This window comes from Vreelandella sp. H-I2 (assembly GCF_052959335.1).
This window is the reverse complement of record NZ_JBRAMC010000003.1, coordinates 511,192-568,862: the sequence shown is the minus strand read 5'-3', so window position 1 is coordinate 568,862 and position 57,671 is coordinate 511,192. Positions and strand designations below refer to the sequence as shown.

The 57,671-nt window shown below is 53.8% G+C and carries 49 protein-coding genes and 1 tRNA gene (1 of these 50 running past the window's edge); 30 read left to right on the top strand and 20 right to left on the bottom strand.

The genetic code is table 11. The annotated features are described in order from the left end of the window. Nucleotides 1-227 precede the first annotated feature (227 nt). Genes ACUVOF_RS10605 through ACUVOF_RS10595 form a run of 3 tightly spaced genes read left to right on the top strand, consistent with a single transcriptional unit; the run spans nt 228 to nt 7,055 of the window. On the top strand, nt 228-3,389 hold the full coding sequence (locus ACUVOF_RS10605) for a PAS domain S-box protein (protein ID WP_447044319.1): 3,162 nt from the start codon (nt 228-230) through the stop codon (nt 3,387-3,389). Between the two features lie 14 nt (nt 3,390-3,403). Beyond that, complete coding sequence (locus tag ACUVOF_RS10600) at nt 3,404-3,868, top strand: response regulator (protein ID WP_447044318.1); 465 nt, start codon at nt 3,404-3,406, stop codon at nt 3,866-3,868. Further along, nucleotides 3,861-7,055: an EAL domain-containing protein gene (locus ACUVOF_RS10595; RefSeq protein ID WP_447044317.1), complete on the top strand. Its 3,195-nt coding sequence runs from the start codon at nt 3,861-3,863 to the stop codon at nt 7,053-7,055. The genes ACUVOF_RS10600 and ACUVOF_RS10595 overlap by 8 nt, the downstream gene beginning before the upstream one ends. Nucleotides 7,056-7,169: 114 nt before the next feature. Here ACUVOF_RS10595 and ACUVOF_RS10590 read toward each other — a convergent pair whose 3' ends face one another. From ACUVOF_RS10590 to ACUVOF_RS10580, 3 genes are all read right to left on the bottom strand, one after another. Further along, on the bottom strand, nt 7,170-7,991 hold the full coding sequence (locus tag ACUVOF_RS10590; protein WP_447044316.1) for an IclR family transcriptional regulator: 822 nt from the start codon (nt 7,989-7,991) through the stop codon (nt 7,170-7,172). A gap of 103 nt (nt 7,992-8,094) precedes the next feature. Further along, nucleotides 8,095-9,303 carry a 3-oxoadipyl-CoA thiolase gene (locus tag ACUVOF_RS10585; protein WP_447044315.1) on the bottom strand — a complete coding sequence of 403 codons (1,209 nt, stop codon included), beginning with the start codon at nt 9,301-9,303 and terminating at the stop codon, nt 8,095-8,097. A 36-nt stretch (nt 9,304-9,339) separates the two neighbouring features. Further along, complete coding sequence (locus tag ACUVOF_RS10580; RefSeq protein ID WP_447044314.1) at nt 9,340-10,872, bottom strand: 3-hydroxyacyl-CoA dehydrogenase; 1,533 nt, start codon at nt 10,870-10,872, stop codon at nt 9,340-9,342. A gap of 235 nt (nt 10,873-11,107) precedes the next feature. On the opposite strand from ACUVOF_RS10580, the gene ACUVOF_RS10575 reads away from it, so the two are divergent. From ACUVOF_RS10575 to ACUVOF_RS10545, 7 genes are all read left to right on the top strand, one after another. Beyond that, nucleotides 11,108-12,259 (top strand): acyl-CoA dehydrogenase family protein, encoded by a 1,152-nt coding sequence (locus ACUVOF_RS10575; RefSeq protein WP_447044313.1) that lies wholly within the window; start codon nt 11,108-11,110, stop codon nt 12,257-12,259. After that, a complete protein-coding gene (locus ACUVOF_RS10570; RefSeq protein WP_447044312.1) occupies nt 12,259-13,860 on the top strand; it encodes a class I adenylate-forming enzyme family protein in 1,602 nt (533 codons plus the stop codon). The genes ACUVOF_RS10575 and ACUVOF_RS10570 overlap by 1 nt, the downstream gene beginning before the upstream one ends. Next, nucleotides 13,857-14,327 (top strand): PaaI family thioesterase, encoded by a 471-nt coding sequence (locus ACUVOF_RS10565; protein WP_447044311.1) that lies wholly within the window; start codon nt 13,857-13,859, stop codon nt 14,325-14,327. Before ACUVOF_RS10570 ends, ACUVOF_RS10565 begins: the two co-directional genes overlap by 4 nt. After that, the gene (locus tag ACUVOF_RS10560; RefSeq protein ID WP_447044310.1) at nt 14,324-15,712 is read left to right on the top strand and encodes a hypothetical protein; all 1,389 of its coding nucleotides are present in this window, start codon (nt 14,324-14,326) and stop codon (nt 15,710-15,712) included. The genes ACUVOF_RS10565 and ACUVOF_RS10560 overlap by 4 nt, the downstream gene beginning before the upstream one ends. Nucleotides 15,713-15,853: 141 nt before the next feature. Then, nucleotides 15,854-16,615 (top strand): electron transfer flavoprotein subunit beta/FixA family protein, encoded by a 762-nt coding sequence (locus tag ACUVOF_RS10555; RefSeq protein ID WP_447044309.1) that lies wholly within the window; start codon nt 15,854-15,856, stop codon nt 16,613-16,615. Between the two features lie 14 nt (nt 16,616-16,629). Further along, nucleotides 16,630-17,556, top strand: coding sequence for an electron transfer flavoprotein subunit alpha/FixB family protein (locus ACUVOF_RS10550; RefSeq protein ID WP_447044308.1), 927 nt, complete (start codon nt 16,630-16,632; stop codon nt 17,554-17,556). A 70-nt stretch (nt 17,557-17,626) separates the two neighbouring features. Next, a complete protein-coding gene (locus ACUVOF_RS10545) occupies nt 17,627-18,586 on the top strand; it encodes an NAD(P)H-dependent flavin oxidoreductase (RefSeq protein WP_447044307.1) in 960 nt (319 codons plus the stop codon). 147 nt (nt 18,587-18,733) lie between these two features. Here the strand turns inward: ACUVOF_RS10545 and ACUVOF_RS10540 are convergent, their stop codons facing one another. The 6 genes from ACUVOF_RS10540 to ACUVOF_RS10515 form a co-directional block, all read right to left on the bottom strand. Further along, on the bottom strand, nt 18,734-19,852 hold the full coding sequence (locus tag ACUVOF_RS10540; RefSeq protein ID WP_447044306.1) for an acyl-CoA dehydrogenase family protein: 1,119 nt from the start codon (nt 19,850-19,852) through the stop codon (nt 18,734-18,736). 10 nt (nt 19,853-19,862) lie between these two features. After that, nucleotides 19,863-21,056 carry an acyl-CoA dehydrogenase family protein gene (locus ACUVOF_RS10535; protein WP_447044305.1) on the bottom strand — a complete coding sequence of 398 codons (1,194 nt, stop codon included), beginning with the start codon at nt 21,054-21,056 and terminating at the stop codon, nt 19,863-19,865. Beyond that, nucleotides 21,053-22,492, bottom strand: coding sequence for an enoyl-CoA hydratase/isomerase family protein (locus tag ACUVOF_RS10530; protein ID WP_447044304.1), 1,440 nt, complete (start codon nt 22,490-22,492; stop codon nt 21,053-21,055). The genes ACUVOF_RS10535 and ACUVOF_RS10530 overlap by 4 nt, the downstream gene beginning before the upstream one ends. Before the next feature lie 59 nt (nt 22,493-22,551). Further along, nucleotides 22,552-24,561, bottom strand: coding sequence for a TRAP transporter permease (locus ACUVOF_RS10525; RefSeq protein ID WP_447044303.1), 2,010 nt, complete (start codon nt 24,559-24,561; stop codon nt 22,552-22,554). A 49-nt stretch (nt 24,562-24,610) separates the two neighbouring features. After that, nucleotides 24,611-25,771: a TAXI family TRAP transporter solute-binding subunit gene (locus tag ACUVOF_RS10520; protein WP_447044302.1), complete on the bottom strand. Its 1,161-nt coding sequence runs from the start codon at nt 25,769-25,771 to the stop codon at nt 24,611-24,613. Nucleotides 25,772-25,992: 221 nt separating this feature from the next. After that, nucleotides 25,993-27,693: a SulP family inorganic anion transporter gene (locus tag ACUVOF_RS10515; protein WP_447044301.1), complete on the bottom strand. Its 1,701-nt coding sequence runs from the start codon at nt 27,691-27,693 to the stop codon at nt 25,993-25,995. A gap of 245 nt (nt 27,694-27,938) precedes the next feature. On the opposite strand from ACUVOF_RS10515, the gene ACUVOF_RS10510 reads away from it, so the two are divergent. Further along, complete coding sequence (locus ACUVOF_RS10510; RefSeq protein ID WP_447044300.1) at nt 27,939-29,618, top strand: methyl-accepting chemotaxis protein; 1,680 nt, start codon at nt 27,939-27,941, stop codon at nt 29,616-29,618. Here ACUVOF_RS10510 and rarD read toward each other — a convergent pair. Next, nucleotides 29,589-30,497: an EamA family transporter RarD gene (rarD, locus tag ACUVOF_RS10505; RefSeq protein ID WP_447044299.1), complete on the bottom strand. Its 909-nt coding sequence runs from the start codon at nt 30,495-30,497 to the stop codon at nt 29,589-29,591. The two genes, ACUVOF_RS10510 and rarD, sit on opposite strands and share 30 nt — an antisense overlap. A 72-nt stretch (nt 30,498-30,569) precedes the next feature. Here rarD and ACUVOF_RS10500 point away from each other — a divergent pair, with 72 nt between their 5' ends. Both ACUVOF_RS10500 and ACUVOF_RS10495 read left to right on the top strand, forming a co-directional pair. Beyond that, nucleotides 30,570-31,382, top strand: coding sequence for an amidohydrolase (locus ACUVOF_RS10500; protein ID WP_447044298.1), 813 nt, complete (start codon nt 30,570-30,572; stop codon nt 31,380-31,382). A 2-nt stretch (nt 31,383-31,384) separates the two neighbouring features. Next, nucleotides 31,385-32,089: a pseudouridine synthase gene (locus ACUVOF_RS10495; RefSeq protein ID WP_447044355.1), complete on the top strand. Its 705-nt coding sequence runs from the start codon at nt 31,385-31,387 to the stop codon at nt 32,087-32,089. Nucleotides 32,090-32,225: 136 nt separating this feature from the next. Here ACUVOF_RS10495 and ACUVOF_RS10490 read toward each other — a convergent pair whose 3' ends face one another. The 6 genes from ACUVOF_RS10490 to gloB form a co-directional block, all read right to left on the bottom strand. Further along, nucleotides 32,226-33,809, bottom strand: coding sequence for an ABC transporter ATP-binding protein (locus ACUVOF_RS10490; RefSeq protein WP_447044297.1), 1,584 nt, complete (start codon nt 33,807-33,809; stop codon nt 32,226-32,228). Then, entirely contained in the window at nt 33,802-34,878 is a 1,077-nt protein-coding gene (locus tag ACUVOF_RS10485) for an ABC transporter permease (protein WP_447044296.1), read from the bottom strand. Before ACUVOF_RS10485 ends, ACUVOF_RS10490 begins: the two co-directional genes overlap by 8 nt. Before the next feature lie 2 nt (nt 34,879-34,880). Further along, on the bottom strand, nt 34,881-35,954 hold the full coding sequence (locus tag ACUVOF_RS10480; protein WP_113270670.1) for a microcin C ABC transporter permease YejB: 1,074 nt from the start codon (nt 35,952-35,954) through the stop codon (nt 34,881-34,883). Nucleotides 35,955-36,030: 76 nt separating this feature from the next. Then, on the bottom strand, nt 36,031-37,965 hold the full coding sequence (locus tag ACUVOF_RS10475; RefSeq protein ID WP_447044295.1) for an extracellular solute-binding protein: 1,935 nt from the start codon (nt 37,963-37,965) through the stop codon (nt 36,031-36,033). 88 nt (nt 37,966-38,053) lie between these two features. Further along, nucleotides 38,054-39,283: a transglycosylase SLT domain-containing protein gene (locus ACUVOF_RS10470; RefSeq protein ID WP_447044294.1), complete on the bottom strand. Its 1,230-nt coding sequence runs from the start codon at nt 39,281-39,283 to the stop codon at nt 38,054-38,056. A 30-nt stretch (nt 39,284-39,313) separates the two neighbouring features. Further along, complete coding sequence (gloB, locus tag ACUVOF_RS10465) at nt 39,314-40,081, bottom strand: hydroxyacylglutathione hydrolase (RefSeq protein WP_447044293.1); 768 nt, start codon at nt 40,079-40,081, stop codon at nt 39,314-39,316. 156 nt (nt 40,082-40,237) lie between these two features. Here gloB and ACUVOF_RS10460 point away from each other — a divergent pair, with 156 nt between their 5' ends. From ACUVOF_RS10460 to nudC, 4 genes are all read left to right on the top strand, one after another. Continuing rightward, nucleotides 40,238-41,050: a class I SAM-dependent methyltransferase gene (locus ACUVOF_RS10460; protein WP_447044292.1), complete on the top strand. Its 813-nt coding sequence runs from the start codon at nt 40,238-40,240 to the stop codon at nt 41,048-41,050. Nucleotides 41,051-41,127: 77 nt separating this feature from the next. Then, on the top strand, nt 41,128-41,598 hold the full coding sequence (gene rnhA, locus ACUVOF_RS10455) for a ribonuclease HI (RefSeq protein ID WP_447044291.1): 471 nt from the start codon (nt 41,128-41,130) through the stop codon (nt 41,596-41,598). Then, nucleotides 41,598-42,335 (top strand): DNA polymerase III subunit epsilon, encoded by a 738-nt coding sequence (gene dnaQ / locus ACUVOF_RS10450; protein ID WP_447044290.1) that lies wholly within the window; start codon nt 41,598-41,600, stop codon nt 42,333-42,335. Before rnhA ends, dnaQ begins: the two co-directional genes overlap by 1 nt. Then, nucleotides 42,328-43,107: an NAD(+) diphosphatase gene (gene nudC, locus ACUVOF_RS10445; protein WP_447044289.1), complete on the top strand. Its 780-nt coding sequence runs from the start codon at nt 42,328-42,330 to the stop codon at nt 43,105-43,107. The genes dnaQ and nudC overlap by 8 nt, the downstream gene beginning before the upstream one ends. A gap of 37 nt (nt 43,108-43,144) precedes the next feature. On the opposite strand, the gene ACUVOF_RS10440 is transcribed toward nudC, so the two are convergent. Beyond that, entirely contained in the window at nt 43,145-43,456 is a 312-nt protein-coding gene (locus tag ACUVOF_RS10440) for an SCP2 sterol-binding domain-containing protein (protein ID WP_113270663.1), read from the bottom strand. Nucleotides 43,457-43,637: 181 nt separating this feature from the next. On the opposite strand from ACUVOF_RS10440, the gene sohB reads away from it, so the two are divergent. Continuing rightward, on the top strand, nt 43,638-44,681 hold the full coding sequence (sohB, locus tag ACUVOF_RS10435; RefSeq protein ID WP_447044288.1) for a protease SohB: 1,044 nt from the start codon (nt 43,638-43,640) through the stop codon (nt 44,679-44,681). A 19-nt stretch (nt 44,682-44,700) separates the two neighbouring features. On the opposite strand, the gene ACUVOF_RS10430 is transcribed toward sohB, so the two are convergent. Beyond that, nucleotides 44,701-45,021 (bottom strand): ArsR/SmtB family transcription factor, encoded by a 321-nt coding sequence (locus ACUVOF_RS10430; RefSeq protein WP_447044287.1) that lies wholly within the window; start codon nt 45,019-45,021, stop codon nt 44,701-44,703. Nucleotides 45,022-45,341: 320 nt separating this feature from the next. Here ACUVOF_RS10430 and ACUVOF_RS10425 point away from each other — a divergent pair, with 320 nt between their 5' ends. The 3 genes from ACUVOF_RS10425 (at nt 45,342) to ACUVOF_RS10415 (ending at nt 49,048) form a co-directional block, all read left to right on the top strand. Next, entirely contained in the window at nt 45,342-47,267 is a 1,926-nt protein-coding gene (locus ACUVOF_RS10425; protein WP_447044286.1) for a propionyl-CoA synthetase, read from the top strand. Between the two features lie 261 nt (nt 47,268-47,528). Next, nucleotides 47,529-48,200, top strand: coding sequence for a 7-cyano-7-deazaguanine/7-aminomethyl-7-deazaguanine transporter (locus ACUVOF_RS10420; RefSeq protein ID WP_447044285.1), 672 nt, complete (start codon nt 47,529-47,531; stop codon nt 48,198-48,200). A gap of 44 nt (nt 48,201-48,244) precedes the next feature. Beyond that, the gene (locus ACUVOF_RS10415) at nt 48,245-49,048 is read left to right on the top strand and encodes an alpha/beta fold hydrolase (RefSeq protein WP_447044284.1); all 804 of its coding nucleotides are present in this window, start codon (nt 48,245-48,247) and stop codon (nt 49,046-49,048) included. A gap of 85 nt (nt 49,049-49,133) precedes the next feature. Here the strand turns inward: ACUVOF_RS10415 and ACUVOF_RS10410 are convergent, their stop codons facing one another. Both ACUVOF_RS10410 and ACUVOF_RS10405 read right to left on the bottom strand, forming a co-directional pair. Next, the gene (locus tag ACUVOF_RS10410; RefSeq protein ID WP_447044283.1) at nt 49,134-50,531 is read right to left on the bottom strand and encodes an exonuclease domain-containing protein; all 1,398 of its coding nucleotides are present in this window, start codon (nt 50,529-50,531) and stop codon (nt 49,134-49,136) included. 40 nt (nt 50,532-50,571) lie between these two features. Further along, on the bottom strand, nt 50,572-51,717 hold the full coding sequence (locus ACUVOF_RS10405; protein WP_447044281.1) for an ABC transporter substrate-binding protein: 1,146 nt from the start codon (nt 51,715-51,717) through the stop codon (nt 50,572-50,574). A 152-nt stretch (nt 51,718-51,869) separates the two neighbouring features. Between ACUVOF_RS10405 and ACUVOF_RS10400 the strand changes: the two genes are divergently transcribed. The 9 genes from ACUVOF_RS10400 to ACUVOF_RS10360 all read left to right on the top strand — a co-directional run. Next, nucleotides 51,870-53,576, top strand: a complete 1,707-nt coding sequence (locus tag ACUVOF_RS10400; RefSeq protein ID WP_447044280.1) for a potassium/proton antiporter — start codon at nt 51,870-51,872, stop codon at nt 53,574-53,576. A 48-nt stretch (nt 53,577-53,624) separates the two neighbouring features. Further along, nucleotides 53,625-53,715, top strand: a tRNA-Ser gene (locus ACUVOF_RS10395). Nucleotides 53,716-53,877: 162 nt separating this feature from the next. Further along, complete coding sequence (locus tag ACUVOF_RS10390) at nt 53,878-55,104, top strand: tyrosine-type recombinase/integrase (RefSeq protein WP_447044279.1); 1,227 nt, start codon at nt 53,878-53,880, stop codon at nt 55,102-55,104. Next, nucleotides 55,101-55,754, top strand: coding sequence for a hypothetical protein (locus ACUVOF_RS10385; protein ID WP_447044278.1), 654 nt, complete (start codon nt 55,101-55,103; stop codon nt 55,752-55,754). The genes ACUVOF_RS10390 and ACUVOF_RS10385 overlap by 4 nt, the downstream gene beginning before the upstream one ends. A 95-nt stretch (nt 55,755-55,849) precedes the next feature. Then, nucleotides 55,850-56,065 carry a helix-turn-helix transcriptional regulator gene (locus tag ACUVOF_RS10380; protein WP_447044277.1) on the top strand — a complete coding sequence of 72 codons (216 nt, stop codon included), beginning with the start codon at nt 55,850-55,852 and terminating at the stop codon, nt 56,063-56,065. Nucleotides 56,066-56,349: 284 nt separating this feature from the next. Further along, a complete protein-coding gene (locus tag ACUVOF_RS10375) occupies nt 56,350-56,520 on the top strand; it encodes a hypothetical protein (protein WP_447044276.1) in 171 nt (56 codons plus the stop codon). Beyond that, the gene (locus ACUVOF_RS10370; protein WP_447044275.1) at nt 56,517-56,747 is read left to right on the top strand and encodes a hypothetical protein; all 231 of its coding nucleotides are present in this window, start codon (nt 56,517-56,519) and stop codon (nt 56,745-56,747) included. The genes ACUVOF_RS10375 and ACUVOF_RS10370 overlap by 4 nt, the downstream gene beginning before the upstream one ends. After that, nucleotides 56,744-56,971: a hypothetical protein gene (locus tag ACUVOF_RS10365; protein ID WP_447044274.1), complete on the top strand. Its 228-nt coding sequence runs from the start codon at nt 56,744-56,746 to the stop codon at nt 56,969-56,971. Before ACUVOF_RS10370 ends, ACUVOF_RS10365 begins: the two co-directional genes overlap by 4 nt. Next, a protein-coding gene (locus ACUVOF_RS10360; RefSeq protein WP_447044273.1) for a toprim domain-containing protein crosses the window boundary here: on the top strand, nt 56,956-57,671 show its beginning. It continues 1,735 nt past the right edge of the window; the window shows 716 of its 2,451 coding nt (coding positions 1-716); it begins with the start codon at nt 56,956-56,958; the stop codon falls past the right edge of the window. Before ACUVOF_RS10365 ends, ACUVOF_RS10360 begins: the two co-directional genes overlap by 16 nt.

Here is a 57,671-nt window from a genome sequence, read left to right as displayed (position 1 = left end):
TGCGCATTCGTTACGATGTTTATCGCGTTTATTTGTATGTTGTAGCCTTTTCCCTATTGACCATGGGGGGAATTGCATTGGTTGGAGCTGCCTTACCGTTAAGGGGGCATGCCACGGTAATCTCCCCAGGAAGCACCCTGTTCCTCCTGCTGGTCGGACTCGCCTTCTTGAGTACTTTGTATTACTGGCGGAGGGTCTGCTTTCTGTCAACAGGGCTGCTGCTTATTATGGCTCTTCTCCAACTGGTAGCGAGTGTTGATGGTCGTTTGCTCATGCCAGGTTCTGTTGGCCAAAATCACTTCCAGATACAGAATATGCTGGCACTCGTTAGCTTATTTGCAGCGGCTGCCTTCCTGGCTAACTTATGGATGCCTTCTTCGAAGTGGCTGCGTCGCACGCTGGGGCTGACTATTATCAGTGTCGGTGTGCTCTCACAACTTACCTTTGGCGGGTATGCGCCGGATGCTGCTCGCCTAAGCACGGGGCTCGAGTCTCCTATCATCATTGACCTGCTTGTCGTATTGGTAGGGGGCGGTATAGGGTTGCTACCTTGCCTGCCAGACCGTAAGCAGTGGCTTGACAGACGTTCGATGCTTATCTGCCTGGGAGGTGCTTTCCTGACCTGTCTGGTGGGGTACCTGCTCAGTCAGCAAGTCATCGATTCAACAGCCCATCGGAGCGAGCAATTCCTATCCCGGGTTCAGGCATCTACTGAGCAGGCTCTTTCAGCGCAACTGGCTTCGATACAACGCATGGCCTCGCGCTGGGAGGTTGCCGACAGGCTCCCGACTGAGCAGCTTTGGCGACATGAAGCCTCAAGCTATCTTCAGGATTACTCCGAGATAGGATTGATCACCGTTCTGGATGAATCGTTACAACCCCGATGGCTTGAGGAGCGTGTAGCAGGGCCAGAAGAGCGGCTTCAGCATCGGCAGGTGATTGCCGCGCATCATGACTGGATAAGCCATATCCTGGATACCCATGAGCCGCATTTCAGTCACGTAATACCGCTCAATGCAACTAATAGTGTTGTCCTGCTGGCAGTTCCGTTTCGTTTGGCTGAATCAGGCGGGATTATTATCGCTAGCCTGGATATCAGTAGCCTCTTGAGCGATGTGCTTAGCGATGAGGAGAGCCGCTTTGCCGTCCAGGTCTATCAGGATGAGCAATGGCTTTATAATTCTGGCGGCGCCAATAGCGATAGGCTGCCAAACATTCTCGGCGGAAAGACACTATCACTACATCATGACATTCGTTGGCGCTTGATAGTTTATCAGGATCCTCGTGTTGCACATCTTTCTGCGGTATTGCCAGCGCTAATTATTATTTTGGGTCTTTGCTTCAGCTTTTTTTTAACTTTAAGCCAGCGCTTAGCACACCTAGCCAATGATCGATCAAGGCATCTGGCGCATCTCAACCAGAAGCTGGAGAGTAGCCTTCAACTGCAAGCTAACTTGGAGGCGTGGAATCAGCGCGTTAAACGCTACTCAATGGATGTACTCTGTACGCTTGATGAACATGGCCACTTTACCCAGCTCAGCCCTTCATGCGAAAACGTTTTTGGTTACCGCCCAGAAGAAATGCTAGGTCAACGATTTGTTGACTTTATTGTTCCAGAAGACCGTGAACGCACCTTGGCGGTCTTTACGAAAAACATGAAGCTGGGAGGAAGGGAGGCTCCTCTTTTCCGCAATCGCTATCGCCACAAGAACGGCACTACGGTCCATGTTGCCTGGTCGGCTGTCTGGTCTGAAAAGGAACATTCAAGTTTTGCGATTGCGCAGGACATTACCCGACTTGCCCAGAGCGAAGCTTTCATCGAAGGGCAGCGTCGTATTCTGGAGATGGTCTCGACCAACGTACCATTGGCCGCGACGCTTAATGCCATCTGTAACGGTGGCGAAATGCGTTTCCCTGGGACACGGTACTCCGTACTGGTGGTAGACAAAGAAGGGAAGCGGCTGGTGCATGGCGCGTCACCAAGCCTGCCGACAGAGTTTACCCAAGCGGTCCACGGCATGCTCATCGGGCCGGGAATGGGCACCTGCGGTACGGCAGCGTTTCATCAGCGACTGATCGTGACGCAAGATATTGCTAATGATCCTGACTGGGAGAGCTATCGCACACTGGCCCTGAATCATGGGCTGCGGGCATGTAGCTCCCAACCTATCAAAGACCGCAGTGGCGCAGTGCTTGGGACGTTTGCTATTTATCAGAGCGAGGCGGGGCCGCCGTCCGCAGAGCAATTGGAGTTTGTGGACGCCTATGCTCATCTTGCTTCGATCGCTATTGAAAGAGAGCGGGATCGCCTCAGCCTTAAGGACAGCGAACAGCGCTATCGGTCACTATTTGACCAAAACCCCAACCCAGTCTTTTCGTTCGACGCCGAAGGCAACATTCTCAGCGCTAATCAATCTGGCTGTGAACTTTCAAGCTACACAAGGGGTGAAATACTGGGCAGGCACTTCTCGGAGTTTGTCGAGAAGGAAGATTTACCGCGGGTCCAAACGCACTATCAATCTGTCCTGGCTGGCAGACCCCAGCGCTACGAAGTGAAACTGCGGACAAAACAAGGTGATATCAAGGAAATGGACATGGTCAACGTGCCGACTGTTGTCGATGACCAAGTGGTTGGTGTGTTTGGGATTGGCAAGGATATTACCGAGCATAAGGCGGCCGATAGGGCCCTACACGCTACACTTAGTGACCTGGAACGCAGTAATCGGGACCTTCAGGACTTTGCCTTTGTTGCCTCGCACGATCTGCAAGAGCCGTTACGCAAGATACAGGCATTCTCCGAACGCTTGCGCCTCAAGGCTGGCGGCCTGGATGACGAAGGGCGGGATTACTTGGAGCGGATGAACTCGGCTGCGGGCCGTATGCAGGGGTTGATAAAGGATCTATTGGCTTATTCCCGGATCAGTACGCAATCCAAGCTTTTCGTCACCCTCGATCTGAACCGCATACTGGCGGAGGTGCTTCAAGACATGGACACGTCCCTTGTAGAGAGCCAAGCGAAAATAGACGTGGCGCCATTACCACCGATCCAAGGAGATAAGACACAAATGCGTCAGCTGCTTCAGAACTTGGTAAGTAATGCCGTCAAATTCCATCAACAGGGTCAGGTCCCCCAAATTCAAATTTATGCAGAAACTGTAACTGATGACCAGTGGGCTCTCTGCGTAGCCGATCAAGGCATTGGGTTTGACGAAAAGTACCTTGACCGAATTTTTAACCCTTTCCAGCGGCTTCATGCGAGGCAGGCCTATGCCGGAACAGGGATCGGGCTTGCCATAGTGAAGAAGATTGCAGAGCGCCATGGGGCGCAGATAACCGCCACCAGCCAGTTAGGGCAAGGTACTACGTTTCGAGTTACTTTTAAGCGATAAATGGGGCAGCCAATATGCAGACTAAACAGCCCATCCATATTCTTATAGCGGATGATGATCCGGATGATTGCTTGCTGATGCAGGAAGCTTTTAACGAAAGCCGAATAGGTAACTCTTTGCACTTTGTCCATGACGGCGAAGAACTGCTCGCTTACTTGAAACATCAGCCACCTTATTCGGACCCTCAGCGCTACCCCACACCAGGCCTGATTCTGCTTGACCTCAATATGCCTTTAATGGATGGCCGAGAAGCCCTGGAAAAAATCAAGGCGGATGAGGCGTTACGCTATATCCCTGTGATCATAATGACCACGTCCTCCGCCGAGGAAGACATCATTCGTAGCTACGATACGGGGGTGAACTCTTTTATTACCAAACCGGTGAGCTTTAATGGCTTGCTTGATATTGTGCAAGCACTGGGACGTTACTGGCTACAAATTGTCGAGTTACCTGCTGTAGGGGCGACTAAGAATGATTAGAGAAACCCTTTTACACATCCTCCTTGTCGAGGATGATGAAGACGATTTTCTGATCACCCGTGATCTGCTTCGTCAATCCGAAAATCTTTCCTTTGAGATTCAGTGGGCCGCTAGCTACGAAGAAGGGCTCGACGCGCTTCATGGCAAGGGACATGATCTCGTTCTTATCGATTATCAGCTAGGCGCCGTGCCCGGCACTGAATTCATTCGCCAAGCGAATGAGTTAGGCATTCGTCTCCCCATGATTCTGCTCACAGGGCACCACGATGCTGAACTCGAGGCCCAGGCAATCGAGCTAGGGGCGACTGATTACCTTGTGAAGGGCGAGATTACCAGTGCGTTATTAGCCCGTAGTATCCGCTACGCCGTGGAGCGTACCCGCTCAGTCGGCATACTGGCTGAGAGTGAAAAACGTTACCGCTTACTGTTCGAAGCCAATCCCGAGCCGATGTATATTCATCATCGGGAAACGTTAGCTATCCTGGCAGCCAATGAGGCCGCATGTGACCTGTTCGGTTACTCCCAGCAGGCGTTCCAAGAAAAAACTATTCCCGATTTGCTTGTTGCTAATGAAAAGCAACGCTTCGATAAAAGCTATGAAGAAATTGATGCACAAGATGCACCCCATAGGGTTGGGTTATGGGTTTTTCAGACTAGTGATCGCAGGCTCATTCATGCAGACGTCAACGCCCATAGTATAGTCTTCAACGATACTCCAGCCCGTTTAGTGATGATCAGAGACGTTACCGAAACCATTGAAGTCAAAGCCGAGATCGTGCGAAAGGAACAAGCTTTTCGTCAACTACTAGAGGATAACCGGGATGCTGTACTGCTATTGAATGCAGCGGGTCAGGTGCGCTATGCCAACTCTTCCGCAGGCTTACTGTTCCGTTGTGACTACGATGCGCTATTTAATAGGCAATTTAAAGTACCTCACCAAGACAGCCTCTTCGAGTGGTCTGCTCACGCAGGTGACGGTAGCAATGTAATCGTTGAAGTACAGTGCTCAACTACTGAATGGGACGGCGAGACCATGCAGTTGTTGTCGCTGCGGGATATTAGTCAGCGTAAAGAAGCAGATAAACAGCTACATCTTCTACAGCGGAGTGTCGAGGCGAGCTATAACGGGATTGCTATTGCTGATGCCCAGGCGCCTGACATGCCGATTATTTATGTAAATTCGTCCTTCGAAAGAATCACTGGCTATACAACAGCAGAAGTGCTGGGTAAGAATTGCCGCTTTTTACAGGGTATAGACCGCGGTCAGCCCGGAATCGAGGAGATTCGGGTGGCCTTGCAGGAGAAGCGTGAAGTCCATACGGTCCTGCGCAACTTTAACAAGGATGGTTCGCCCTTCTGGAATGAACTTTATATCGCGCCCGTCATGGATAGTAATGGCTGTGTGTCACATTATGTCAGTGTTCAGAGCGATATATCAGAGCAGAAACGTTTCGAATCAGAACTGGCTTATAACGCTAGCCATGATGTGCTCACTGGCCTACCGAATCGCTCGCTGCTTGAGGATCGCCTGGTGCAGGCCTGTCAGCTAGCCAAGCGCGCTGAGCGTAAGCTGGCAGTTATATTTATCGATCTTGATGGTTTCAAGCCGATCAACGACTCCATGGGCCATGTCGCTGGCGATCAGGTGCTCATTGAAGTTGCCAAGCGCTTAAGCCAGCAGGTCAGGCCTGGCGATACCGTTGCCCGTCTAGGCGGTGATGAGTTTGTGCTGTTATTGCCAGACCTTGTACATGAGGAAAACGTTCTGCTGTTGGCTGAGCAAGTCATTGAGAAGATTGCGCTTCCTTTTCATGTGGATGGGGTGGAACTGCGGGTTACCGTGAGCGCTGGTATTGCTACAAGTGATGGCATAGAGAAAGAACCAAGAGAGTTAATACAAAGGGCTGACTTGGCGATGTATAAGGCCAAGCAGCACGGCCGTAACAGTTATCAATGGTATACCCAGGACCTCAATGAGAAGGTCAACGAGCGGTTAACGTTGAGAAGTGACATACAAAAAGCTTTAGAGAGGGAAGAGTTCGAAGTTGTCTATCAACCTCAGGTAGATAAACAGGGTAAAACCATCATTGGTGTTGAAGCACTGATACGATGGAACCATCCGGAAAAAGGGTCTATATCGCCTTCTGCGTTTCTTCCTGTTGCGGAAAATACGGGGCAGATATTTTCAATTAATTTATGGGTTATGGAAACTGCCTGTCGGTATATCAAGCGCCTTAACGACCAAGGCCTGGCTTGCCCCTCTGTTGCTGTGAATATCTCTCCCATGCAGTTCCTGCGCCCCAATTTCATTGAAAGTGTCCTAGGCGTTCTGGAGAGAACCCAGCTTGATGCCAATTTCCTTGAGCTGGAAGTAACGGAAAACGCTCTTATGGAGGATGCAGAAAACGCCATCCTTACAATGTATAAATTGAAGAAGCTTGGGTTAAGAATCGCTATTGATGACTTTGGTACCGGCTACTCCAGTTTGAATTACCTGAAGCGGTTACCTGTTGATAAAATAAAAATCGATCGTTCTTTTATTAAAGAAATTATTAGCGATCAACACGACGCTGCCATTACGCAGGGAATAATTTCGATGGCTCATCACCTCGGCCTACCGGTCATTGCTGAGGGAGTTGAAACAGAGCCACAGTTCGCTTTTCTCAGGAAAAACCATTGCGACGCTTTCCAAGGTTTTTATTTCGGCAGGCCCATGTCCTCTGAAGGACTCAAAGCCTATCTTCATCAGAAACAAACTTCACCTGATGAAAAGAAAATTCGCGGTACGGATGAAGATGCCCAGACGCTGCTTCTATTAGACGATGAAGATAATATTCTGCGTGCCCTTACGCGGTTACTCCGGCGTGAAGGGTACCGGATACTAACCGCTAGCCGTGCTCATGATGCTTTCGAGTTATTAGCCAAGCATAACGTGCAGGTAATCATCTCTGACCAGCGTATGCCAGAGATGAATGGAACTGTATTCTTTAACCGGGTGAAGGATCTATATCCCGATACTGTGCGAATAGTGCTTTCCGGTTACACCGATCTAAAAACAGTAACAGATGCCGTTAACCACGGGGAAATTTATAAATTTCTGACCAAACCTTGGGACGACGAAGAGTTGCGCAAGGAAATTAAGTCTGCCTTTCGACATTACGAAATAGATAAATTGACAAATAAGTAGGCGGATGCAGACTCTATAAAGACACCCGCTATTTCATCCATCTAGAAAGCCAGCCTGAACGCTACTACCCCCGCGACCCGCGGGAGTATGTCAAACGCTTATCACTCGACGACGCTACCTAGCAGAGCGGTAACGGGGCGCCAATTCTTGCTTGATCTGCTCTGCTACCTCTTTCAGGCGCGGCCCCAGGTTATTAACGAGGCGGTCATGGTCCAACCGCAGGCTGGAGCCACCGCAGTTGATGGCCATAACCTCGGCGCCATCCTCAAGGATGAGCGGCATGGCCACGGCGCTGATGTCGCGCTGCCAATCCTGCTCTGATAGGCAGAAACCATACTCGGCATAGTCGCTCAAGCTCTGCTGAATACCGGCTTCCAGCGCTGGCCAGTCGCTACCATGAAAGCTCGCCAGCTCATGCATTAACTGCTGGCGCCGGGCGGCAGGCAAGCCGCAAAGCCAGGCGCGACCAATAGCAGAAGTGGCAATAGGCAGCCGCGAACCCACATCCAGTCGAATGATCAGTGGTCCGCTGCCATGGCAGGTTTCCAGATAAACCATGTCGCTTCGGTCAGCGCTGCCTAGGCTGACATTACAGTCGGTGGCATCGGCAAATTTCTGCAAATGCGGTCGGGCAACTTCGCGAATCCCCATATTAGCCAGGAAACGATAGCCCAGCGCCAGCACACCGGGGCCAAGACAGTATTTTTCCAGATGCGTATTGTGCTGCAGGTAACCCAGTTGGGTCAGCGTATAGGTCAGCCGTGACACCGTAGGCCGGGGAATATTAGTTCGATTGGAGAGTTCTGCATTGCCTAGATACTCTTCACCCGTACCAAAAGCACGTAGCAGTTCTAGACCGCGCGCCAGCGCGGTCACAAAGTTACGGTCTTTCCCAGGCAGTTGCGGCTCGTCAGCATCTGTGTCAGTGGGTTGCATTCAGTGTCCCAACAATAGGTGGCTTATGGCGTCCATTATCGCATATCTACTTAGGGGCAGTTTTCGTGCCCATCAACGAAAAGGTCTTCCTTGTTAAATCAATTCAGCCATCCAGGCGTTCGATGACCGTGGCAATGCCCTGGCCTACGCCGATACACATGGTCACCAGCGCATAACGACCGCCGCTCACTTCTAGCTGGCGCAGCGCCGTTAGCGCCAAGCGGGCGCCTGAGGCACCCAGTGGGTGGCCAATAGCAATGGCACCGCCGTTGGAATTCAGGCGTGGGTCGTCGGTCGAGAGTCCCAGTTGCTGAACGCAACCGAGTACCTGAACCGCGAAGGCTTCGTTAATTTCAATCACGTCCATCTGGTCAAGGGTCAGACCCGCTCGGGCTAATGCCTTTTGCGAAGCGGGCACTGGGCCCAGCCCCATCACGCGTGGCGGGACGCCCGCCACGGCGCTAGCTACAATACGCGCCCGCGGAGCGAGCCCGGCGCGCTCACCTGCTGAAAGAGAACCGACAATCATTGCCGCCGCGCCGTCGTTCAGCCCGGAGGCGTTACCTGCCGTCACCACACCGCCCTCAAACAGCGCCCCTAGTTTAGCCAGTTTATCTTCTGTGCTTCCGGGGCGAGGATGCTCATCTTTATCCACTAACAGAGGTGGCTGTTTGCGCCCCTGTGGTACCTCGACGCCAAACATCTCGCTATCGTAAAAACCTGCGGCCAACGCCTGGGCATAGCGTGCCTGGGAACGGGCGGCAAAGGCGTCGCTGGCATCGCGGCCGATGTTGAGGTCGTGGGCGATGTTATCTGCGGTTTCCGGCATGCTGTGGCTGCCGTACTCTTTAGCAATCCACGGGTTAGGGAAGCGTGAGCCAATAACGGTATCGTACATTGGCTGGTTTCGAGCGTAGGGCGAGTCTGCTTTGCCTAGTACGTAAGGCGCACGTGACATGGACTCAACGCCGCCCGCCAAAAACAGCTCGCCTTCGCCTAAACGTGTGGCGCGGGCAGCATCCATCATAGCGGCTAAGCCGCTACCGCACAGACGGTTGACGGTTTGGCCTGCTACCTCGATAGGCAGGCCCGCCAAAAGAGCGCCGTGCCGCGCGACGTTACGCGAATCTTCACCCGCCTGGTTAGTACAACCTGCCAGCACCTCTTCATAGCTTTCTGAAGCAAAAGGATTACGCGCCACCAGTGCTTTTAAGGTCAGGCCCAGCAGCTCGTCCGGGCGAATGGCTGCCAAACTGCCGCCATGGCGGCCAAAAGGGGTACGTAATCCGTCGTAGATATAGGCATCTTGCATCGTTATTCTCCTTTATTTGTGTAAACCCAAGCTGTGTTAGCTTGTTACCCCGTCAGTGAGTGACATACCGAGCGCGGCGCGGCGGCGCAGCCACGGGCTGGGGCGGTAGCGGGGATCACCGGTGGCTTCCAGCAGATTATTAAGGATGGTCATGATGCGCGAAGCGCCGTAGTGGTCGCCCATGCGCAGCGGGCCAAACGGGTAGCCCAGGCCGAGCTCTACCGCACGGTTGATGGTGGCGGGTTCCGCGACCCCTTGCTGTGCGATATCGGCGCCGACGTTGACGATGCATGCCACCACCCGTTGCAGCACAAAACCGTTGCTGTCGCGAAGCTTGCTAACCGGCGTGCCATCGGCATTGAGCAGGTTAGCGGCGGCGTTAACCATTTCAGGAAGGGTAATCGGCGAGGCCATCAGGCTGCGGCGTTTATCTAGCCCGGCCAGCATATCAACCGCCACACATTGCTCTGCATTCAAGCCTTGGCGCAGGGCGCACGAAGTCGTGTCTTCACCCAACGGTGTGAGCAGGCAGAGCGCCTGCGAGGACGGCTGGTCGGTACTTTCTAGTGGCCAGCCCGCGGCGTTGACCAATTCAGCTAGCTGGGCGGCGCTGTCAGGGTCGTCTTGGCTGATCCACACCGGAAATGGAGAGGCCTGTGCAATGGCGGGCTCATCCGGCAGCTGCTGCTGGCCGTCCACATAGCGGTAAAAGCCTTCGCCGGTTTTGCGACCCAACAAACCCGCCGTGAGGCGCTGGCGAGTAAGTGGGGAAGGGCGAAAGCGTGGCTCTTCATAGTATTGGTGATACACCGACTCCATCACCGCATGGGAAACATCCAGGCCGGTGAGGTCAAGCAGGGTAAAAGGGCCCATGCGGAAACCGCCCTGATCGACCATGATGCGGTCTATTGTGGCAGGGTCGGTTACGCTTTCGCTGAGAATTCGCAGCGCTTCGGTGCCAAAGGCGCGCCCGGCGTGATTCACGAGGAATCCCGGTGTGTCGGTGGCTTGCGCGGTAAAGTGGCCCATAGCGGCGCCCAGCGCATTGACTCGCTGGGTAACCTCGTCGTCCGTGCGCAGCCCAGGGATCACCTCCACGATTTTCATCAGAGGCACAGGATTAAAGAAATGAAAGCCAATCACTCGCTCTGGGTGCTGGCAGGCGGCGGCAATAGCGGTTACCGAGAGGGAGGAGGTATTGGTCGCTAGCACGGCATCCTGGCTGACAATGCCTTCTAAATCGCTAAACAGCCCCTGTTTGGCTTCGAGTTTCTCGACGATCGCTTCGACCACGATATCGCAGGTAGCGAGGGCGTGTAGTTCTTGGGCTTCGACCAATCGCTCACTATATTGCTGTGCCTGTTCGCTAGTGATGCGCTGCTTTTCAGCACTTCTATGCCAAAGCCCATTAATAAAGCGCTGTGCCTCGCTGACCGCTCCCTCTTTGGCGTCAAAAAGCATCACGTTAAGACCTGCCTGAGCGGCTAATTGGGCAATGCCGCGGCCCATGGCCCCGGTGCCCACAATGCCCAGTGTGGTAAAGGGAGACGGTGTTGATTCACTAGCCATATGCCTAATCCTCTCGGTTATTGGGCTTGTCATGCCTGCTTATTTGTTAGCTGTATTCTGCAATGCAAAATACTGTTTCAATTATTGACTGCCATCCTAGGCTATGCAAAAGTGCCTGACAAGCAACGCGAGCGTTAATTTCGCATGGTGAAATAACGCCAGTTACGTTCGACTTTCACACGTACTCACGTGCTATTCCAACGATAAAAGCAGTCCTTTTCCACCAGGAGCCGTCATGATTCGTGATCCCGAATTGATCAATCAACTTGTTGATACTATCTCCCGCTTTGTCCGCGAGCGTTTGATTCCCAACGAAGCACGACTCGCCGAAGAGGATGCGGTGCCCCCCGAGATTCTGGCGGAAATGAAGGAGATGGGGCTATTCGGGCTATCGATTCCTGAAGAGTACGGCGGTCTCGGTCTCACTATGGAAGAGGAAGCCCTGGTGGCGATGGAAATCGGCAAGACCTCGCCGGCATTTCGCTCGGTGTTCGGCACCAATAACGGCATTGGGGCCCAGGGCATTCTGATTGATGGCACCGAGGAGCAGAAAGCCAAATATGTGCCGCGCCTGGCCACTGGCGAAATACTCAGCTCATTCTGCCTGACCGAACCGGATTCAGGCTCCGATGCGGCCAGCCTACGCACCACGGCCGTGCGCGATGGCGATCACTATATTTTGAACGGCACCAAGCGCTACATCACCAACGGCCCCGAAGCCGACCTATTTACCGTGATGGCGCGTACCGACCCTGAGAATAAAGGGGCGGGGGGTATTTCTGCGTTTATTGTTGAGGGCAATACGCCCGGCTTGGTGCGCGGCCCGGCGGATAACAAGATGGGCCAGAAAGGCGCGCATACCTGCGACATTATTTTTGATAACTGCCGCGTGCCCGCTGAAAACATCATTGGCGGCAAAGAAGGACAGGGTTTCAAGACGGCCATGAAAGTACTCGACCGCGGGCGTCTGCATATTTCGGCGGTCTGCGTGGGGGTGGCGGAACGCCTGGTGGATGAATCATTACGCTACACCATGGAGCGTAAGCAGTTCGGTGCTGCGCTGTCTGAGCATCAGTTGATTCAGGCGATGTTGGCGGACAGCAAAACCGAAGCCTACGCTGGCAAAACCATGGTGATGGACGCTGCGCGGCGCAAGGATGACGGCGAAAATGTTTCTACACTGGCCTCCTGCTGCAAGCTGTTCTGCGCCGAAATGGTGGGCCGGGTGGCCGACCGCGCGGTGCAGGTTCACGGTGGCGCGGGCTATATGTCTGAATATGCCGTTGAGCGCTTTTATCGCGATGTTCGACTCTTTCGTATTTATGAAGGAACGACCCAAATTCAGCAGTTGGTAATCGCCCGGAATATGGTGCGGGAGGCGTCCTGATGGCTTTGTCGGTTTCCTATCAAGCACCGGACGAGAATATTTTTGGGCGCCTCGCCAGTGAACTGGTGGCGGAACTACCCGAGCGGTTAAGTACCCGCGTGCTGGAAAATGCCAAGCGTCTAGCGGACCAGCCCGCCCTTGTGGATGGCACCGTTCGCTGGAATTACGCCGAGCTGGGGCAAGAGATCCATGCCGCCTGTCAGTGGTTAACCTCTCTGAACGTGCGTCCCGGCGACCGTATTATGACGGTCAGTGAAAACTGCCGTGCGCTGGTGGTGCTGCTGTTGGCTGCCAGTGAAATGGATGTTTGGGTCGCGATTGTGAATTCGCGCCTCTCCGCCCAGGAAGTGGATTTGATCCAGGGCAACTGCCTGCCGCGCCGGGTGTTTTATACCTGCGAAGCCTCCCAAGAGGCGGCCCAGCATGCCGAGAGACACGTCGCCGACCGCTATCAGCATCCACAGTTGGGCGGTTTGGCGATCTCACCGTTATTTGATAGCGAGCCAGAGCCTGTCCACGCCAGCGGTGCTGAGCAGGTCGCGGCAATGATCTACACTTCAGGCACCACCGGCACCCCCAAAGGCGTCATGCTGACGCACCGTGGCATTCTGTATATCGCGTCGATTTCCGGCGGCATGCGCCACCTAAGCGAAGGGCAGCGAGTGTATGGCGTGCTGCCCATGTCCCACGTGTTTGGCCTCTCATCTGTCTGCATGGGGTCGCTGTATAATGGTGCTTGCCTGTATACCGTGCCGCGTTTCGAGGCGTCGCAACTGCTGGCAACGCTGAAAGAGGAGCGCATTACCGTACTGCAGGGTGTGCCTGCCATGTATGCACGTGCTTTGGAGTATCTGAAGCGCGAACAGCGCGCGTTGGAAGCGCCTGCGCTTATCTATATCTCTGCAGGCGGTTCGCCCCTGGACAGTGATACCAAAATTCGCGTGGAAGCCGCCTTCGGCTTAACGCTGCACAATGGCTACGGGCTCACCGAAGCCAGCCCCACTATTAGCCAAACGCGTATCGAAGATCGCCACACCAGCAGCACCGTTGGCCGTGTGCTGCCGCTGTTGGAGTATCGACTGGAGCCGCTGGGCAGTAGCGGTACCGCCGAAAACGCGGGCGAAGAAATCGGTGAGTTGTGGGTGCGTGGCCCCAATATTATGAAGGGTTACTTCCGCCAGCCTGAGGCCACCCGCGCCAGCTTAACCGAGGATGGCTGGCTCAATACCGGCGATATAGCCAAGCTGGATCATGACGATCGGCTCTACATCGTCGGACGCAGTAAAGAGCTGATTATTCGCTCAGGCTTTAATATCTACCCGCCGGATGTGGAAGCAGTGATCAACGAGCACCCGGCGGTCACTTTAACCGCAGTGGTAGGGAGGCAGGTGTCGGGTAATGAAGAAGTCGTTGCTTTTGTGCAGTGTGAGCCGGGTTTTGAGGTCGATATGGCTGAGCTTAAAGCGTTTATCGCCGAGCGTTTGGCGCCTTACAAAAGACCTACCCAAATCGTATTAATGGATGCCCTGCCTTCTACTGCCAGCGGCAAAATTCTCAAGGGGCGGCTGCGCGATTTGGCGCAGCAGGAGAGCGCCTCATGAGTTCTTCGCAACTACCTACCCCCGAAACGTCTCAACAAGCACTGATGGGCTATCACGAGTTGCTGGGCATGCACGTGGTGGAGTGGGAGGAAGGGCGTTCAGTAGTGGAGTTGACCATTGAGTCGAAGCACCTTAACCGTAGCGGCAATGTGCACGGTGGCGTGCTGGCCTCGATGTTGGATAGCGCGCTGAGTCTGGCGGGTCTGCATTGTGAAGTGCCAGGTAATATTCGCCGAGGCATGACGCTGTCACTCACCACTACGTTTGTTGGGCCTGCTAAGCAAGGCGTGCTGCGGGCAACGGGCACGCTGCGCGGAGGTGGCCAAAAAACCTACATGTCCAACGGTGAGATCGTCGATGAGCAGGGCAATCTAGTGGCCATGGGAGAAGGTTCGTTTCGTCGCCGCAGCGGCAGCGAAACATCTCAAGGCGTCCCCGACCCTCAGTTGAGCGAGCTTACCGAGTGAGCCAAGCCCGCCTGCGGGTTTCCTGCTTATTGCTGGTCATGCTGGCCACGCTGATTCATTTGGTAGGTGGCAGCGTGGCGTGGCAAGCCGCGGGTATTGGAGCGCTGCTGCTCTACTTGATTACGCTGAAAGGCCAACTTACCCGGATGGCCAAAGGGCTGCTGCTCGCTGCGGGTGCACTAACGCTATTAGCTCTGTGGCGTTCGCCAACGCCAGGTCTGCTGCTGTTTGAGGCGAGCGGCCGTTTCGCCTTTTTTGCCACCTTTGTGGTGGCGCTTAGTATGCTGCGCTTGCCTGCCTATCGCTCGCGCTTAGTGCGCCGCTGTGGGCAGAGCATGCTGCTTCAGCCCCCCAGCCGCCGCTATCCTATTTTATCGTTGGGTTCTGCACTCTTTGGCATCATTCTCAATATTGGCGTGTTGAATCTGTTTGCCGCCATGATAGAAAAGAGCAACACGCTAAGGGCGGCCGAGGGTCGCGCCTGGGTGCAAACGGCCCGTCAGCGCCGCATGATGCTGGCGCTACTGCGTGGATTCTCTCTGGCGCCGCTGATTTCCCCCATGGGCATCGGGGTGGCCGTGGTGCTATCTAGCCTTCCCCAAGTCACTTGGCTACAGCTAGCGCCCTATATTTTAGGGGCTGCTGGGCTGATTTTTATGGCGGGATGGGCGGTAGATTTTCTCACCGGACCGCACCCTCCTGCTCATAAAGCCCGGATAGCCGCGCCCTCGCTACGCCCGTTGGCCCACTTCAGCGTGCTGCTGCTTTCGATTGTGGCGCTGGTATTTAGCATTGCCTGGATTTTGCAGCTGCGCTTGCCGATTGCCGCTCTGTTAGGCGCCCCCATAGGGGCGTTGATATGGCTTGCCTGGCAGCGTCGCAGGCTGGGCTATGGTGGAGTGCCCGCAGCGGTGACGACCATGCATCGCCAACTGCCCTGGCTGCTTTTGCCCAGTGCCAATGAAATCGTGGTGCTGGGGGCAGCAGGCTATCTAGGGCACTTATGCGTGGGCTTGGTGGATACCCAGCAGCTCGCGCCGCTGCTTGTGGTGTTAAACCCGTGGGGCGCTTTTAATGCCGTGCTGGCTATGCTGATGGTGGTGGGGCTTGCCCAGGTAGGCATCAATCCTATCGTTACGGTAACCTTGCTGGTGGGGTTGCTGCCAACGCTAGGTATTGAAGGGCTCTCGCCTGCGCTAATCGGTGCATCCTTAATGGTGGGTTGGGCGCTGGCGCTGATGTCCTCGCCTATGACTGCCTCAATGTTGATTTTGTCGCGCTTTACCGGCGTGCCTGCCCAACAGATTGGTTACCGCTGGAATGGTAGATTTCTGTTAGCCTCAATTCCCTTATTGGCGGCGTGGTTTGCTTGGTCACCGTTTTAATAGACCGCAATAAAAGGAAGCCTTGACCTTTGCACGACGTTTTTTTATTGTGTTGATCATAAAATGAAATAATATTTTGCCATGCGAAATAAAAGAACGGGCTAGTTTATTAGAGATGTTTAAGTACTCGGAGCATGCCTTATGAAAATCCTCGTTGCGGTGAAACGCGTCATCGACTACAACGTCAAAATCCGTGTTAAAGCGGACCACTCGGACGTTGACCTGACCAATGTCAAAATGGCCATGAACCCCTTCTGCGAAATTGCTGTGGAAGAAGCGGTGCGCCTCAAAGAGAAGGGCACCGCCACGGAAGTGGTTGCCGTCACGGTCGGGCCCAAAGCCGCCCAAGAGCAGCTGCGTACCGCGCTGGCGCTGGGCGCCGACCGCGCGATACATATCGAAACCGACGAACGCGTGGAATCGCTGGCGGTCGCCAAGCTGTTGGCCAAGGTCGTCGAAGAAGAACAGCCCGGCCTGGTGATCCTGGGTAAGCAGGCGATCGACACTGACAACAACCAAACGGGCCAGATGCTCGCCGCGCTGACCAACCTGCCCCAGGGCACCTTCGCCTCGGAAGTGGAAATTAGCGGTGACGGAAGTGATAAAAAGCTCAACGTCACCCGTGAAATCGACGGCGGCCTGCAAACCGTGGCACTCACGCTGCCCGCGATTGTCACCACCGACCTACGCCTCAACGAGCCGCGCTACGCCAAGCTGCCGGACATTATGAAGGCCAAGAAAAAGCCGCTGGACGTTAAAACCCCCGCCGACTACGGCGTTGAAGTGGCGTCCAAGGTCACGCTGCTCAAGGTGGAATCCCCCGCCGAGCGCAAAGGCGGTATCAAAGTGGCCTCGGTAGACGAGCTGATCGACAAACTGAAAAACGAAGCCAAGGTGCTTTAATAGGAGCTGATCTCATGAGCATTCTGGTACTTGCCGACCTCCATGAAGGCCAACTGGCTAGCGCCACCGCCCACGTGGTCGCCGCCGCCCAGGCCATCGGTGGTGAGATTGATATTCTGGTCGCCGGCGAAGGTGTCCAGGCAGCGGCAGACGCCGCTGCAAAACTCGACGGCGTCAACAAAGTACGCGTTGCCGATAACGCCGTATACGCCCACCAACTGGCTGAGCCCATGGGCGCGTTACTGGTCGAACTGGCCGATGGCTACACTCACGTGCTGGCCAGCGCCTCCACCACCGGCAAAAACGTCTTGCCGCGTCTGGCCGCACTGAAAGACGTCAGCCAGCTATCGGATGTGTTGGGCGTTGAAAGCGCTGATACCTTCCTACGTCCGATCTACGCCGGCAACGCCATTGCCACGGTCAAAAGCGACGACACGCTGAAAGTGATCACCGTGCGGACCACCGGCTTCGATGCGGTGGGTAATAGCGACAGTGCAACGATCGAAGCCGTCGACACGGTGGTGGACAACAGCCAGTCCCGCTTCGTCAAAGAAGAACTGGCCCAGAGCGACCGCCCGGAACTCGGAGGTGCCAAGGTCGTCATCTCCGGCGGCCGCGGTATGGGCAACGGCGAGAACTTCAAGCTGCTCGACGGTATTGCCGACAAGCTGGGTGCCGCCATCGGTGCCTCCCGCGCGGCGGTAGACGCAGGCTTTGTGCCCAACGACATGCAGGTCGGTCAGACCGGCAAGATCGTCGCACCCGAGCTGTACATTGCCGTGGGCATCAGCGGTGCCATTCAGCACCTGGCGGGTATGAAAGACTCCAAGGTGATCGTCGCCATCAACAAAGACGACGAAGCGCCGATCTTCCAGGTGGCCGACTATGGCCTGGTGGGGGATTTGTTCGAGATCCTGCCGGAGCTTGAAAGCAAGCTGTAACTGCTTCCTAAAAAGCCCCGCAAGGGGCTTTTTTCGCTCATGGCGTTCAATAATAACTAGCGAGCTGCCTATGCTAACCCAACTGACTGCCTCGATGACGCTGCCGGTTATCGGCTCCCCGATGTTTATTGTCTCTGGGCCTGAGCTGGTGATTGCTCAGTGTCAGGCGGGCATTATTGGCGCGTTTCCTGCGCTAAACGCTCGGCCTGCAGAAGTGCTTCGGGAGTGGCTGCAGCAGATTACCGGCACCTTGGCCGACTACAATACCCAGCATCCGCAGCAGCCTGCCGCGCCGTTTGCGGTGAACCAGATCGTGCACCCCACCAATGACCGCCTGGAGCACGATGTGGCGCTATGCGCCGAATTTAAGGTGCCGCTGATCATTACCAGCCTGCATGCACCCAATCGAGTGGTCGAGCAGGTACACGCTTATGGCGGCCTAGTGTTTCACGACGTGACCACGCTAAGGCATGCTAAAAAAGCCATCGATGCCGGGGTGGATGGGCTGATTTTGGTGTGCCAAGGGGCTGGCGGCCATGCGGGACGGCTCAACCCCTTCGCTTTTGTGGCAGAGGTTCGGCAATTTTACGATGGCCCGCTGGTGCTGGCAGGGGCGATTACCAAAGGCGAGCAGATCGCCGCCGCTCAGTCGCTGGGCGCAGACTTGGTGTATATGGGCACGCGTTTTATTGCCACCCAAGAAGCCAATGCCCAGGCCGCTTATAAACAGATGGTACTGGAAGCCGCCGCGGGGGATATCGTCTATACCAACCTGTTTACCGGCGTGCACGGTAACTACCTTCGCCAGAGTATTGAGCTTGCGGGGTTAGATCCAGACGCACTGCCAGAAGGTGACAAAACCGCCATGCGCTATGGCTCAGGGGGCAGCAGCAAGGCTAAAGCATGGCGGGATATTTGGGGCGCGGGGCAGGGAGTCGGTGGCATTACCACGCTAAACAGCGTGGCCGATGAAGTAGCCACGCTGCACGCCGATTATCAAAAAGCGCTGGATCAGTTACGGCGGCGTTGACGAAACACGGCCACGCGAGCGTGAAAATCATCCGTGGCCTTGCACTCGTCCTGTAGGTTGGCCGCCTGACACATGGCCCGCTTAGCCGCCGCCAGCGCTAGGGGGAGATGGGACCACCAGGACTTGCCATTGCACAGGCATTCCTCCTTAGGCGGCGTCTAACTGCTCGCTGACTATCTCAAGGTGGTAATCGCTGTCGCCCAGGTAGTGATCGAACATCACCAAGTGCTTAGCATAGTGGGCAACGTAGCACTCTTCAGTCATGCCCATGCCGCCGTGAAGTTGAATGGCTTGCTCTGCGATGAAACGCGCGGACTCACCGCAGTAAGCCTTGGCCGCGGCGATTTTATAGTCCCGCTCGGGGGCGGGTAGCGAGAGGCTGGTGGCGGCGAGAATCGCCATAGAACGCGACTGCTCCAAGTGAAGGTGCATATCCACCATGCGGTGCTGCAATGACTGAAACGTGGCGAGCGGCAGACCGAACTGCTTGCGCTCTTTTAAATACGCCAAGGTTTGGTCGCAGGCGGTTTCCATAGCGCCTATTACCTCGGCGCAAAGCGCGGCGCGGCCAAGGGCCAGTACCTCTGCCAGCGCGTCACCTGCGTCTTCGCTTAGGCAATAGTCAATTGGCAGGCTAACGCTATTCAGTGTCAGGTCACCTGCGGGCTGGTCATCCATGGTGCGATACGTTCGTAAAGTGGCGCCTTGGGTATCCGCAGGTACGATAAACAGCCCTACCTTGCCGCTGGGCAGTTGGGCGGTCACTAGCGTTGCGGCGGCATTGCTCAGGTTCATCACCACATCTTTGCGGCCGTTAAGCTGCCATTGGCCATCTTGGTGGCGGGCTTCGGTCGAAATATCGAAAGCGTCATAGCGGGCGCTGTGCTCTTGCCAAGCCAGGGCGAGCTGATGCTCTCCCTCTAACAAAGGGACCAGCCATCGTTCATGCTGTGCTGGGTTGGCGCATAGTGCAAGCAGTTGCCCCGGCATGACCAAACCATACAGGTAGGCTTCCGGCACTAAGCCGCGCCCCAGCGCCCGCATAATGATCATTAAATCGGTGCCGTCGCCGCCCAGCCCGCCTATGTCTTCGCTAAACGGCATGTGCAGCAGGCCCAGCTCGGCAAAGGTGCGCCACAGCGGGCTAGCCTCTTGGGCGGGCGCTACCAGCATGGCGCGACGCTGCTCGGGAGAAACCTGGTCGGCCACCAAGCGGGTAAGCGTTTCTTCGAGCATGCGCTGCTCGTCGGTGAGTGCAAAATCCATGGTGACTCCCTTACATACCTAAAATGGTTTTAGCGACGATGCTTTTTTGAATCTCGTTGGCACCACCATAAATCGACAGCTTGCGACGATTAAAATATTGGGCGCTGGCGGCAGCGTCTTGGGCGTAGTCGTCATCCAGCGATTCATCACCATGGAGAAACTCGGGGAAGAACGGTAGGGCAGCGGGTCCAAGTGCACTGCGGGTGAGTTCGCTGATCTCCTGACGAAGCTCTGAGCCACGCACTTTCAGCAAAGAGCTTTCAGCGCCGGGTACACCGCCATCCCGCGCTGCGGCAATCACACGTAGGTTGGTGACCTCCAGCGCCATCAGCTCAAGCTCGACTTTGACCACCCGTTGGCGAAAGCTGGGTAGCGATAGCAGCGGTTTGCCGCGATGCTGGACGCGGGAAGCGAGAGACTTCAAATGGCGCAGCGCTTGTTTGGCGTGGCCAAGCCCGGCAATGCCGGTGCGCTCGTGGGTCAGAAGGAATTTGGCGCAGGTCCACCCCTGGCCCTCTTCGCCCACGCGGTTTTCCATCGGTACGCGAACATTGTCGAGAAACACCTCGTTAACTTCATGGGCACCGTCGAGGGTGATAATCGGCCGTACGGTAATGCCGGGGGTCTGCATATCAATCAGCAAAAAGCTGATACCCGCCTGCTTTTTCGCGTGCGGGTCGGTGCGCACCAAACAGAACATCATGTTGGCGTGCTGACCTAAGGTGGTCCAGGTTTTCTGACCATTGACGATGTAGTGGTCACCATCACGTACGGCGCGGGTCGACAAGCCTGCCAGATCCGAGCCGGCGCCTGGTTCGGAGTAGCCTTGGCACCACCAATCCTGATTGCTGAGGATGCGCGGCAGGTAGTGCTGTTGCTGCTCGACACTGCCAAATTTCATGATGACCGGCGCGACCATATTCACGCCAAAGGGTACCACCGTGGGGGCATGGGCGGCAGCGCACTCCTCATCGAAAATATGACGCTGCACAGGGCCCCAGCCCGGGCCACCATGTTCGGTTGACCAGTTGGCGGCGAGCCACCCTTGTTCGCTGAGAATATTCTGCCAGCGCAGGTGGTCATCGGCACGTAGATGCCGCCCAAGACGCACTCGCTCACGAATATCGCTGGGCAAGGCATCGGCTAAAAAACGGCGGACTTCCTCGCGGAATGCCTGCTCGTCGGGGCTAAACGTCAGGTTCATGAATGGGCATCCTTGGAAGGCGTCGATGAAAGATTGGATTGCAGGTTACCTTGGCGATGTGGCCCGCCCAGGTGGCGGGGGTAGCCCAGTGCTTCAACCGCCAGCAGATCAATATCGCTCTCGCGGTAGCAGGCGCCTTGCTGTGCTAACGTCAGGCTCGCCTGCTCCAAGGCTGACTGAACGTCGTTGGCGGTCGTTTGCTCTGCAGCTTTATAAAGGGTGCTCAGCACGCTTTGCGCCTTACTCACCACCACATTGGCCCGCAGAGCTTTGAGCGTCAGCGCTATCCGCTGCTGGATTTCATCGCTTGTGCCTAGGTTAACCAGCTCGTGGAAGGGGCCGCGCTTGGCAAGTACGAGGCTGAGGGGTGTTACTGGGGCGCTGACGGTTAGAGGCTGCAGTGCCACGGTAATCGCCTGAGCAGGGCAGACGCTGGCATTTGCACCGGGAGCAAGCAGGCACAGCTCAGTGTTATCGTTGGGTACATTAGTGAGTTTAACGCTGGCGCGCTGGGCAGCTTTATTAAGCTGCTCAAACAGTGGGTGCTCACCGATGAGAGCGATATGCTCAAAAGCCTTGGCGTCTTCAACTCCCGGCACAATGTGCGGGTTTCGGGCGGCAAAAAATAGATGAATAAGGCCCGCGCGCTGGGGGGAGTCCATGCAGGCAAGAAAGAGTTCACGCTCACGGCGCAAACCTTCTTCAAGCGACGCCGCTTTTGTGCAGGCCTCAATGGCTTCCACAATGCGAAACGGTGAAAACAGTTCGGGTGTGTTGGTTTCAAGTTTTTCTTGCATGGCGGCAATGGCTTGGGAATTAGGCTCTGGGGCAGGTATCTGCCCGGTGATACGCGTCTGCTGTTGTCCCGCTAAGACTGCCTGTGCCGTTGCCAACCCTGCTTCCAAAGGCGTTTGGGCATCGCTGATCGCATCGATAACGCCGATCTCAAGCGCTTCATCGGCTTCTACAAAGCGCCCGCTGGTGATGATTTCCAAAGCCCGTTCTACACCTACTAGGCGCGGCAGCCGCTGGGTGCCCCCTGCGCCCGGCAATAGCCCAAGCTTTACTTCCGGAAGCCCTACACGAGTGCCTGCCAGGGCGATGCGATAATGGCAGCCCAGCGCAACTTCTAAACCACCACCTAAGGCGGTGCCATGTATCGCCGCGATGAGCGGTTTGGAGCAGCCTTCCAGCTGCGAAATCACATCCGGTAGCAGTGGCGCTTGGGTCGGCTTGCCAAATTCCCGTATATCGGCGCCGGCAATAAAAGTTCGCCCCTCTGCCATCACTACCAGTGCTTTGGCCTGCTGATCGGCTAACCCCTCTTCCAGGGCACTGACTAAGCCGCTACGTACCGCTTGGCCCAACGCGTTGACAGGTGGGTTCGCGATACTAATAACGCCGACTTCACCATGTCGCTGGTAGTGAACACTCATAGTGGCTCCCATGTTTCGCATGATAGTGAGTTGAAAAAGTACGCTTTATGTTTCGTCAGTTAAGCCACTGATGTGTTTTGCGAACGCCGGTGGTGGCGCTGGCTTAAACGCGCCATTAAAACGCCGGGGACCAACGCTAGTGTGGCGAGACCGATCAATTCCCATTGGCTTAGCGGCACCATGCCGCCGCCAGGCAGTGCTAGCAGCAGGCCTGCGATCAATACGAGGGCACGAATAACGATCTCCTGCAGAGGGCCATAGCCTAGTCGGCCTACACCCATCAGGTAGCCTTGCATCGCTGAGGCAAACAGAATGATGCCGATGATTGCCTGAATAAATACGGCGATGATCATCAGCGGCGCGCCCTGCATAATTAACGCTGGATTCAAGACGAACAAGAAAGGGATGAAATATATAACGCTGCCCAGGCGCATGGCCTGTAGGCCGGTTTCCATGGGGCGGGCGCCGGCCACAGTAGCAGCGGCAAAAGCACCCAGGGCCACCGGTGGGGTAATAAAGCTCAGCATGCCCCAGTAAAGAATAAACATGTGCACGGCCATGGGATCCAGGCCGCCACCTTGAATCAGGGCAGGTGCCAACGCCACTGCCAGGAAGATATAGGCAGCGGTTACGGTCATGCCAATGCCTAGTACGAAACTGGTCACCGCTCCCATGATCAACAGCAGGGGCACACTCCCACCGGCGATATTGATAAAGTCGTTGGCGATGGTGCCGGAAAGGCCAGTCATGGAGAGTGCGCCTACTAACATGCCCACACCTGCCAAAATCGCAATGAGTTCGGCGAACAGTTTGGCCGCTGAAGAGAGCGTATCGGATACGTCCTTCCAGCCCCAGCGGTTGTGCTTGGAAAGTTGGTTAAGCACCAGTAGCAAGGCGGTAGCATAGAAGGGCGCCACGGCTTCGCGTTGCATAATTAACAGCATCCACACCAGCAGTGCGAAGACAAAGATAAAGTACCAGCCTTCTTTCAGGGTTTGCTTCAGCGAGGGCAACTCAATAGCCGGTAGGCCTTTAATATCATGACGTGCTGCGTAAGCATCTATTTGGATAAACAGACCTAAGAAATACAGGATCGAGGGAATCACCGCGGCAAGGGCGACAGCCGAATAAGGAATATCCAGGAACATTGCCATTACAAAGGCGGTGGCCCCCATCACAGGGGGCATTAACACACCGCCCGTCGAGGCACAGGCTTCCACACCGCCCGCAAAAGAGCGGCTCATGCCAATGCGGCGCATGGCGGGGATGGATAAAACGCCGGTGGTCAGCACGTTACTGATGACACTGCCGCTCATGGAACCCATCAGGCCGCTGGAGAAAATTGATACCTTGGCTGGGCCACCGCGTACATGACCAAGCAATGCAAAAGCGAGATTAATAAAAAACTTGCCGCCGCCGCTTTTTTGCAGCACGACACCAAATACCAAAAAGCCAATGACCAAACCTGCAAACGCCTGTAGAGGCACACCCATGATGCTTTCAGTGCTCATGGTGTGGTACATGGCCGTTTGTTCCAGGGTGGAAGGAAACGCCTGGATTGGGCCGGGGACGATGTCGGCCACCAGTGGATAAAGGGAGAATACACCGGCAATGATCGCAATCGGTAAACCACCTGCCCGTCGCGCTGCTTCGATAATCAGTAGCCAATAGGCATAGCTGGCATAAATAGCCATTTCCGGGGCAGAAAAAGCCCAGCCGCGCTCCAGAATGGGCACTGCGTTGTAGACGAAGTAACCGCCCACGAGCAGGGTGGCTGCGCTGAGCAGATAGTCATACCAGGGAATAGGCTGCTCTTGCTGGCGACTGCGCATCGGCCAAAGCAGAAAAACCAACGGGAGTAGCAGTGCGACAACCGCATAGTAGAACTGCGTTTCCAGGCCCGTTACAAAGGTCAACAAGCCCATATTGAACAAGTAATCCAGCGTCATCAGCATCAAAATGACGGTGACAGTGGCTGGAACCCAGCGCAGGGCAGCCGGTAGTTCACGAATTTGGCTGATTTTTTCTTTAACCTGCTGATTATTGGCAGGCGGGGTATCGGTTGTCATAGGGCGTTCCGTCAATCAGCAGGGGCGGCGGACGCCGCCCCGTGGCGTATTACTCAAAGATTGGTTCGAAGTCGGCATCGGCTAACGCGGTGGCACGAGCTTCCATCCATCCGGCAGTAAAGGCCTCATCATCGCTGGGTGCGTCTTGCATAAAGCTCTCCCAGGCAGTTAATAACACGTTCTGGCGTTCTACGAGATTGTCCTGATGTGCCTGCATTTCGTCAGTCCATACGCCGGTCTCTTTGTAGTACTCCACGACTGCATCGTGAAATGGCACTACCCATTGCAGGTCTTGTTGTTCTAATGCATAGCCTAATGCGCCGGGGGCATTGTCTTTATAGTCGTCAAAGTTCTCTTGCATCGCTTTGATCAGACCATAGGCCACGTTGTCATCCAGGTCTTGATTGGCGACTACGATTGGGTACGGATAGCTGGCGCTGGGGACTGGGTTATCAGCGCTGATACCGCCCGCGCCCGCGGTGACTTCGTGGGGTCGGAAGTAGGGCGCAACGGCGGCCATACGCTCCCAGCCTGCCTCGTCGTTAGGGTCCAGCACTGGCCAACTAATGCCGCGTGGGCTGCTGGCAAGCTGTTGGGCGGGCGGGGTGACGGTGGTGGTAAAGGAGGCATCTACATCGCCTGCGATAATGCCGTCAAAAGAGCGTCCGTAGCCGGGGTAATCAACCCGCTCGACGTCGTCCCAAGTGAGGCCACCAAAGGCAAGATACGCTTCGGTGCCCTTATTGAGCGCATCGTCGCCGCGAATATAGGCAATGCGTTTGCCCGCTAAATCAGCGGGGGTTTCAACGTCTAAATCGCCCGCTACCGCAAGTGATAAGCCAAAAGAAGCGGTGGACGTGGTAATGACGCGTAGTGGCTGAGGTCCCCAGTCACGGTCTGCAAACATCATCACACCTTCAGCACCGTAGTAGCTCGCAATCCCACAAGCGCAAAGGTCGACACGGCCCTGCTTAAGCGGTGTCATGCGGGATACATCGTTATCACCTGGAAGAATTCGTACCGATGAATCGTATTTGTTCTGCAGCATATTACCGATGGCCACAGCCTGAGCGTAGCCGCTCGAGTTGGTGCCGTAGGCTGTCCAAGCCATGGTGTTAGGTAGTTCAACCTCACTGGCATGACTAACCGCCGCGCCAAGTAATGTTAAAGGCAGGGCAGCAATAAGTAGTCGATGAGCAAATGGGCGCATTTGATGCTCCTTTATTGTGGTTGTGATTACGTTGATAGTTACGTTCTGTTACTTTGTGTTTTGCTGTGCGGTACGCAGTTTTGCTAAGTGGTCGGTTGATAGTAGAGAAGCCGTTGGGTAGCTGTCAATGCTGTTATTAGTGCCTGCTATTTTTAGTCAGCGATAGGCACAAAAAAGCCAGGCAATCGCCTGGCTTTTCAAAAGTTTGCTGATTTATCTCGCTAGGAAAATTCGCGCCAAGCGGCGTAAGTGCTGAGAAAAACACGTCCGGTTAGCGCATCCAAAAAATCGCTCTTTTTAAGCTGATCCATTACTGGCCCTTTTACTTCGGACAAATGGAGCTTTACTTCAGAGTCCTTTAAACGGGCATTGATGGCATCCAGGCTCTCTAACGCTGAAGCATCGATCAGATTGACCGCCGAGCAGATCAACACTACGTGCTCAAGCTCAGGGTGGCTCGCGACTAGGTTATAAACGGTGTCTTCTAAATAGCGGGCATTGGCAAAATACAGGCTTTCATCGATCCGCAGTAGTGCCACAGTACTGACCGTTTCGACATCGTGCCGGTTAGTGTTTCTAAAGTGCTCGGTACCAGGGACGCGTCCCACCAAGGCGCTATGGGGACGGCTGGTGCGGTATAAAAACAGTGCAATCGAGAGAGTGACACCGCTGAGGATGCCTGCTTCTACGCCTTCGACCAGTGTAAGCAAAATCGTCACTGCCATGGCCGCAAAATCACTACGTGAATAGCGCCAGGTTTGGCGAAGCATGGGAATGTCGACGAGCGTTAAAATCGACACAGTAATCGTCGCGGCCAGCGTTGCGATAGGCAAATAGTAGAGCCAACCGGTGAAAGACATTGTCACCAACGCGATTCCCAATGCCGCAAAGGCACCGGCAGCTGGCGTTTGTGCCCCTGCGTCGTAGTTGATGACCGTGCGTGATAAACCGCCAGTTACCGGCATGCCGCTTGAAAATCCGGCTGCCAAGTTGCTGACGCCTAAGCCAACTAGCTCTTGATTGGGGGAGATGCGCTGACGCCTTTTTGCGGCCAGCATTTGACCCATGGAGACCGACTCTACAAAGCCTACCAAGCTAATCAGCAGCGCTGGGATCAATAGTGATCGCCATAGTGAATAGTCTCCCCAGGGCAAGCTAAGCGCAGGTAGACCGCCAGGTATCTGACCCACCACATTGACGCCCTTATCAGCCAGTTGCCAGTGCCAGGTCACCAGAGACGTAATGACCACCGCAAAGACAGGGCCTGCTTTTGCAATCAAGTCAGCCAGGGGCAAGGGAAAGCCCACTTTGTTTAGGGTGGCTTTGCCATGGCGACGCAGTGCAATTAAAAACAACAGAGTGCCACCGCCGATCGATAAGGTGGCGATATTGAAGGAGGCTAAGTTAGGCACCAAAGTGACAAGGCGTTCAATTAAAGTAAAGCCACTACTTTCGACCCCGAGCAAACTACCCAGCTGACTGGCCGCAATCAAAATACCTGAAGCCGTCAAGAACCCAGAGATAACCGGATGGCTTAAAAAGTTGCTGAAAAAGCCCATCTTCAGCAAGCCCATTGCCACTAACATCCCGCCGGAAAGCAGTGAAAGCATGAGCGCTGCCTGTAAATAAGTCTCCGTCCCGGTTGCTGCGACCGACGACAATGCCGCACCTGTCATCAACGCGATAATGGCCACCGGCCCGACCGCCAGCGTTTTGCTGGTACCAAACAGGGTATAAACCAGTTGTGGCAATATGCTGGCGTACAAGCCAACCACCGCCGGTAGCCCGGCTAACAGCGCATAGGCGAGCGATTGGGGGATGACCATCACGGTGACGATCAGCCCCGCCAAGAGATCGGCCCCCAGCAGTCGCTTATGGTAGTGGGGGAGCCATGTCAGGATTGGCAAATAGCGCTTAAGCATGAATACCAGGTAGTTTGGAGGTAGCAGATAAAAGAGGGTAAGGGATATTTCATTTAGTGTCAGTGCTTATATTCATTTGTTCTTCAGCAACCCAACGAAAGCTAAACGATTATAGGCTTTTTCTCTCCCCCCAAAGTGTTACTTCTTTCATTAGCGTAACCCGGTAAGCTTAGGCACAAAGGAGAGTTAAAACTCCTTATGTAGGGTGTTGGATACTCAATAACATTAATAAAAGAGTACTGCTCATGCGCTTACTGCGATTGTTAGTACCAGTGCTACTCATGGCGCTGTCAATAGGGCTTACCGCACAAGGTGGTATTTGGGGTTACCTAGCGCTTATTTTTGCCTTATTAGCAGGGGGGGCTTTTTTACGATCTGCGCTGGTGGGCGTCTACCGCGCCGATCAACGCCAGTTAGAACAGCGTAACCGCGGAATAAAGCCACTGCGGGATTACCGCTCATTACGTGCCATGGCCTACCGATTAATGAATCGGGCCAGCAGCACTGCGATTGCCTCTGCCGAAGTCTCCCACTATGCCGATCTGATGGATCAGCGCCTGACCCATCAAGAAACCATGGCCCGAGAGGCAGCATCGAGTATGACCGCCATTAATGCCGCGATTATGCAGGTCAGTGCCAGTGCTAGCCAGGTAGCAGCGCTCGCAGAGCGCGCACGGGATGCCAGTCATCATAATCATGCCGAACTGGACGATATCATCCAGGATATGACCGATGTGGCTGAGCGCTCAAACCAAGCGCTGGAAATGTTGACCACGCTGAACGATAAAATTGAACGCGTACGTAGTGTCACTTCAATGATCGAAGACATCGCTGAGCAGACCCACTTGCTGTCACTCAATGCGTCAATTGAAGCGGCGCGCGCGGGTGAGCATGGCCGAGGATTTGCTGTCGTCGCAGGTGAAGTGCGCAACCTGGCGCTAAAAACCTCTACTGCGACGCAGAGCGTTGATGAGTTGGTGAAGGACATGCATGAGAGCGGTCAGTCGGTGGCCGCTACCATGGGAAATTTAATGTCCCGTATCAGCGAGCGTTCCAAGGGGTTGCAGCGGGTAGGCAGCAGCCTGGGTACGATGACTCAGGAGTTTGACCAAGTACAAAGTGAAATAACACGCGTCGCTGATGCCATGCAGAATACCCGTCAGCATAGCCAAACAGTGGCGGACAGTCTTAGCCAGTTGGAAGATGACGTTGATGAAGGCAACCGTAATATGCATGATTTGGCCGAGCAGGCTCGGGCGCTGATGGAAGCCGCTGAAGGGGTTGATGGCGAACTTGCCCAGCAGCATTTGGAGGGACGTCACCAGCAGGTATTCCGTGCCGCGCGGTCAACCGCAGACAGGTTGAGCAAGTTGCTGGAAAAAGCCATTGCCAGCGGTGAGCTTTCAGAAACCACGCTATTCCAGCCCCATTATGAGCAAATACAAGGTACCCAGCCACCGCTCTATAAAACCGGGTTCGATACCTTCACTGACAAGCACTTGCCTAGTTTGCAGGAGCCGTTGCTGAAACAACTGGGGTTAAGCTACGCCATTGCCTGTGACCGTAAAGGCTATGTGCCGACGCATAACAAGGCGGTGAGCCGGGCGCCTATCGGTGAGTATGAGCATGACTTGAAATTTTGCCGTAGCAAACGGATTTTCGATGACCCAACCGGCAGCCGCTGTGGCGCTCACGAAAAACCGCTGTTATTGCAAACCTACAAACGCGATACCGGCGAAATCATGCACGATCTTTCTGTGCCTGTGTATGTATTGGGTAAGCATTGGGGTGGCTTCCGTGTTGGTTACCAACCCGAACGGGATACTACATCGGCGCCTAAACTGAAATCAGCCGCAGTTGCTGATACTCATGCGAATGCATTACCACCTCTTGCATTAACTAGCCGTCGTGTAGCGCGGGCGTGATTGCCACGCTGACCAAGAGTAGAGCGCGAGCCCGCTCCAAATAAGTATAAAGGTTGCCAGTTGGATAACCCCCAGGGGCTCGCCGAATACGGTTAAAGCAATCAGAAACTGAATACTGGGATTGATGTACATCAAAAAGCCCAAGGTCGCCAAACGCAACCGGCGGGCGGCGCCTGCAAATGCCATTAGAGGTAACGCCGTCAAAGCGCCGCTGGCGATGAGCAGGCTAGTGGTTGATGCGTTTTGTAAAAAATGTGAGCTGCTATTCCCGCTTAGCCAGGTTAAGGCGATTAGAGCGAGAGGCAGTAAGAGCAGTGTTTCCACAAACAGCCCTGATAAACCGTCTAACGGCACCTGCTTCCGAAATAGGCCATAGCTGCCGAAACTAAGTGCTAGCAATAAACTAATCCAGGGCAGCTCGCCCAGCATTACAAACTGAGTGGCAATGGCGATGCTGGCCAAACCTAGTGCTATCAATTGAGGCTTTGCTATCACTTCACGAAGAACCAGCACGCCGAGCGCAACGTTTACCAGCGGGGTTAAGAAGTAACCCAAACTTGCCTGTAATACCTGTTTAGACTCCACCGCATAAATATAGAGTCCCCAGTTAAAGGCAATTAATAGCGCACAGGCCAACACCCGGCCAAGCCGCTTGGGCTCGCCCAGCGCCGCCACAACCGGTGACCAACGGCGCAACAGGGTGATTAAACCCACCAAAAAAAGGCACGCCCAGATAATACGGTGAATTAATATTTCAAAAGCGGGAACGCCGTCAAACAATGCGAAAAAGAGCGGGAAACACCCCCACATGGTATAGGCGGTTAGTCCAAACATAACGCCTTTGACTGCTTCAGGATCGCGTGTTGGAGTAGGAAGCATAGCAGCCTCATTATTTAAAGATGCTAATCTAGCATAAACGTTGCCATGAGACTGACGAAATGGAGGTGTTAAATGAGTCAACTCAGAAGCACTCTAGTGCAGTGCGATCTGCGCTGGGAGGATCCGGCGGCCAATCACACTCATCTTGAGCAGTTGCTGGGTGAGTTGGACAGCCGCGATACGGATCTCATTGTATTGCCAGAAATGTTTGCCACCGGTTTTACCATGAATTCCCGTGAAATGGCTCAGCCGATGGCAGAGAGCCAAAGCGTCGCATGGTTACTGGCCCAGGCGAAGGCGCGTAACTGCGTGATGACCGGTAGTGTGGCGATTAAAGAAAACGGAGAGTTCTACAACCGCTTGGTCTGGGCGACACCAGAGGGGGAGTTAACCCACTACGATAAGCGTCATCTATTCCGTATGGCCGGTGAGCACGAGCGCTACGGCATGGGCAGCGAGCGTAAAATTGTTGAGCTTAACGGCATTAAGCTGCTGCTGAGTGTTTGCTATGATTTGCGTTTCCCAGTGTGGATGCGTCAGCAGCCAGCAGAAGGTGAGCATTTCGAGTATGATGCGCTGCTATGTATCGCCAATTGGCCAGCACCGCGGCGCCACCCTTGGCGCACGTTGTTGCAAGCTCGCGCGGTAGAAAACCTAAGCTATGTGATTGGTGTTAACCGCGTTGGAGAGGATGCCAAAGGACTTGCCTATAGCGGTGACTCCTTATTGGTCGACTTCAAAGGCGAACCGCTGATTGATCAACCTGCCCATACCCCGTTTATAGAAACGGGCACGCTGGATAAAACTGCCCTTGATGCTTTTCGTGAAAAATTTCCTGCCTGGCAAGATGCCGACCATTTTAAGCTGCTGCCAGGAGTGGGTTAATGATGCGCCTTGATCGCTTTCTAAGTGAAACCTCACCGTTAACCCGCAGCCTCGCTAAGCGAGCGCTAAAAAACGGCGAAGTTACTCTCAATGGTGAGCCGATCAAGCAGTCGGCGACCCAAATCGATACTGATAACGATGTGGTCGTTCTCAATGGTGAACGGTTGGCGTTGGTAGGGTTGCGCTACATTATGCTGCATAAGCCTGTTGATGTTGAATGCAACGCTCGCCGCGGGCTCTATCAGCGGGCGATTGATCTTATCGACCTGCCGAAAGCCGATCGACTACAGCCGGTAGGGCGTTTAGACGTGGATACTACTGGACTGTTGCTGCTAACCGATGACGGACAGTGGTCACATCGTGTTACGTCACCACGCCACCGCTGTGCCAAGGTCTATATCGCTGAGCTTGCAGAGCCGATGGAAGGCGCAGCGGCAGAGTGGGCGATTGGCCAAGTGGCCGATGGCCTGATGCTGGATGGGGAAGAGACCCCGACACAGTCTGCCACGCTGCGGCTGCTGTCGCCTACTCAGGCTGAGCTGACGATTACCGAAGGGCGCTACCACCAAGTGAAGCGTATGTTTGCCGCTTTAGGTAATCACGTGAACTCATTGCACCGCAGCTCCATCGGTGAGTTAGCGCTGGATGAAAATCTGGCCCCCGGCGAGTGGCGCGAGCTGACTGCCGACGAAATCGCACTTTTCTGAGTCCTAACCTAAGGTCTTTATTAGCCGCTTCCCAAAAGGGTAAGCGGCTTTGTTTTTTTCGAATATTTATACCGTTATCTTAGGTTTATCATTAGCAATAGCAAGTATCGTGGCTTACTAAAATTAGTAAATCAGGCTAGTGAGTCAGGTGCGCAGCGGAAATCAGCGCTTGGGTATAAGCGTGTTTGGGCGCAGAAAGCACATCCAGGCAAGCGCCTTGTTCGACCACTTCGCCGTCCTTGAGCACCATAATGCGATGTGCCATGGCGCGAATAACGGCTAAGTCATGGCTAATGAACAGATAACTCAACTGCCTGCGGGCCTGAAGGTCACGTAGCAGAGTAACAAGCTGCTTCTGCACTGTACGGTCTAACGCTGAAGTGGGTTCATCAAGTACCAGTAGCTCCGGCTCCAGGATGATCGCCCTGGCCACGGCTATACGCTGGCGCTGACCGCCGGAAAACTCATGCGGGTAGCGTGCAGCGCAGCTCGCGGGTAAACCGACTTCGTGTAACGTTTGATTGACCCGCTGGATGACTTCGTCATTCGTTAGGTGCGGATAATGAAAGCGCAGCCCCTCGCTGACAATATCGAATACCGGCATACGCGGTGAAAGGGCGCCGTAGGGGTCCTGAAACACCATCTGCAAACGGTGTCGCTGGCGACGCAAATCATCGCCTTTTAGGTTGCTTAACGTGTCACTGCCCAGGGTGATATCGCCTTGGCTGCTGACCAGCCGCATAACGGCCGAGGCCAGCGTGGTTTTACCTGACCCGGATTCACCCACAATACCAAGCGTTTCCCCAGGTGCGATATGAAAATCGGTGGGGTGAACCGCCACAAAGGCGGGTGGTTGGCGCTTGAACAAGCCGGTCTTGGGGCGCTTGAAGCTCACACTCAACTGGCGGGCCGTTAACAACGGCGGCGCCTGTTCGATCGCCTGAGGCCTGCCCTCCGGTTCTGCGGCAAGCAGCGCTTTAGTGTAATCGCTTTGCGGGTTCTGAAAGACCTGCTCCACTGGGCCGATTTCCTGAATTCGGCCCTGATACATGACACAAATGCGATCGGCATGCCGACGTACCAGGTTTAAATCATGGCTGATAAACAGCATACCCATGCCATGGTGATCGCGTAGTTCACGCAGCAGGGCGAGAATCTCTTGCTGTACCGTGACGTCCAGGGCGGTGGTGGGTTCATCGGCAATAAGCAGTGACGGGTTGTTGGCAATCGCCATGGCAATCATCACCCGTTGGCGCTGCCCACCCGATAGCTGATGGGGCCAGGCATTAAGTAACTCGTCTGCACGCGGCAGTTTTACCTGCTCAAGCAGGGCCTTGCTGCGTTGACGGGCGGCTTGGCCGCGCAAACCCTGATGTAAGCGCAATGCCTCACCGATCTGCTTACCAACTCGATGGAGCGGGTTGAGCGAGGTCATTGGTTCTTGAAAAATAAACCCAACCCGGTTGCCGCGTATCCCGTTCCACTGCGCCTGGGTTAAGCTCGCCAGATTGGTATCTCCCAGCCAGCGTTCGCCTTGAATAGAAGCATTGCTGGGCAGCAGGTTGACCATGCCCAACGCGGATACTGATTTGCCCGAGCCCGACTCACCAACAATCGCCAGGGTTTCACCTGCATTAAGGGTGAGTGAGAGTGAGTGCACCACTGGGGTGCCATCAAAGGAGACGTTCAGGTTTTCAATGTGCAAGAGCGGTTCAGGCATGCTGGGCCTCCTGGGCAGGGTCTGCTTGGCGCTGTTGCACGTGGCGGGGATCAAAGGCATCGCGCAGCCCTTCGCCAATGAACACTAACAGCGAAAGCATGATCGCCAGGGTCATAAACGCCGTGATGCCCAGCCAAGGGGCATGAAGATTGTTTTTACCTTGTGCCGCAAGCTCACCCAGTGAGGGGGCGCCGGGAGGCAGGCCGAAGCCGAGGAAGTCCAGCGCGGTCAGGGTGCCAATAGCGCCGGTAAACAGAAACGGAATAAACGTCAGCGTCGCGACCATGGCGTTGGGCAGCACGTGGCGCCACATAATCAAGCGGGAGGGTAAGCCCATCGCTTTGGCCGCACGCACGTACTCCAGGTTGCGCGCGCGCAGGAATTCGGCGCGCACGATATCGACTAGGCCAAGCCAGGAGAAGAGCAGCATAATCCCTAGCAGCCACCAAAAGCCTGGCTGAACAAAGCTGGCTAAAATAATTAGCAGGAACAGTACCGGCAGACCCGACCAGATTTCGGTAATCCGTTGGCCAATCAGATCAATCTTACCGCCGAAGTAACCCTGTATACCGCCGACCACGACACCGATCATCAACGATCCCGCAGTGAGCACTAGCGCAAAAGCGACCGAGAGGCGAAAGCCATAAATCACCCGTGCTAACACATCCCGTCCCTGGTCATCGGTGCCCAGCCAGTGGCGGCTATCCGGTGGCGCTGGCGAAGGGCGCGTCATATTCATATCCAGTGTTTGGTATGAAAATGGGATGGCAGGCCAGAGTGCCCAGCCGTGTTCCTTGATCTGTTGCTGAATAAATGGGTCCAGATAATCGGTACGCGTAGGTAGAAAACCATCGAACTCAGTTTCGGGGTAATCCACCAGCATCGGGATGTACCATTGGCCGTCGTACTGCATGATGATGGGCTTATCGTTGGCGATCAGTTCGGCAAATAGGCTGACGATAAACAGCGTGGCAAATAGCCAAAGTGAGACGCGAGCCCGTCGGTTGGCTTTAAAGGCTGCCAGTCGGCGGTGAGTAATGGGCGATAAGCGGGAGGAAAGAGAGGCCATTATCAAGACTCCCGGGTCGAAAAGTCGATACGTGGATCAACCCACACATAGGTCAAATCGGAAATAAGCTTAAGGATTAAGCCGATCACGGTATACAGGAAGAGGGTGCCGAATATCACCGGATAATCCCGCTGCATGACCGCCTCAAAGCCGAGTAGACCCAGCCCATCGAGGGAGAAGATAACTTCTATTAACAGCGCACCGGTAAAGAAAATACCGATCATGGCGGCAGGCAGGCCAGCAATGATAATCAGCATGGCGTTACGGAACACATGACCATAGAGCACGCGCCGCTCGTCAGCCCCTTTGGCGCGAGCGGTAATGACATACTGCTTGTGTATCTCATCAAGAAAGCTGTTTTTGGTCAGCATGGTGAGTGTTGCAAAGCTGCCAATCGCGGCAGCGATGACCGGCAGCGTGATATGCCAGAAGTAGTCCTTGACCTTGCCCCAGCTCGAAAGCTGATCGAAGTCAGGCGACGTTAAGCCGCGAAGTGGGAACAGATCCCAGTAGGTTCCCCCGGCAAATAGCACGATCAGCAAAATCGCAAACAAAAAGCCAGGAATGGCGTAGCCAACAATGACTAACCCCGACGACCAGACATCAAAGCGAGAGCCGTGGCGCAGCGCTTTCTTGATACCTAACGGGATCGAGATTAAATAGACAAGAAGCGTAGTCCATAAGCCAAGCGAAATAGAAACGGGCAACCGCTCAATCATTAATTCAGTTACTGGGCGGTCACGAAAAAAACTGGTGCCGAAATCGAGGGTGAGATAGTCCGCCATCATGCCGATAAAGCGCTCGTGTGCAGGCTTGTCAAAACCAAACTGCTGTTCCAACTGTTCGATAAAGCGCGGGTCGACACCTCGGGCTCCACGCGAATCATCACTGACCTGAACGTCGGCGCCCCCCATATCCAAGCGGGTGCTGGCCATGGCATCGGCGCCTTCAAAGCGTGCCAGCATCTGATCAATCGGCCCACCCGGCGCCGCCTGAACAATAATGAAATTGAGTAGCATGATCCCGAATAGGGTAGGAATCATGAGCAGCAATCGGCGTAGGGTATAGCGTGCCACAGAGCACTCCATAGTTCTTGTGGTTTAAGCCGTTGAGAATAAACCGTTGCGATTAAGCCAGTGAAATAGAGCGGATTCAGCGGCGTCGAAGACGGCGCTGCAGCTCAGCTTCGCGTTCGGTATCGACCCACCATGCATCCAGATCCATGGCGTACTCTGGAAAGGGCTCGGGGTAACCAAATTTATCCCAGATAGCAATACGCGTTTCCCCAGAGTGGTAGTGGGGTATGACATAAAATCCCCAGCGCAACACCCGATCCAGCGCGCGCGTCGCAGTATCCAGTTCTTCGCGGTCACCGGCACTGATGATCTCTTCGACCAATGCATCAACCGCTGGGTGGGCGAGTGACATGCGATTACGGCTTTGCGGCGCCTCGGCAGCGGCACTGGTCCAGAAGTCGCGCTGCTCATTTCCTGGATTATTCGATTGAGGGAAATGACTAATCACTATGTCATAGTCATAATTTCGCTGTCGGTTTAAATACTGGTTGATATCAACGATACGCAGCGATGTCTGTACCCCCAGCCGGGCCATGTTGCGTAGCATCGGCTGGACTACACGTTCAAGACCCGAGTCGTAAAGCAGTACCTCTAGGCTTAGAGGTTGGCCGGTTTGTTGATTAACCAGTATGCCGTCCTCAACGCGATAACCCGCTTCGCGCAGAAGATCCAGCGCCTTGCGCAGCCGCTCGCGCAGGTTGGTGGGCTGGTCAATGGGCAGTGGCTCGGTGAACAGCCTATCAGAACCGTGGGAGGCAACTAATTCATCTCTAAATGGCTCAAGCAGCGCCAACTCTTCCTCTGAAGGTAGCCCCGTGGCTTCCATTTCTGAGTTTTGAAAAAAGCTATCAGTGCGTTGGTAAGTATCGTAAAAAATATTGGTATTCAGCCAGGGGAAGTCGAAGGTAAGACTTAACGCTTCGCGTACTCGTGGATCCTGGAACTTCTCTTTACGCAAGTTGAAGACAAACGCCTGCATCATGGAAGGGTTTACATCGGGTACCGTTAAGCGCTTCACTAAGCCCTCTTCATACGCGGGAAAATCATAGCCAATCGCCCAGGTCGCGGCGCGGGCGTCAGTACGAAAATCCGTTAGGCCAGCTTTAAACGCTTCCCAGGCAATATCGCGGTCACGATAGTAATCATAAATAACGCGATCAATATTGTAGCGGCCTACATTGACCGGTAAATTTTTCCCCCAATAATTCTCATCGCGTTGATAAACAATTCGTCGTCCTGGGTCTACTTCGCTGATCCGGTAAGGTCCGGAGCCCGGGTGGGCCACTAGCGTGGGCGAGGTGAACTCACGAGGTTCCCAGTAGTGGCGCGGAAGTATCGGCAATTGCGTAACAATTAACGGCAGCTCCCGTGACTCTGTGTCGTTAAAGGTAAAGCGGACTTGATGTTCATTGAGTGCAATAGCTTCATCGACACCAGCGTAGTAACTGGCATAAAAAGGGTTGCCTTCTTCGCGCAGAAGGTCGAGTGAAAACACCACATCATAAGCGGTGACGGGTTCACCATCTTGAAAACGTGCTTCAGGTCGCAAGTCGAACTCGATCCATTGCCGGTCAGGGTCTAGGCGCACTCCCTCCGCAAGCAACCCGTAGAGGCTGAATGGCTCATTGGGATTACTGGCCATTAAGGTGTCATAAATCTGCGAAATACCGGTGGCTGGCGTGCCGCGAATAATAAACGGGTTAGTTGAGTCATAGCTGCCACCCACTGCGGTATGGGTAATGGAGCCGCCTTTGGGAGCTTGGGGGTTTACATGAGGGAAATAGGGGAAGTCTTCAGGTAGCTCTGGGGTATCGTAAAGAGAGAGTCCGTGAACTGTCTCAACAGGCACTACGTTGTGAGCGTCGGTATTTAAATCACCCACCACGTTGTTGCTGGACGTACTGTTTGGCAAACCACTGTTAGTTGTTACCTCTGCAGCCAGTATGGGTACGTATATTAGCAAGCTGCCAATGAGTAGAAGCGCTTTCGCAACAAACAGACCACGCGACATTGGTGACATCCCATGTAAACAAAGCCATCTAATTAACGAACAAAAATTGTATAAACACTGCTTCATTGGCTGAAAGGGCCAGCAGTTCTCAACGCCCTGAAAGGGTCAATAGTTGCCCCGGCTGTATTGCGCTAGGACGGTCAATCGCATTCCAGCGTATTAGATCTTGCTGATCGATATTATAACGAGCTGCAATGGCGGAGAGGCTATCTCCTCTTTCAACGCGATGGGTATCTGCGCTGTTATTCTGCGTAAGCGTTTGGCGATTGCCTTGTGACAGTTGCGCTAGCACTTGTGTGTCAACTTGCTCAGGTACCAGCAGTGTCTGGGCACTGCGCGGATCGATACTACCATTTAGCAACCCAGGATTCAGTTCAACCAGCGCTGTTTTGCTGACATCCAGCAACTGTGAAGCTTCTGATAGGCTAACCGCTTGGGCCAACTGAACTTTCGCAAAGGCCGGGTCGATATTTATTTCGGGCAAGTTAACCCCGTACTGATCAGGGTTATTGATGATTGTCGCGATGGCTTTTAGCTTGGGTACGTACTGCATGGTTTCATAGGGTAGCGAGAGGTCCCAGTAATCACCGTTTAACCCTTGGCCCTGGGCCTGACGTTGTGCGCGATTGACAGTGCCAGCCCCTGCATTATAGGCGGCTAAGGAAAGCATGAGATCGCCTTCATACCACTGGTCAGCCTGCATTTCCAAATAGTCCAACGCGGCGCCGGTGGAGGTCACTACATCAAGGCGGCCATCGTAGTTACCATTGCGTATCAGCCCCAATGCATCACCTGTGCCCGGCATAAACTGCCATAAGCCGGCAGCGCCGCGGTGGCTTCGCGCACCTGGGTCGAAAGAGCTTTCGACAAAAGGAATTAAGACGATTTCGCCAGGCAGGCCACGCTCGCTTACTTGCTGGGTAATCCAGGTAAGCCACGGGGTCGCGCGTTCGGTAATGGTGGCAATGTTCTCGGGGCTAGAACGGTAGTGCTCAATCCACTTGTCAACTCGCGCTTGAGCTTCCACTGGCAATGTTTTTTCTTGCCACTGAAAGCTTGTACGCAGCGTCGTCCAGGCGTCTTGAGGTTCTAACTCAAGAGCTTCCCAAAAATGGGTTTGGAAAGGCGTAGGATAAGGCGTTTTATCGGTTCGCGACGCCGTTTGGCCAGCGTTAGACGACGTTGTGGTCGCACCTGCGGTGGTTTCATAGACTGGGGCAGAGGCTTGAGAACTTGCCGCAGCGGCTAACATTAGGCCCATAATTACGGTGCTGCCAGCGCTCAGCATCAAGCGCTGGCGAATCGTTCGATAGGTCATAGTTGCATTCGTTTGGTTTCGATAGCGTTCTTAAAAACGGTTTTTCCACTCGCGTAGAGTGGTAAACGTAGCGAGATCATTATCATTAACACCTTGGGTACCTGCCGCCTGGCGCACGCTATCTGTGCCCACGCGAAGGTAGGGATTAATTTTCAGCTCGCGTCCTATCGTGCTGGGTAAGGTGGGGCGATCCAATGCCCGCGCCTTTTCACACTCCTGCAAGGCGTGTTTAACGTCTTCATTTTCTGGATCCGCAGCACGGGCAAACGCGAGGTTTGCCTGAGTATATTCATGTGCTGCAAAGACCAATGTGTCTTCAGGGAGTTCCGCAAATTTTTTCAGCGCGGTAAACATTTGTTCTGGCGTGCCTTCAAATAATCGACCGCAACCCGCACAAAACAGTGTGTCGCCACAAAACAGAAGCGCCGGAATTCCCGCAGTAAAGTAGCTAATATGGTCCAGCGTATGGCCAGGTGTCGCCATAACGTCAAACAGGCGACCCATAATACGGACCTCATCGCCATCACCCACTGTTTCATCGATGCCTTCTATCTTTGGATTGGCGGGCCCGATGACATAAGGGGAATAGCGTTTGATTAATTCCGCTAACCCACCGGTATGATCGTGATGGTGGTGCGTAATCAGAATGCTTTCCAGGGTCAGCGACTCACGCTCAAGAAATTCGATTACGGGGGCCGCTTCACCGGGATCCACCACGCAAACGCTTTGACTGGTATCTTGTCTTAATAGCCAAATATAGTTGTCGCTAAGGGCAGGGATCGGTGTCACGCTCATCATCGGCGAGATCCTTTAAATTTCAATAAACAGGGTACGAAAACAACAAATAGCTCGTGAGCAAAATGCGTAAACACGCTAAACATTGCGCTTATATTGACGCTTAATCGGTGAAAATAAAGCGTTGAAAAGCCGTTACTGTGGAGGGAAGCGCTGTTCATGTCAAATTCGACGACGGCCACGATACTCGCTAAGCGCTTAACCAATAGCCAGCCTTATTGGCAAGCTGAGGCGGGGCGATCGCTATGGGAAACACAACGTGCCTGCTTAGGCCCCGTGGTGGAAGCCCGGGCGGGCGGACATAGCTTGGAAATAAGTATGGGACCGGCATTAATGACCATGTCGGCAATTTCCCATCCCATACGCTGGTCACCTACGCGCCAGTTAGCCTGCACCGATAGCACCTTAATATGTCCGCCGGATCAGCTAGCGCTGCCGGATCATTGCTTGGATGTGATGGTTATTCACCATTGGCTTGAGCATTTAAACGATGCTCATTTCACTCTTCAAGAGGCCGCACGAGTAACCGCTGATAATGGCATTTTGGTACTGTTTGGTTTTAACCCTATCGGTTTAGGGGGGGTTGTACGCCAGTGGCGCCAACGTCAGCAGCAGTTCCCCTGGAATGGCACATGGCGCTCTGTTAGCCGCTTGAGGGACTGGTTGGCGTTTGTCGACTTTGAGGTGGAACGCGTAGACTATTGCTGTTTTCGTGGGCGGACAAGTGCTAAATGTGGTGAATATTGGGAGTCATTGGGGCGTAGGCATAACCTGCCTCTAGGAGAAAGTTATATGATCCAAGCCCATAGGCGGCAGCGACAGGCGCCTGTTCAACGTTTAAAGTTTGGCTTAGAAGTGCCCGCATCTCCTGCTTCGTTGGGTGTTACCCGTTCAGGCTCATCGGCTCACTGCCAAACGCAAACGCCTTTAACTCACCCGCAGTCAGAAAAAACATCAAGCGAAGACTCTTAAAGCAAATATGCATAAAGCAATGGTTTATAAAGTAATGATTTATAAAACAATGGTTCATAAACTAAAGGATCAAGAGATTGACGAATGAGGCTGACGGACCTTTACCCCGTGTAACGGTGTATACCGATGGGGCTTGTCGGGGTAATCCTGGCCCCGGTGGGTGGGGTGTGGTGTTGGCGAGCGGTCAGCACGAGAAAACCCTGAAGGGCTATGAGGCAGAAACCACGAATAATCGCATGGAGTTGATGGCTGCAATCATGGCGTTGCGTACCCTTAATACCCCTTGTGAAGTGGCGCTATGGACCGATTCGCAGTATGTGCGCCAGGGTATCACTCAGTGGATTCATAACTGGTTAAAACGCGGTTGGAAAACCGCCGCCAAGCAACCGGTAAAAAACGCTGAACTCTGGAAAACGCTGCACGAAGAGACCCAGCGCCATAAAATTGAGTGGCACTGGGTGAAAGGGCACAGCGGCCATCCAGGAAACGAACGCGCCGACTTGCTGGCCAACGAAGCTATCGATGAGCATCAAAAGAGGAGGGCATGATGCGCCAGGTAATCTTAGATACTGAAACCACGGGTATCGACCCGAAAGATGGCCATCGCCTGGTTGAAATTGGCGCGATCGAGATGGTTAACCGTCGTTTCACTGGCCGCACCTACCATCAGTACATCAACCCTGAGCGCCATATCGACGCAGAGGTAGTCGCTGTTCACGGGATTGATGATGCTAGAGTCGCTAATGAGCCAGTGTTCGCAAAAATAGCCGACGAGTTTTGGGCTTTTATTGCAGGCGCTGAGTTAGTGATTCATAACGCCCCGTTCGATGTGGGGTTTATAGACCACGAGCTGGGTATGCTCAATCAGCAGCGCAAAACGCCCGTTTTGGGGCCGGTGCGTGACCACTGTGCTGTATTAGATACACTCACTATGGCCAGGGCTATGCACCCCGGTCAACGCAACAGCCTTGACGCATTATGCAAACGTTACGATATCGATAACGGCCACCGCGTATTGCACGGCGCTCTATTAGACTCTGAAATTCTCGCTGAAGTTTATTTGGCGATGACGGGGGGGCAAACAGCGCTGACTTTGGATGCGGCCTCTGCGGCTGAGCAAGAACAGGCCGATACTTCCACCGAAGGACTCTCGATTCAACGTTTGGCGCTTACGCCAGGTCAGTTGCGCGTGGTACGTCCAACCGACGAAGAGCAAGCGGCTCATAAGGCTAAGTGTGAAGCTCATCAGTTGAAATGGTTTGAAGGTGCAGCAAGCGATGCTTAGGCGAGAAATTCCTCATCATGAGCAGGCGGGGCGTGTTATTCGCCTGTCGCGAAGCTTGTTGGCGCCCGCCCCGTTGAACGGCAGCGAAGAGCTAACACCGCTGCAGCCTTATCAGCCATGGACCGAGCAGATGCAGCCGTTGTGTTATTGGCATGATGAGCCGGTCGCACTGCTGGTTGAGCCACAGGCTGAAAGTGGTTGGATTGATGGCCGCCAGTGGATGAGTGAACTTTCAACCGCTTGGTTTAGTTTGCTCTCTACGGCGCTGCAGGTCGGTGCCTGGTTAGAGAATCACCGTTTCTGCGGTCGTTGTGGCGCACCAGCCACCAAGCTTACCGCAGAATTCGCTATGCATTGTAACGCCTGCGGTCATCGCAACTATCCGCGCATTTCGCCGTGCATTATTACGCTGGTAACCAGTGGAGAGGCAATGCTGTTGGCGCGTAGCCCGCGCTTTCCACCGGGACGTTACTCCACGCTGGCTGGTTTTATCGAGCCGGGGGAGTCGGCGGAAGAGGCCGTGCACCGTGAAGTGTTCGAGGAAGTGGGCGTACATATTGACCAGTTGCGTTACCACCAGAGCCAGGCATGGCCATTCCCCCATTCGCTGATGTTTGGCTATTTCGCCGAGGCAACCACTCGGCGTATTCGCATCGATGGGGTAGAGATTAGTGATGCGGCGTGGTTTTCACCTCGACAACTGCCATCTCTACCACCGCCTTACTCGATATCCCGCGAGCTGATCGAAACCCATTTGGCACGCTGGCGCTAAGCGGCGCTGCGTGCCCGGTGCGCGCTAACGATGGATTTTACTCACTGGGAAAGAGACTAGTCAGCTTAGTGGCCAACATGACATTACCGGTTGCTTTAAGTTTGCCTGTCATAAACGCCGTCATGCCATTAATGTCGCCACTCATAATCCCTTTTAGTGTGTCAGTCGTTAGGCTTAAGCTAACGGAAGGATCATCATGCTCACCTTCTTGAATATCTAGCGTGCCATCCTGGATATTCAGGTAGTAGCTGCCCGCATCTGAGAAGTGGAACTGGAATACTTCATTCATGCCCTCGGCCGCTTCTGGGTTGAAACGTGCTTTCAGCTTCTCAAGGGTGTTGTTAGACATAACGTATCTCTCAATTAGGTAAATTAGACCGAGGCTAGCGATAATAGCCTCAAGAAACCATCATAGTGGCAAGCGAGATTATTTCATACATGCGTTTCAATCAAGCGCGGTGGTAATGCCCTGCAACGTTTAGGCCGAGTGCTCAACCTATAGGAATCAACCTTCTCAATGGAGAACGTGAATGAATGAATGGATAGCGGAAATGGGTACGTTTTTAGTTCAGACCACCATTGTAATGGCGCTGATAGGGCTTGGCTTGCTTCTTTTCGCGCGAACGAAGCAAGAAAAAGAGAGCGACTTGAAACTTTATATTGAGCCGCTTAATGACCAGCGTCGTCGTCGCATGCGGCGTTTACGCCTGACCGCTGCGTTGCCTGGTGGTCGCAAAAAGCTGCTAAAAGCATTCCGTAGCGAGGACAAAAAGCGACATAAAGCCCACAAACATGATCAGAACGCAGCTCAGGAAGCAAGGGTTTGGGTGCTGGATTTTCATGGTGATTTGAAGGCATCGCAAACCGAGCGCTTTGCCCAAGAAGTGTCAGCTATTATCGATGTGGCTACCGAAAACGATGAGGTAGTCGTTCGTCTTGAGTCTGCCGGTGGCCTTGTTCATGCCTATGGCTTGGCGGCGGCACAATTAGACCGCCTGCGTACGGCAGGGCTAACAACAACTGTATGTATTGATAAGGTGGCTGCGAGTGGGGGCTATTTAATGGCCTGTACCGCACAACACATTAAAGCCGCGCCTTTTGCAGTGATTGGTTCCATCGGTGTGGTGGCACAAGTGCCTAATATTCATCGCTTGTTAAAACGCCATGATGTGGACGTTGAACTCCTGACTGCTGGCAAATACAAGCGCACGTTAACCGTGCTTGGCGAAAATACTGAAGAGGGTAAGGCTAAGTTTTTAGAGGATTTAGAAAATACTCACCGTTTGTTTAAAGGTTATGTAGCAGAACGGCGGCCTGCGATGGATATCGACAAGCTGGCGACAGGAGAGATCTGGTACGGCAGTGAAGCGTTGTCCAACCTGCTTGTAGACAGTGTCGGTACCAGTGAAGCCTATCTGGTTGAGCGCATGGTCGAGGCGCAGGTCTTTGCCGTCAAACTTGAGCCTCAAAAAACAATGACACGGAAGCTGGGGCTGGCGGTATCGGCAGGTGTGGAAAGTGCCACACTTAAGGTGCTTGGCTTGATCGACGCCGCTGGGTGGCAGCGTCGCTGAGTATGTCGCCAACTGATATTTATACTGTGTAATGATGTGCCAAGGTATTAATGACTGCCTTGGCACTTTCACTGCTCAACGAGTAATAGATAGTTTGTGACTCCCGCCGAGTATCAACGAGTTCATCACGCCTTAAAATGGCTAAATGCTGTGATAGTGCCGACTGACTTAAGGCGAGCTGTTGGTTTATTTGAGTAACTGACAGCTCTTTCTCTGCAAGTAGGCAAAGTATTTGCAGTCGTTTTTCGTTGGCCAGCGCTTTGAGCAGGTTAGTGCCTGCCTCAATCGCGCGACAATTGTGTTCAAGCAGGCGTGTAGCGGCGCTTGTAGAAGCAGACATAATGATCTCCTTGCCTACGCTGTTACAGTTTCGTTTTTATAAGCAGCGTCTTTATAAGCATTGTTATTTGTTTTTCGAGGCATCATCGCGTCGCGAGGATCAAGTTAATTAATGATCAGTAATTTAGCGAGTTTTGTCCAAATTGCTGTTTAACGCTTAATCAATGGTAGGAAGTCAGCGACTCACTTGTCGACAATATTGCTAGAACAGTTACTGCTTTGGTCGACATTTAGCCCATAGTATGAGGGTGTGAGGTCGATTTCCTTTATACAGTGTCAACAATTCTTCTATATCACCACTACAATAAAGATAGAGACACTATGACTCGCTACCAACCTACCTATCAGCACTCGATTGAGCACCCGGAAATGTTCTGGGCCGAACAAGCCAAGCGCATACCCTGGTACATACCGCCTCAAACCATCCTCAGCTACGATGAGCAACAGCATGCGCGCTGGTTTAGCGATGGGGAGATGAATCTTTGCTACGCCGCGCTGGATTACCACGTTGAAAATGGGCGCGGTGACCAGGCGGCGATTTTCTGGGACTCTCCCGCAGCACAATCCAAGCGAACTATTAGCTACCGCGAAATGCGTGATCAAGTCGCTTACTTTGCGGGGGCGTTGACTCAGTTAGGGGTTGAGAAGGGCGATCGTGTGGTGATTTATATGCCCATGATTCCCGAGGCGCTGGTGGCTATGTGCGCCTGCGCCCGACTAGGCGCCATTCACTCCGTGGTGTTTGGCGGTTTTGCGCCTTACGAACTGGCAGCCCGTATTGAAGACGCCGAGCCCAAAGTAGTGGTGGCGGCTTCCTGCGGTATCGAACTGGGCAAGGTGCTGCCGTACAAGCCCATGGTAGATCAAGCGATTGAACTAAGCGCCTATAAGCCGGATGCCTGCATCGTTTACCAGCGTGAAGCGCACCGGGCTGAGCTGGGTACTCACGAAAGTACCACGGATTACGATTGGGAGGCGCTCGTCGCCAAGGCGCCTTTTGCCGACTGCGTGCCGGTGAAGGGGACCGATCCGCTGTATATTCTCTACACCTCCGGCACTACCGGTAAACCCAAAGGTGTCATGCGCGATACGGGGGGCTATGCAGTTGCCTTGGCCTATTCGATGCAAGCGATTTACGCCATGGAGCCGGGCGAAGTGTTCTTTACCGCCTCGGATGTCGGCTGGGTGGTAGGGCACTCCTATATTGTTTACGCTCCCTTGTTGCTCGGTTGTACCAGCGTAGTTTATGAGGGAAAACCGGTAAAAACACCGGATGCAGGTAGCTTTTGGCGTTTAATTGAGGAGTACCGGGTTAAGAGTTTTTTCACGGCCCCCACCGCCTTCCGCGCGATTAAGAAGGAGGACCCTGACGCCAAGCAACTGCAGAAATACGATATCAGCAGCCTCAAACATCTCTATGTGGCCGGAGAGAGGCTAGACCCACCGACATTCCACTGGCTGGATGACCTGCTTGACGTGCCGGTGATTGATCACTGGTGGCAAACCGAAACCGGCTGGCCGATTGCGGCTAACTTGCCAGGTATTGAACCGATGCCAACCAAAGCGGGGTCTGCCACGTTTCCCGTTCCCGGCTTTAATGTTCAAGTGCTCAATCGTGATGGTGAGCAGGCACAGCCGATGGAGCAGGGCAGTGTGGTCATCAAACAGCCGATGCCGCCTGGTTGTTTGACCGGTGTTTGGCGTGATCCACAGCGTTTTCATAGCGCTTATATGGCAGCATTTCCTGGCTACTACTTGACGGGCGATGGTGGATATTTTGATGAGCAGGGTTATCTGTTCATTATGGGACGCACCGATGATGTGATTAATGTCGCGGGTCACCGGCTCTCGACCGGCGAAATGGAGGAAGTGGTGGGTGCGCATCCCGCGGTGGCCGAGTGCGCGGTGATTGGGATTCACGACAATTTGAAGGGGCAGATGCCGATCGGCCTAGTGATTCCTAAAGATGGCTTCGATGGCGATGAGGCGACACTGGAGGCCGAGCTGATTGCGCGTGTGCGTGAGCATATTGGGCCGATTGCTTGCTTCAAGCAGGTGCTAGTCGTTGATCGGCTACCCAAAACGCGCTCGGGTAAGATTTTACGTAAGCTGTTGCGCACGATTGCCGATGGTAAAGACTTCGGTATCCCTTCCACCATAGACGACCCCACTAGCTTGGCAGACGTTCATGCTGCCATGCGTGAGCGCTCAGTGGGGGCTGCCGACAAAGCCAAGCCACTCGATTAAGCACCCACAAGCCGCCCCGTGTGTGGGCGGCTTTCATTGCCTTGCTTTCCATGTCTTACTATTTCTTTGTTTTACTATTTCACTGACTAACTAACTAGTAGTGCCCGACTTTTATTACGCTGTAGAAAACGTATAATACCGCTCCTCAGAACGCACGGGTTATCTAAAGCGACTTAGGTTGTCTAAAGTGACTTGCTGGTGGCGTTTCTTATCTTCGAGGGTTCCCTAACCCCTCTTATCGTTTAAAAAAAGGTCTATCCCATGTTTGCATTGAGTGAGACTCAGCACCGCCGCTGCCTAATGGTAATGGTGGCTTTCCATATCGGCATTATTGCCGCCAGTAATTATTTGGTTCAACTGCCGTTTACGCTATTTGGCTTTCATACCACTTGGGGAGCGTTTAGCTTTCCGTTTATATTTCTAGCCACCGACCTCACGGTGCGTCTGTTTGGTAAAAAGCCGGCGCGATCGATCATATTGCGCGTTATGCTGCCTGCACTGTTGGTTTCCTATGTGGTATCAGTGGTTTTCCCCCGTGGCAGTTTCGCCGGGATTGAAGCACTGTCGGAATGGAACCTGTTTGTCGCCCGTATCGCGCTTGCCAGTTTTCTGGCCTACGTGATTGGTCAATTGCTGGATGTACAGGTATTTGATCGCTTACGCCAGTGGGCATGGTGGGTGGCTCCCGTATGCTCAACGGTGCTGGGTAACCTCGCCGATACCTTTGCATTCTTCTCGGCAGCGTTCTATAACAGCCCAGATCCGTTTATGGCTGCCAATTGGATAGAAATTGCCGCTGTTGACTACGCGATAAAACTCGCCATCAGTCTGCTATTTTTCCTACCGCTGTATGGCTTGCTGCTCGCTTGGCTAACACGCCGTTTGGTTGTCTGGACAGGCCAAATGGATGCCGAACCACGCACCGCCTACTAATAGGTGCACTCCCATGATTACCACTGCTTAGGATAGGAGCAAGGATGACAGACGTCGCCACCGTTGATCTTCATTTTATTGATATGCCCGCCGAAGATGCCTCCGCGGACACTGCTCCGCTAGTGGTGATTCATGGCTTGCTGGGAAGTGCCGATAACTGGCGTTCGCATGTAAAAGTATGGCAGCGCACCCGACGTGTCATTGCACTGGATCTGCGTAATCATGGCCGTTCACCCCATGCAGAGGGTATGCGTTACGCCACCATGGTGGATGATGTCATTGCGCTGCTCGATAAGCTCGCGATTGAGCGCGCTCACGTGCTCGGCCATTCGATGGGCGGGAAGGTGGCCATTAGTTTGGCTCGCATGGCGCCTGAGCGAGTGGCATCATTGATTGTTGCCGATATAGCCCCGGTGGCTTATGAGCACGGTCATGATGATGTATTTGCAGCGCTGGACAACGTGCGTGAAGGACAGCCAAAAAATCGCCGCGAAGCCGATGAATTGCTAGGCGAACACGTCGATTCTCGGCCCACTCGGTTGTTCTTGGCTACCAATCTGGTGCGTAATGACGATAACGTGATGGCGCTTCGAGTAGGATTGGACCAGATTAAGCGTGGTTACAATGACATCATAGGTGTGCCGGATGGACAGCAGCCCTATGATGGCCCCGTGTTGGTGCTGCGTGGCGGCGAATCCCATTATGTGGCTGATGATATGCTTCCCGCGCTACGCGAGGTGTTGCCCCGCGCCCGCGTGGTAACACTCAAAAACGCCGGGCATTGGCTTCACGCCGACCAGCCAGAGGCCTTCCAGCAGGCAGTGGTGGCGTTCGTTGATGCCCAGTAGAAGCACCCTCAGTCGTTGCATGCTGAGTCGTTGCAAAAGAAGCGTAGTTTCAAAAGAGGCGTAGTTGCAAGAGAACATAGTTGCATCACAGCGGCGTGACCGTTAGCCCATGCTGTTCTGGGTAACGCAAAAAACGGTTCAATATGCGGTAACTGTCGACGTCGAAGCTTGCTGGTGTGTCTGCAAGCGCTTGCGCTTTTTTAAGGCTTGGCGCACTGCCTAAATAACACCATTGGCGGACAACATGCCACGCAGGGGTCGCTTTGCCCATCGGCTTTTCTGCAATCGCAATGCTGCCCGGCCAGGGCCACACATTTACCTGGAGCTGTTGTAATGCCGCCTTTGCCCGCTGGGTATGCGCGGCGATTGTTTCCTGGCCATGACAGGCCCCGCGGCACTTACCCACCTGATTGGCAAAACAGCGTCCCTTGCCTTTCTCAAGTCCCAATACTTGAGGGCAGAGCTGTTGTTCTTCAGCAAGGGCACGTAGCACGTTCTTCGCCTCTCGTGCACTACGAAACAAACCATACAGCGTACCGCCCAATGACTGGCTAAGAGCTTGGTTTAGGGCGCTGCCGCTGAGCAACTCAGGGTGGGCGGCTTCTTCTTGCCAGTGCCAGGTAGTCAACTTGCGCTGTTTACGTAGCTGTCGATTCATAATCGGCATTAACGTTTTAACCAGCTGCGCCTCACGCAACTGAGCACCTAAATCACCCCCGGTTTCTTCCCATTCGACATGTTGCACCTGCTGGGCTAAGCGCATCTCCTTATCGTCCTGATGGTCACGTTGAAAATGTCCCAGGACGCGACTGCGTAGATTGACACTCTTGCCAACATACAAGGGCAACCGATTGTGGCCGTAAAATAGGTAAACACCGGGGCAGGCGGGCAACCCTTCCAACTGAGCGCTATCCAGATGGGCGGGCAGCGTTCGGTGACGGCGCTCATCGCCCAGCAGGCTCTGCCATGCTTCATCGCTGTGCTCAACCTGCCAGGCTTGCCAGAGTGACCACAGGGCATCCACATCGTCGCCAGCACGGTGGTGACGGATAGGGGCAATGCCGTAGCGGTTTAAAAGGGCTTTTAAATTGTGTTGCCGTTCCTGGGGCGCTATCCGCCGCGATAAACGCAGCGTGCATATCAACGACGCCCGAAAATCCTGCCCGGCGCGCTTAAACTCATTGCGCAGAAAACTGTAATCAAAGCGCGCATTGTGAGCCACCAATTGCCCGTCGCCCAACCACTCCCTAAGCGACTCGGCGATGTGAACAAAGCGAGGCGCGTCGCTGAGCATTTCATCATGAATTCCGGTCAACTGGGTGATTTGCGCGGGCACTTTGCATTCTGGGTAAATCAAACTCGACCAGCGATCAACCAGCTCACCGTTGATGACTTTCAAGGCGGCTATTTCGGTAATTCGGTCACGTGTAGCGCGGGTGCCTGTGGTTTCAATATCTACAAAAATTAAAGCTGTTTCGCTCATGCGCCGCCATGGTCGTGGGTAAAAACATATAAATACGTTGCTATAAATTGTGAGGGTCGATCGCGAGACGCGATACGGGCAATGTGTCTTCAATAAGTCCCTGTTGCTGCAAATAGGTTTCAAATGCTGTGTAGCGTCGGCTATCTAGTGCCGCAGGATTCAGCGCCATACGGCGTAGGATATCCTCCCAGGCGCTAGCATTGATGTCATTCTCGAGCACAGGATAGGCACTAATTAGCAATTCCCAGGCAGCGTCGGGGTTATCGATAATCCAGTGACTCGCCTGTTCAAGAGCAAGCACAAAGCGGGACCATGTATCGGCACGTCGAACAAGGGTATCGCTATTAGCTAGCACCACTAAGCCGTCATTACGCGGTATATCCAGCTCATCGAAACGAATGGTGTGGGTATTAATGCCTTCAGTCGCCAGTTGCTGTGGAAGGGTGTGGTAGTAACCATCCGCTACTGCGTCAATTTGGCCTTCCCTCATTGCTCGAATTGGATCGAAGTGTAGGTTGATCGGCGCAGTGAAATCATCCGTTTGCTGCACGGAGCGAGGTAGCAAACGAGGAATGCTCAGGTCGCGTCCTTCTCCCGTCGTATAACCATAGTGTAACTCTGCCAGGGTATTTTCGGTTTCCATCTGCTCCTCACCCAGCACTATGACCGCCGTGAGCGAGGTTTCAATCAGTGTCGCGATCCGAACGATTGGTGCGCCATTATGAGCATGTAAATGAAGCAGTGGCTGGCGCGTTAATGCCAGGTCAACCTCGCCTGCCGTTAACAGTTTGATGGCAATGGACGGATCGGCTGGCGACTGAAGATTCACTTCAAGCCCTTGAGCAGCATACAGACCTCTTTCTTGAGCAATGACTAAGGCTGCGTGCTGTGGGCTCAAGTACCAATCAAGCATCAGGGTCACACTTTTAACCGGCGGTGGCTCGAGAGGCGGGGGCGGGGTGACTGCCATGGTGGGCACTGCCTCTACGCTTTCGTTGCCAGCGGGTTGCCACAAGGCATCAGGCACTTCAACCGCTGTATCCAGTGTTAGCGGAGCCGTTTCTGGGCTATTTTCTTCAATGTCTGCGCTTTCTTCGTTTGCGTAAGCTGCTGAATTAAAAAACAATAAAGTAAAAATTAGACTAAATAGGATAGGGTGCCAATAGCGGGATAGGCAACGCAACATAGTCAGTAACTCCAGATGTCGTAACGGCGAAGTGTAGCCGCCTTGGAAAGCTTCTGACCAGCCCTTTAACCATAAGGGAGTGTGGAGAAGGCACAGTAAATTCAACGCTTACATGCAATAATAGCGCTGTATTGATGTAGAGACGGAGAGTCATGGACGCAATTTATATGTTCTTTTTGGTAGGCGGTTCGCTGATGGCACTCAGCATTCTGGCCAGCCGTTTATCATCAATGATGGGTGTGCCGCTGCTCTTAATCTTCCTTGGGTTGGGCATGTTGGCAGGTGAAGAGGGCGTGCTGGGTGTCGAGTTTGATGACTACTCCATGGCTTTTGCAATCGGGCACCTCGCACTTGCCATGATCTTGTTAGACGGCGGTTTACGTACGCGTCTTAAAACGTTTCGGGTTGGTTTTAAGCCCGCGCTCTCCCTGGCGACCTTCGGGGTCTTTATTACCAGCGCCCTTGTGGGCGTTATCGCCATGTGGATTTTTGACCTCACCGTGGTGCAAGGCATGCTGGTAGGCGCCATCGTTGGGTCTACCGATGCCGCTGCGGTTTTCTCTATGCTCAGCGGCCGGGGTGTCAATCTCAATGAGCGGGTAGGCGCAACGCTTGAAATTGAATCGGGTACCAACGACCCGATGGCCATTTTTCTGACGTTGATGTTGGTCGAGCTGTTAGTCGGAGATATTGGCGGTCCCGTTGAAACGCTGCTGTTTTTCATTTCGCAGTTCGGTATAGGTTTGATGGTAGGCCTGGGCGGTGGCTGGCTGAGTGCCAAGCTACTGCGCTGGTTGGATTTAGCGCCGGGGCTCTATGCCATGCTGGCGCTGGCGCTGGGGTTCAGCGTGTTCGGTTTAACCAGTGTGCTGGGCGGTAGCGGCTTTTTGGCGATTTACCTTGCGGGGTTGATGATTGGTAACCAGCCGGGGCGCCACCTTAATTTTATTCTTCCGGTTCACGATGGCTTGGCGTGGCTGAGCCAAATTGGGCTGTTCCTGGTGCTTGGCCTGCTGGTGACACCCAGTGAACTTTGGGACGTAGCACTGCCCGCTGCGCTGGTGGCACTGGCGCTGATTTTTATCGCACGCCCCTTGGCTGTGCTGATTAGCATTAAACCATTTTTTAAATTTCGCTGGCGGGAAACCTTCTTTATCGCTTGGGTTGGGTTAAGAGGGGCGGTACCGATCGTACTGGCGATTTTCCCTGTCATTGGCGGGGTCGAAAATTCCTCGCTTTACTTCAATGTTGCGTTTGCGGTGGTATTGATGTCGCTGTTAATTCAGGGCGGTACGCTGACGCTGATGGCCAAGTGGTTGAAAGTAGAAGTGCCGGTAGGCACCGTGCCTAACAGACGCGGTCCGCTGGGTATTCTGCCGGAAAACGACTTTGAACTGTTTGTATATGGTGTAGAGAACCAGGATTTGGATGATGTGCCCATTCGGCTGTTGCGCTTTCCTTCCGGGGCATTGATTTCAGCGCTTTTCCGCAATCACTCCATGCTTCACCCGAAGGGCAGTACACGCCTAAAGCTGGGTGACGTCATTTGTGTTATCGGCCGATCCGAAGATTTGTATTCTCTTAACCGGCTTTTCAATGGCGACGCCAAGCTTAAGCAGGAGCGTGCCTTCTTTGGTACCTTTACCCTGGATGGCAGTGCGCTCATGCAAGATATTGCCCAAGCCTATGGTCTAACGCTAAGCCCCGGTGAGCAGAGCATGACGCTGGCTGAATTTATTGCCCTACGTGTGGGTGGCCACCCGGTAATAGGGGACGACGTTGATTGGCACGGTATTCATTGGGTGGTGAGTGATATGGAAGGCGGAAAGATTACCCGTGTTGGGTTACGTTTGTACTAAAGGCGTTGACTTCCAAGGAAAAGCTGATAGTATATGCACCCGTAAGCCGGAGGGATGGCAGAGCGGTTGAATGCACCGGTCTTGAAAACCGGCATAGGTTAATAGCCTATCCAGGGTTCGAATCCCTGTCCCTCCGCCAAAACATAGTTTCAGGTGTTCCCAGAGATACCAGAAACCTAGCAATGAAGCGCCTTAGGGCGCTTTTTTGCGTTCTATACGTTCTGTTCATTCCTTGACATCCCGCCAGTTGAGGGGGCATAAGTGGGGGCATTAGACGAAATCACGTTTTTAGGTGCCCCCAATGACCAGAGCCACCAACAAGCTGACCGCTACTGCCGTGCGTAATGCAAAGCCGAAGGAAAAGCCCTATAAGCTGTCCGATGGTGGAGGCATGTATTTGGAGATCACCCCAAGCGGTGGCACTTACTGGCGGCTAAAGTATCGCTTCAACGGTAAAGAGAAACGGCTGGCGCTAGGCGTCTATCCAGAAACGACCTTAGCCAAGGCTCGTGAAAGACGAGAGGATGCTAGAAGACAGCTTGCCCTGGGTATTGACCCGAGTGCAGAGCGAAAAGCTGAGCGCCGCGCTAGCAAGGTGGCTGCTGCCAATACGCTGAACGCTCTGGCCGCAGAGTGGTTAGAGATTCACAGTGATAAGGTGGTGCCTGATCATTACAGACATGACAAGCGTCGTCTAGAGCTTCATCTATTGCCGTTATTGGGGAGTCGGCCCCTTATTGAGATCACCGCCTCAGAATTGCTTGATTGTCTGCGCAAGATCGAAAAGCAAGGAAAGCTCGAAACCGCCAAACGAGTGCGTACCTTGGCAAGTATGATTTTTCGCTATGCCATAGCGACAGAACGCGCCAATCGGGACCCCGCCGCCGATCTAAAAGGCGCTTTGAAATCGCCGCAGATAAAGCACCATCCCGCCATTACTGAACCCGATGAAATAGCTAAGCTGATGCGCGCTATTTACGCCTATTCAGGCGAGCCGGTAACGTTGGCCGCGCTCAAGTTATCCGCGCTGGTATTCGTGCGCCCTGGCGAGCTTCGCCGCGCTGAGTGGAGTTCAATAAATCTGGAGGAAGCAACTTGGTCGTTCACTTCAAGCAAAAATGGCCCATCACTTATCGTGCCGCTGGCCACGCAAGCAGTTGAGGTGCTGGTCGATCTAAATGATCTAACCGGGCGGGGCCGGTATGTGTTTCCTGGTGCCAGAAGCCGTGTACGCCCAATGAGTGAAAACGCCATTACAGCCGCCATGGCTGGCATGGGCTATAAAGGTCGAATGACCGCCCACGGCTTTAGGGCAATGGCCCGCACCGTGCTGGAAGAACGACTTAACTACCCGCCCGCTCATATTGAGCAGCAGTTAGCCCACTCCGTTAAAGATGCCAATGGGCGCGCCTACAACCGCACGGCTTTTCTAGAGCAGCGCCGCGCTATGCTGCAGGCGTGGGCCAACTACCTAGACGCGCTACGCGAAGGCAGCCAAAACGTGGTGCCGATCAGGGGGATGGCGTGACTAGCTATTATTTTGATAACTGGAATTTGCCAGATGGAGTGCTACAAAAAATAAAAGGTTTAGTAACAGATCAGCGCTGCAAAACTCTATCAATCCAGCTTGACGAAAGTACCTTAGGCTTAATCGCGGATGAATTTAGTAGGGCGATTGAGCGTGATGCTTGGGACCAAAAAACGCAAGCAGCTCGAGACGCTTGGTTTTTGAAATTTGAAAAGACTTTAAGCCAGCTTATTGACCTTTCCGATGAGGGGCCGCGTCCAATGGGCGGTTGGGGTTTCCCGATTAAAGACAACGTTTTACTAGCGTCATTTAATGCAATCGCTCAGAAGTTTGAAATTGATGCGCCGTTAAGTACGGACACAATGGAATATTTTAAACAAATGCTGCTTGCAGAGAACGCCGCGGATGATCTTGGGTGGAGTCTTGCTGATACGCTAAAACACTACCTAGATCAGGTTAAATGTGATTGTACTGAACCCCAAGTATTGAAAAAACCAGCGGATGAAAAGTCGTCTAGGGCTTGGTTCATTATTTATATGAATGACCACGGTATCTTTAGTAAGGTCGATATTGCAGTAATTAGCTCAGTGCTGTTCGATGATGAAGGCATTGACGATAGGCTGGTTAGGAGACTTACAAGCAGCCGGTAACATTTTGCGATTTTCCAAAAAATGTGCCCGTGTTTAGAGTTCGTTGTTATTACATCCTGTTCCTGTTCGTACCACAACAGACAGGAAGAACCTAAATGAGCCAAGCAAACCGTAAAACACTTATCAAACGTCGGGAAGTGCTGACGCGCACCGCGTTGGCAAACTCTACCCTATATCGGCTAATGAAAGATGGCACCTTTCCCCAGTCTGTTCAGATTGGGCCGCGTTCAGTGGCGTGGGTAGAGTCTGAAATCGATCAATGGATAGAGCAGCGCATTGAAAGCGCCCACCAGCAGAAGGGGGCCGCTTGATGTTGACTTTATTCCATACGTTCCCATATGCTTCATTTGCTGGCGCAAAATCGTCAGCCCGTCCGGTGTGGAACCCGGCAGATACCACAAAGGCGCACCAGCGCCCCCATACCTTTGCAGGCGCTTTTTTTATGCCTGTAATGCGTAGTTATGGCGGGACGTTCTGGGCGAGCCTTTTAGTTTCCTTTGTGGCTGAAAGTGTCTCGGTTCCACCCTGGATCGTCTCGCCACCCAATACCCGTGGAACGGTAAAAGGTGGCTCCAAACACAAAGGAGCTACACCCATGAAGCTATTCCCTACCCGCAATCTGTCTGCCCGCGCCGCCGCTCATAGAGCAATGGCCAAATCCGCGCTATTCGCAGACTCAAGCGCCGCCGTCCGGCTCAAGCGCTACAACTCCCATATTGAAAAAGCACGCCACCTTGAAGCCTTGGCCAAAGGAGATGTCGCATGAGCAACGTAAAAAGCAACATCGACACCCTAGAAAGCCGTATTGGTTTAATGGCCACCCTCGCCAACATGATCAGCATCGACCGGATGCGTGATGGCAACGAAGGTGAAGCGCCTGTCTACAATGATCATCACTACGGCGCGCTGATAGAAGCTATCGATGTAGTCGCTGATAGTTGTTACCAAGAGCTTGGCCACCTTGATGAGAAGATCCAGGAGGGCAAGCTATGACCCCTACCGACCAGAACTACCTTGCCCGCGCTGCCCTTACTGGCGACGCCCGGCACATGAACCGGTGCTCAATCATTCTTGATGGTGTGGCCGAGCTTCTAATAGATCCGACCATCGACGGCATACGCCGCGAAGCGCTAATTGAAACCTTGCGCCTAACCGCTGAGGTACTGGACGAACGCGCCGCATGGCTGCAACAGGAGGGGCTATGCACAGCACAATAAAAACGCCCGACCGAGGCCGAGCGCAAAAGAATACTGTTCAAGCGCATGATAGCACGCCCTGCGATTTTGCTGCACTGATGGAACCGGTAGCGCGTGAATTATTAGGTGATCCAAACGCCGAGCTTAGCAAAGGCGACAAGTTGCGTTTTGGCACGCACGGCAGCATGGCTGTGGATATTGAGGCGGGTCGCTGGTTCTCGCATGAAGATGATACAGGAGGGGGCGTTCTCGACTTACTAGCGCATGAATTAAGTCTCGGCACGCGAGCTGAGCAACTGCGCTGGTTGGAGAGCAACGGCTTTAAGGAAAAGAGTGATACCAAGCCCAAGGTAGCGCCGCGTATTGCTAAGTCGTATGACTACACAGACGAAAGTGGCGAACTGCTTTATCAGGCGGTGCGAATGGAGCCTAAGAGCTTTCGCCAGCGCCGCCCGGATGGCGACGGCTGGAAGTGGAGCGTCAAAGGCATTCGACAAGTGCCTTATCGGTTGCCTGAGCTATTAGCTAAGCCTGATGCACCTGTATTTGTAGTGGAAGGCGAGAAGGATGCTGACCGCTTAGCTGACCTTGGCCTGCTTGCTACATGCAACGCTGGTGGTGCCGGTAAGTGGACGAATGCACACAGCGAGCAATTAGCTAACCGTCGCGTAATTGTACTGCCTGACAATGATACGGCGGGACGTGACCATGCCGAGAAAGT

Excerpts from the sequence above, each read along its gene's own strand:
- ACUVOF_RS10605 (WP_447044319.1), top strand. The coding sequence starts at position 228 with ATGGCTCTTCTCCAACTGGTAGCGAGTGTTGATGGTCGTTTGCTCATG.
- ACUVOF_RS10600 (WP_447044318.1), top strand. The coding sequence starts at position 3,404 with ATGCAGACTAAACAGCCCATCCATATTCTTATAGCGGATGATGATCCG.
- ACUVOF_RS10595 (WP_447044317.1), top strand. The coding sequence starts at position 3,861 with ATGATTAGAGAAACCCTTTTACACATCCTCCTTGTCGAGGATGATGAA.
- ACUVOF_RS10590 (WP_447044316.1), bottom strand. The coding sequence starts at position 7,991 with ATGCAACCCACTGACACAGATGCTGACGAGCCGCAACTGCCTGGGAAA.
- ACUVOF_RS10585 (WP_447044315.1), bottom strand. The coding sequence starts at position 9,303 with ATGCAAGATGCCTATATCTACGACGGATTACGTACCCCTTTTGGCCGC.
- ACUVOF_RS10580 (WP_447044314.1), bottom strand. The coding sequence starts at position 10,872 with ATGGCTAGTGAATCAACACCGTCTCCCTTTACCACACTGGGCATTGTG.
- ACUVOF_RS10575 (WP_447044313.1), top strand. The coding sequence starts at position 11,108 with ATGATTCGTGATCCCGAATTGATCAATCAACTTGTTGATACTATCTCC.
- ACUVOF_RS10570 (WP_447044312.1), top strand. The coding sequence starts at position 12,259 with ATGGCTTTGTCGGTTTCCTATCAAGCACCGGACGAGAATATTTTTGGG.
- ACUVOF_RS10565 (WP_447044311.1), top strand. The coding sequence starts at position 13,857 with ATGAGTTCTTCGCAACTACCTACCCCCGAAACGTCTCAACAAGCACTG.
- ACUVOF_RS10555 (WP_447044309.1), top strand. The coding sequence starts at position 15,854 with ATGAAAATCCTCGTTGCGGTGAAACGCGTCATCGACTACAACGTCAAA.
- ACUVOF_RS10550 (WP_447044308.1), top strand. The coding sequence starts at position 16,630 with ATGAGCATTCTGGTACTTGCCGACCTCCATGAAGGCCAACTGGCTAGC.
- ACUVOF_RS10545 (WP_447044307.1), top strand. The coding sequence starts at position 17,627 with ATGCTAACCCAACTGACTGCCTCGATGACGCTGCCGGTTATCGGCTCC.
- ACUVOF_RS10540 (WP_447044306.1), bottom strand. The coding sequence starts at position 19,852 with ATGGATTTTGCACTCACCGACGAGCAGCGCATGCTCGAAGAAACGCTT.
- ACUVOF_RS10535 (WP_447044305.1), bottom strand. The coding sequence starts at position 21,056 with ATGAACCTGACGTTTAGCCCCGACGAGCAGGCATTCCGCGAGGAAGTC.
- ACUVOF_RS10530 (WP_447044304.1), bottom strand. The coding sequence starts at position 22,492 with ATGAGTGTTCACTACCAGCGACATGGTGAAGTCGGCGTTATTAGTATC.
- ACUVOF_RS10525 (WP_447044303.1), bottom strand. The coding sequence starts at position 24,561 with ATGACAACCGATACCCCGCCTGCCAATAATCAGCAGGTTAAAGAAAAA.
- ACUVOF_RS10520 (WP_447044302.1), bottom strand. The coding sequence starts at position 25,771 with ATGCGCCCATTTGCTCATCGACTACTTATTGCTGCCCTGCCTTTAACA.
- ACUVOF_RS10515 (WP_447044301.1), bottom strand. The coding sequence starts at position 27,693 with ATGCTTAAGCGCTATTTGCCAATCCTGACATGGCTCCCCCACTACCAT.
- ACUVOF_RS10510 (WP_447044300.1), top strand. The coding sequence starts at position 27,939 with ATGCGCTTACTGCGATTGTTAGTACCAGTGCTACTCATGGCGCTGTCA.
- rarD (WP_447044299.1), bottom strand. The coding sequence starts at position 30,497 with ATGCTTCCTACTCCAACACGCGATCCTGAAGCAGTCAAAGGCGTTATG.
- ACUVOF_RS10500 (WP_447044298.1), top strand. The coding sequence starts at position 30,570 with ATGAGTCAACTCAGAAGCACTCTAGTGCAGTGCGATCTGCGCTGGGAG.
- ACUVOF_RS10495 (WP_447044355.1), top strand. The coding sequence starts at position 31,385 with ATGCGCCTTGATCGCTTTCTAAGTGAAACCTCACCGTTAACCCGCAGC.
- ACUVOF_RS10490 (WP_447044297.1), bottom strand. The coding sequence starts at position 33,809 with ATGCCTGAACCGCTCTTGCACATTGAAAACCTGAACGTCTCCTTTGAT.
- ACUVOF_RS10485 (WP_447044296.1), bottom strand. The coding sequence starts at position 34,878 with ATGGCCTCTCTTTCCTCCCGCTTATCGCCCATTACTCACCGCCGACTG.
- ACUVOF_RS10475 (WP_447044295.1), bottom strand. The coding sequence starts at position 37,965 with ATGTCGCGTGGTCTGTTTGTTGCGAAAGCGCTTCTACTCATTGGCAGC.
- ACUVOF_RS10470 (WP_447044294.1), bottom strand. The coding sequence starts at position 39,283 with ATGACCTATCGAACGATTCGCCAGCGCTTGATGCTGAGCGCTGGCAGC.
- gloB (WP_447044293.1), bottom strand. The coding sequence starts at position 40,081 with ATGATGAGCGTGACACCGATCCCTGCCCTTAGCGACAACTATATTTGG.
- ACUVOF_RS10460 (WP_447044292.1), top strand. The coding sequence starts at position 40,238 with ATGTCAAATTCGACGACGGCCACGATACTCGCTAAGCGCTTAACCAAT.
- dnaQ (WP_447044290.1), top strand. The coding sequence starts at position 41,598 with ATGCGCCAGGTAATCTTAGATACTGAAACCACGGGTATCGACCCGAAA.
- nudC (WP_447044289.1), top strand. The coding sequence starts at position 42,328 with ATGCTTAGGCGAGAAATTCCTCATCATGAGCAGGCGGGGCGTGTTATT.
- ACUVOF_RS10440 (WP_113270663.1), bottom strand. The coding sequence starts at position 43,456 with ATGTCTAACAACACCCTTGAGAAGCTGAAAGCACGTTTCAACCCAGAA.
- sohB (WP_447044288.1), top strand. The coding sequence starts at position 43,638 with ATGAATGAATGGATAGCGGAAATGGGTACGTTTTTAGTTCAGACCACC.
- ACUVOF_RS10430 (WP_447044287.1), bottom strand. The coding sequence starts at position 45,021 with ATGTCTGCTTCTACAAGCGCCGCTACACGCCTGCTTGAACACAATTGT.
- ACUVOF_RS10425 (WP_447044286.1), top strand. The coding sequence starts at position 45,342 with ATGACTCGCTACCAACCTACCTATCAGCACTCGATTGAGCACCCGGAA.
- ACUVOF_RS10420 (WP_447044285.1), top strand. The coding sequence starts at position 47,529 with ATGTTTGCATTGAGTGAGACTCAGCACCGCCGCTGCCTAATGGTAATG.
- ACUVOF_RS10415 (WP_447044284.1), top strand. The coding sequence starts at position 48,245 with ATGACAGACGTCGCCACCGTTGATCTTCATTTTATTGATATGCCCGCC.
- ACUVOF_RS10410 (WP_447044283.1), bottom strand. The coding sequence starts at position 50,531 with ATGAGCGAAACAGCTTTAATTTTTGTAGATATTGAAACCACAGGCACC.
- ACUVOF_RS10405 (WP_447044281.1), bottom strand. The coding sequence starts at position 51,717 with ATGTTGCGTTGCCTATCCCGCTATTGGCACCCTATCCTATTTAGTCTA.
- ACUVOF_RS10400 (WP_447044280.1), top strand. The coding sequence starts at position 51,870 with ATGGACGCAATTTATATGTTCTTTTTGGTAGGCGGTTCGCTGATGGCA.
- ACUVOF_RS10390 (WP_447044279.1), top strand. The coding sequence starts at position 53,878 with ATGACCAGAGCCACCAACAAGCTGACCGCTACTGCCGTGCGTAATGCA.
- ACUVOF_RS10380 (WP_447044277.1), top strand. The coding sequence starts at position 55,850 with ATGAGCCAAGCAAACCGTAAAACACTTATCAAACGTCGGGAAGTGCTG.
- ACUVOF_RS10375 (WP_447044276.1), top strand. The coding sequence starts at position 56,350 with ATGAAGCTATTCCCTACCCGCAATCTGTCTGCCCGCGCCGCCGCTCAT.
- ACUVOF_RS10370 (WP_447044275.1), top strand. The coding sequence starts at position 56,517 with ATGAGCAACGTAAAAAGCAACATCGACACCCTAGAAAGCCGTATTGGT.
- ACUVOF_RS10365 (WP_447044274.1), top strand. The coding sequence starts at position 56,744 with ATGACCCCTACCGACCAGAACTACCTTGCCCGCGCTGCCCTTACTGGC.